We start from the raw sequence: 57038 nt of genomic DNA, 5'->3' as shown, positions 1-57038 counted from the left end.
TGTCCAAAGACATGGAGGAGGGCTTCCCCGGAAATCTGACGACCAAAGTCACCTACACCCTCACCAACGACAATGAACTGAAGATGGAGTACGAGGCCACCACCGATAAAGCCACCGTAGTGAACCTCACCAACCATGCGTTCTTCAACCTGAACGGCGAGGGCAGCGGCGACATCTTGGGCCATGTCTTGCAAGTGAATGCAGATGCGTACACCCCCGTAGACGCCACGCTCATTCCCACCGGTAAGATAGAGCCGGTGGCCAACACGCCTTTTGATTTCAGGAAGCCAACGGCCATTGGGGCCAGAATCAATGCGCAAAATGAGCAGCTCAAAAACGGGAAAGGGTATGACCACAACTTCGTGCTGAACCAAAACCAGGGCACCGGCCTGAACAAAGCGGCAACCGTGGTGGGCGACAAGAGCGGGATTGTGATGGAAGTATCTACCCAGGAACCAGGCTTGCAGTTCTACAGCGGCAATTTCATGCAGAGCAAGAACACCTTTAAAGGCGGAAGCAAAGACGATTTCAGGACTGCTTTCTGCCTGGAGACCCAGTACTTCCCAGATGCACCTAACCAGCCCTCGTTCCCGTCTACCGTGCTAAAGCCCGGCGAAACTTACAAGACCAGCAGCGTGTACAAATTTACTGTGCAGCAATAGTCCATAAACCCAGACTCTTCCCACTATGAAAAAAAGCCTTCTTACCCTCTCTACGGTGGTTCTTAGCCTTTGCACCTTCTCCTGCAAGGTAAATAAAGGCGAGGCCGCGCAAGATACAGCCACTACCCCGGCGGCTCCGCAAACCAACACCGCAACCGTAACCTACACCAACCCGGTGCTGCCCGGTGATTACGCAGACCCGTCTGTGGTGCGGGTAGGCAGTGACTATTGGGCCACGGCCACCTCGTCTGAGTGGGCTCCGCTGTACCCTATTCTGCACTCCAAAAACCTGGTGGACTGGGAAACCGTGGGGCATGTGTTCCCAGACAAGCTGCCAGACTGGGCCGAGGCGCATTTTTGGGCGCCAGAGATTTCTTATGACAAAGGCCGCTACTACATTTACTATACCGCCAAGAAGAAAGGCGGGAACCTCTGCGTGGGCGTGGCCAGTGCCAGCAAAGCTACCGGTCCTTACACAGACCATGGTCCGTTGGTATGCCAGGAAGTAGGTTCTATTGACGGTTTCCCCATTAGGGATGAAAAAGGCGATCTGTTCCTGATCTGGAAGGAAGACGCCAACAGTGTGGGCAAACCCACGCCTATGTGGGGCCAGCGCATGAACGAGGAAAGAACGGCTCTCACCGGCGAGAAATTTGAGCTGTTCCGCAACGAGAAAGGCACCTGGGAAGGTGGCTTGGTGGAAGGTCCGGCCATTGTGAAACGCAACGGCTATTATTACCTTTTCTATGCCGGAGATGCCTGCTGTGGCCGTGAATGCACCTACGGGGTAGGCGTGGCCCGCGCCAAGCAACTGACGGGACCTTGGGAGAAGTTCTCTGGTAACCCCATCATGAAGAAAAACGAAGCCTGGAAATGCCCCGGCCACGGCACCGTGGTCACAGATGAGAAGGGCCGGGATTTCTTCCTGTACCACGCCTACAGCACCAACAGCACCGTGTATGCGGGGCGGCAGGGGCTGCTGGATGAAATCACCTGGGGAAGTGACGGTTGGCCATCGTTCAAAGGCAACTCACCGGTGCTCACGGCCACTGCTCCGTACAACAGCAACCGACCAGAAGTGCTGGATGTGCAGGAGGAATTTACCAACGGCAAACTTCCGCAGTCCTGGCAGTGGTTTGTGGGTAAAACGCCTTCGTACACCATCCAGACCGGCAGCGGCGGAAGGCTGGCTTTGCAGGCATCGCCGGAAAGAATTGGCAATGTGCTGAGCCAGCGTACCCTTGGGAACAATTATACGGTTACCGCAGCCCTGGACGCGAAGTCATTGGGCAAAGGCGTTTCAGCGGGCTTGGCAGCCATTGGTGACCCTGAGAATGCGGTAGGCGTTTCGCTCTCTAACAATGAGATTCAGCTGTGGTCTACCAGACAGAACAAAACCGAGGTGCTTTCCAGGGCCACGGCTCCCGGGCAGGGAATGCTGCAGTTCCGGCTCACCACCACCAAAGGGGATCAACTGCAGTTTGCCTGGAGCGCAGACGGCACTAACTGGACTCCCCTCAACAACGGGCAGGCGGTGAGCGGGGCGTTTCTGCCCCCCTGGGACAGAGGCGTGAGGGTAGGTTTGGTTGCCAAAGGCCCTGCGTCTGCCACCGCCAGCTTTGACTGGTTCAAGCTCCTGAACCAAGCCGATTAATAAACTTCTCTGGAAGCCGTTTAGGGGCTGTTTTTGGAAAAACGGCCCCTAAACGTCAAAGCCTGCGATGCTACTATGCCGCAGGCTTTGACGTTTAAAAGAGGATCAGGTGGCTGGGAGAAGTTATTAGGGAATCAGAAATGTGACCTGCTAGGGAATCAGAAATGTGACCTGCTGTTGTGCCCAAGTTAATCTGGAGCAGTTTGCGTTTAGGGGCTCTTTTTCCAAAAACACTTCCTAAACGCAAACTATTATGCTTCCATTCCGGCCGTGAGGTGGTGGTAATCTTTGATGATGGTTTTCAGGAAATCACGGTCGGTCATGTTGGGTTGAACGCCCATTACCTGTTTGGCGCGCTCCGCAATGCTGTTCAGGAGCACTTCATTCCTGTGCTCCATGGCCTTGGCCAGCAGTTTGCGCAGCAGGGCCATGTCTTTGTCGCTGAGCAGAGCCACTTCTTGGAATACAATCACGTAATCTTCCTCCAGTTTTACCTGAAAAGGGTTCCTTCTCTTCACGGCGGTAGTCTTGATCACGCTGGTACCGGCGGCTAAATCACCTAGGCGCTGGCCTTTGCCCGTGATGGCGATACAGGCAATGGCTACCACGCCGTAAAATGAAATATCAATAATCCGGAACAGCCACCGCAGCAGATAATCGCCTATGCCGGGCGACTGCCCGTTCAGCTTAATCACTTTGATGTCTTTGGCCCGCTTGCCCAGGCTCTGCCCGTTCATGAAAATCTCGCAGAGCAGGTGGTAAAATACAAAAGGGGCCATTGCCATGACCACCACGGCAATGAGGGCTGCTGTGGAAGGGGCGCTGGGCTGGAAAAGGAATGCGAATACCAGAAAGCAGATCACCAGCCAGCCAAATCCTACCACGACGTCAATCAGGTAAGCCAGTATCCTGTCTCCCACGCTGGCGATGGCATATTCCACCTCCACATTCTGGGTGGTTTTGATCTTAATAGTATCCATTTAATTATATAAACTACTTTATTAACTAGCCTAAGTTAGATATATTTGGAAGGAAACAAAAGCAACAGGCATGCGCGAGGCCGCTTTTATCAAACAGAATTCTGCTAAGTGGAAGCGGTATGCCATAGAGCCCACGGCTAACCCAGATGAGCTGGCCAACCGGTTCATTGAGCTCACCGATGACCTCTCGTATGCCCGTACCTTCTACCCAGACTCAGACAACACCGACTACCTGAATTCCCTCACCGGAAAAGTGCACCAGCACATCTACCGGAACAAGAAAGAGAAGAGCAACCGCTTTGTGCTGTTCTGGAAACAAGAGCTCCCCTTGCTGTTTCTGCAATACCACCGGCAACTGCTGTACGCCTTCCTGATTTTCGCGGCGGCCTGTTTCATAGGGGCCATTTCCGCCGCCTATGACGACACCTTTGTGCGCCTCATCCTGGGCGACCAATACGTGAACCAGACGCTGGCCAACATCAGGAAAGGTGACCCTATGGCCGTGTACAAGCAGACAGATGAGGCCAGCATGTTCCTCTTCATTACCTACAACAACATAAAAGTAGCCTTTACTGCTTTTGTCATGGGGGTGCTGCTGTCTGTGGGCACTTTCTGGATTCTGTTGCAGAACGGCATTATGCTGGGAGCTTTCCAGTACTTCTTCTACAAACAGGGCCTGCTGCTTACCTCTGTGCTCACCATCTGGATTCACGGTACCCTAGAGATTTCTGCAATCATCATTGCCGGGTGTGCGGGCTTTGTAATGGGCAATAGCCTGCTGTTTCCCAAAACATTCTCGCGGGCAGAATCTTTCCGGCGGGGCGCCAAGGACGGCCTTAAAATAGTGGTGGGGCTGGTGCCAATCTTCATCACGGCCGGTTTTCTGGAAGGTTTCGTGACCCGGCACACCCAGATGCCCCTTTACGCTAGTTTGTTTATTATTCTGGGATCGGCGGCGTTCATACTGCTCTATTTTATCTTATACCCTTACTGGCTAAAAGCCAAACTATCTCATGAGAGACCAGTTCATTGAGTTGCACCAGGAGCGGGACCTGGGGCAGAAACTGAATGCCACCTTCGCATTTCTCCGCCAGAATTTTAAGCCCCTTTTCCGGTGTGTGTTGCTGTATGTGGTTCCGTTTGCCTTATTGGCGGGTATCTTCTCCGGGGTGTACCAGAGTACCCAACTACGCGAACTATCTGGTGCGGTGCAGTACAGTTCCTGGGGAGAGTTCTCTTATTCCAACAGCGTCAATTCTGTGCACTATTGGGTGAGCCTGTTTTTCACGCTGGTAAGCGGGGTGTTGCTGTGCCTTACCGTCTATGGGTATATGCTGGAGTACAGGCAGAACCAGGGGGAAGTAACACCTGGCGCGGTGTGGGCCAGAGCCAAAAGCAATTTTATCCCTCTGCTGTATTCCTCTGTAGGCGTTGTAGTGCTCTGCGGCTTAGCCACGCTGCTCCTGCTCTTGCCGGGCATTTACGTGACGGTGGCACTGAGCTTGTTTGGCATAGTGATGCTCTATGAAGAAACCGGTTTCCTTGATACTGTGGAGCGTTGCTTTTATCTGGTGAAAGGCCACTGGTGGTCTGCCTTTGGCTTTCTCTTGTTGGTCATGTTGTTGCAGGGAGTGATAGGCTTTATGGGCTCCTTACCGGCCATAGTGGTCTATATTTTCCGGATTTTACAGTTGCCGGGCGGTGACAGTGACATGCTCCTGATTGTGGCTAGCTCTTTCACCACTATTCTGAGTCTGGTGCTCTACGTGATCAGTACTACTGCCGTTGGTTTCCTGTATTTTGACCTGGTGGAGCGAAAAGACGGCGTAGGGCTGTTGGAACAGGTAAACCAGATTGGAACCAAGCCAGAAGTGACTGCTTCTTCCTATTAACTCCTAGAGTCTGCCCGTGCGTCTGCCCCTACTTTTCTTCTTTTTGCTGTTATGGTGCGGTCTCTGGTGTACAGAGGCCAAAGCGGCGGTGCCCGCGCCGGCGGCAGCCCCAGTGCAGCCCTTGGAGGTACGGTATCCCAACCCCCAGAAACTGCAGGAACTCCGCAAAAGCCGCGACTTCCAGTATGCCCAGGACGTAAGGCCCGATATGTCTTTCTGGGAGCGTTTCTGGCGGCGCATAGGCGATTTTATTGCCCAAACCTTAAGTGGTACCTCCTACAGTTCCTTCTGGAAGTACGTTCTCTATGCCATTGCCATTGGTACCACCGTTTTTGTGGTGCTCAAGCTGTTACAGGTAGATTTTGTGAGCTTGTTCAGTAGAAAAACGGCTCCGGCGGCCATTGCCTATGACACGTACCGCGAGAACATCCACGAGATAAACTTCAGTGCCTTGCTGGAAGAGGCCGAAGCACAGCGAGACTTCCGCCGGGCCATCCGGTTGCATTACCTACGCACGCTCAAGAACCTCACCGACCAGGGGCAGATTGACTGGAAACCCGGCAAAACGAACTGGAGCTATGTGCAGGAACTGAATCATTCCCCGCTCAAACCTTCTTTTGGGCGCGTTACTCAATTGTTTGAGTACGTGTGGTACGGTGGAGCTGCTTTAAGCCAAGAAAAGTTTGAGTCTGCGCGGCAGGTGTTTATTGAGTTTAACCAGTCTTTGTCTACCGCAGCATGAGAGGGTATAAAGCATACGCGCTAGGCTTAGGCATCCTTTTTACGCTGTTTGTGGTGGTGGAGTATTACCGCCCCAAGCCCATAGACTGGCGACAGACTTTTTCCAACAAAGACAAAATTCCGTACGGTACCTACGTGTTGTTTGAGCTGCTGCCCGACCTCTTTAAACATGAACCGGTCAGTTCTGTGCGGTTGCCCGTGGTGAACCAAGTGGAAGTCCAGACAGACAGCGCGGCCCAACCGGTAAATTACCTGTTCGTGAATTCCTCCTTTCGGGTAGATTCTTTGGAGTTGGAGGCTCTGCTGGAGTTTGTGCAGAAGGGGAACAATGCCTTCATCAGTGCCCGCCGCTTCCCACGGCTGCTCCAGGATACGTTGGGCTTTGACGTGGGTTACTCCGCCAAACAGCAGCAGGATTCTATTGAACTGCTGTTCACCCACCCCCAATTGCCAAAGCCTGCCCCGTTTAAGTATGCCTGGGAAAAGGCAAGTGAGACCATTGCCCTAGACTCTGCCAACACCAAAGCCATTGTTTTAGGGAAGAACAGTGCCGGCGATACCAATTATGTGCAGATCCCGTTCGGGAAGGGTAATTTTTATTTGAGCTCGGTGCCTCTGGCGTTCACCAATTACCACGTGATCAACCCCAGGCAGGACAAATATGCGGCGCTGGCTCTTTCCCATTTGCCGGTGCAGCCCGTTTGGTGGGATGAATACCAAAAACAAGGTGCGGAGGGAAGTACTTCCGTATTCAGGGTGCTGCTTAGCCATGATGCGCTGGCTTGGGCCTACTACGTGACGCTGGGAAGTCTACTGCTTTTTGTGCTGTTTGAAAGCAAGCGTACCCAACGCATTATCCCGGTTCTAGAGAAGCCCCGGAACACCACCCTGGAATTTGTGCGGGTCATTGGCAACCTCTACTTCAACTCCCGCGACCACCAAAGCATAGCCGAGAAAAAGATCGCTTACTTTCTGGAGTACCTGCGCCTGCACTACCATGAACAGACCAACGTGCTGGATGAAGAGCTGCAACAGAAAATTGCGCGCAAAGCAGGGGTGAAGACCGAAGAGATAAGCCAGCTTTTTCAGCTGATTAACTTCATTAGGGCCACTGATGGGCTGGAGGAGGAAACGCTGTGGCAACTGAACAAACAATTAGAACGCTTTTACCGGCAAACCAGCCGCTAATATAACCAGATGGAACCACTAGAAGATACCGCATTAGGCTTGAAACCGCAGGTAGATTTCTCCGCGCTGCAACAGGCTGTAGGGCAAATCAAAGAAGAGCTTAGAAAAAGAATCATTGGGCAGGAAGCCTTCATTGATCTGCTCTTGATTGCCATTCTCGCCGATGGGCACGTGCTGATTGAGGGCGTGCCAGGCATTGCCAAGACCCTTACCGCCAAGCTGCTGGCCCGTACCATTGACGTAGGCTTTAACCGTATCCAGTTTACGCCAGACCTTATGCCTTCAGATGTGTTGGGTACCTCGGTGTTCCACCCGGGTACGGCCACGTTTCAGTTCAAGCCGGGGCCTATCTTCTCCAACATCGTCCTGATTGACGAGATCAACCGTGCTCCGGCCAAAACCCAGTCTTCGCTGTTTGAGGTAATGGAAGAACAGCAGATCACCCATGACGGCACGCAGCACCTCATGGCCGATCCTTTCATTGTGCTGGCTACCCAGAATCCCATTGAGCAGGAGGGAACCTACCGTCTGCCAGAGGCGCAACTGGACCGCTTCATGTTCAAGATCTTGATACAGTACCCATCTTTGGAAGAAGAGGTGGCCATTCTGGCGATACACCACCAGCGCCCGGCCCTGCAGCGGGAACTGGAAGAAATAAAGCCGGTGCTCGCGGCTGGGCAAATAGCCGCTCTGCGGAAGCAGGTGCAGGCGGTGCACGTAGATGCTAACGTGTTGGAGTACATCGCCCAGTTGGTGGTGCAGACCCGGGCCCATAAATCTTTGTATTTGGGAGCATCGCCTAGGGCCTCGCTGGCCTTGCTCACAAGCGCCAAAGCCCTGGCCGCCCTCCGGAACCGTTCTTTCGTAACCCCCGAAGACGTGCAGGAGCTGGCCCCTACCGTGTTGCGGCACCGGGTGTTGCTCACGCCGGAGCGCGAGATGGAAGGCGCCACGCCAGATGATGTCATTAAACAGATCATTCAACAGACTCAAGTTCCGCGTTAGTGTCACTCATCCGCAGCCTGTATTTCACCAAGTACTTCTTCTACGCGGCCGCTGGGGTAGTGGGCTTGTTTGTGCTGGCGTTCTTTTTTCCGGCGTTTCTGTTCCTGGTCAAGATCCTGTTTGGGGTGTGGGTGCTGTTTGCGTTGGTAGACCTGGTGGCGCTGTACCGGCACCGTGCGGGCATCGGCGCCAGCCGCAGCATGCAGGAGAAGCTTTCCAACGGGAGTGAGAACCCTGTGTTTCTGTACATAGAGAACCGTTATCCCTTTGCCGTGCGGTTGGAGGTGCTGGAGGAGCTGCCGTTCCAGTTTCAGAAGCGTGATGCCAGCTTCAAGGTACAGGTGCCCGCGGCTGAGACGCACGTGATTGAGTACCAGTTGCGGCCGGTGCAGCGGGGTGTCTATTCCTTTGGGGCCACCAACGTGCTGGTGAACGGGCCGCTGCAACTGCTGCGCCGGCGGTACCGGTTTGGACAGGGGCAGGAGGTGCCGGTGTACCCGTCGTTTCTTCAGATGCGGCAGTATGAGCTCCTTGCGGCTACGCAGCACCTGTCGGCTATGGGCATTAAGAAAATGCGGAAGGTGGGGCACAGCGCCGAGTTTGAGCAGATACGGCCTTACGTGGCCGGCGATGACCAGCGCACGCTCAACTGGAAAGCCACGGCGCGCAAGGCCGAACTGATGGTGAACCATTACCAGGAGGAAAAGTCGCAGCAGGTGTATTGCCTCATAGACAAAGGCCGGGTGATGGAAATGCCCTTCAACGGCCTCAGCCTGCTGGATTACGCCATCAATGCCACGTTAGTACTTTCCAATGTGGCCCTCCGGAAGGAAGACAAAGCCGGTGTCATCACTTTTTCAGACCAGATAGGTTCTGTGTTACCCGCGGAGCGGCGGGCCTCGCAGTTGCAGAAAATTCTGGAGTTGCTGTACAACCAAACCACCAAGTTTCAGGAAACCGACTTCCAGCGGCTGTACGTGACCGTGCGGGCCAAGATAAAACAGCGGAGCCTGCTGCTGCTGTTCACCAATTTTGAGACGCTCAACGGGGCCAAACGCCAGTTGCCGTACCTGCGTAGGCTGGCCAAGCACCACCTGGTGCTGGTGGTGTTCTTTGAGAACACAGAAACCCGCGAACTGCTGGAGAAACCAGCCGAGAATATGGAGGGAGTCTATCTCAAAGCCATCGCGGAGAAATTCGCCTATGAGAAAAGGCAGATTGTGAAGGAGTTCACCGCCCACGGCATCCATTCGGTCTTGACACCGCCCGACAAACTCACCGTGAACGCAATCAACAAGTACCTGGAATTTAAAGCCCGCGGGCTATTGTAAGTTCTGCCCGTTCTTTCCGCCTGGAGCAACGGCGTTTAGAGCCTTATTTTGGAAAAACAGCTGCTAAGCGGAAAGTCATACAAAAGCGCGCCTTTGCTGAATGTGAAGTGAAACAAGAAGGGAAATGGATCAGGCATGTTTTGCGTTTAGGGCCCGTTTTTGGAAAAAGAGCCCCTAAACGCGCAGAGGGCTAGATGAGGTCGAAGGCCCGGGCGTACTGCGAGATCTCAAAAGAAGAGTGGATGTTCAGCTTCAGTTTGATGTTGCGGCGGTGGGTGTTCACGGTTTTCTCAGAGATGAATAATTCATCGGCAATTTCCAGGGAGCTTTTGCCCAGGGCCACGTGTTTGAGTACCTCGCGCTCACGGGGGCCCAGCTGGGCGAAGTTCTGGTAGTGCTGCCGCAGGAACGTGTTTTCCTCCATGATGCGGTTCACCTTGGCGGTGATGCTCTGGGTGGGGTCTACGGAGGTGGCAACCGTGATCAGGAGCAAAGGCTGCCCGGCAGGGTCCTGCATGAAAATCTTGCTGGAACTGTGGTGCAGTACCCACTCCTGGCTTTCGGCGAAGAACACCTTCTGGAAGTACGTGATGAGCTCAGTGGGGTCGTTGCGCTGCAACAGACCGCTGAACAGCTTGTCAATGTACTCCGCCGACTCCACCGGATTAAAGAAGCGCATATGAAACTCAAACCCCATTTGCCGCAACTCTTCCAGCGTAGTGCCAATCAACCGCAGCCCCCTGGGTGACATGTATTCCACGGCCACGTTGTTCTGTAGGTTGTGGATGATCACCACGCCCGGCAATTCGTCTGCAATGGCGGCAATGGTCGCTATCTTTTCATCTATCTGTTCCCTGAGGCCTTGAGGCGAAAAGTTTAGCATAGGCTTCTGGTTTGTGTCTTCTGTAAATTTAAAGGATTTAAAGCAGGAACGGTATGTATGGCTATATATTACCTGAAATTAGGTATTTTCATAATAAGTATCAATAGGATGCAATGATCCGGTGCGCAAGGAAAGAATTAGATACCTGATGAATAATGAGTTTTCGTATTCCTTAGCGTTAAATTCAATTGAAGTACAGTAAAATGTAGAAGCAGTAAGAAGGTATCTTCTAATGGGTTATACAAAGTGTAATCTTGAGTAGCAAATTACCAGTTCCGGAAAGGAATTTTTGATATAGTAATATCCTTAGATAAGATGTCAAGCAACTCGCATGCCCTCCGGGCTAATTCCATATGGGGGCCTGGCCCTACTATAATTTTGACCTTATGCAAAGCATCTTTTTTTAAATCCTCTACTATGGGGATCTTGAGGTAGGGTACCAGAAAACTCTTTCCTTCTCTTAGTTCAGGTAGCTCTCTTTTAACTGCAATAATTCGCCATTCCTTCTCTTCAGAGAACTTCTCATGTTTGAATAAAGGAGCATATATTCTGGCCCGTTCAAATATCTCCATGTTATAGTCATACTTGTCTCGTTCACGTTTGTGTTGCGAACTAAGCTCTACCTCCCTTTCTATGTTTATAGCATCAAGAGCTTTTTCTTCGGGCGTGTCACCTCTCGGCTCTCGGCTGGGGCCGATGTGATAACTTGATTTATACTGCTCTGGCGGGATTCCTGCAATATGCTTGTGAATTACATCTCTTTTCTCTTTCTCATCATAAAGGCATTTCCCGATGCGAAGCCCCTGAGACTGCATCATCTGGGTTAATTGGGCAGAGTCGAAGGAAAGGCAATAACCTCCGTTTGGAGTATATCCTCTCCACTGGCTCAATAGGTCCTCTTCTTCTGATAGAGAGAAGGAATAGACATTTCCCTTATCAAGCTCTTGGGTCTCGTAAGTTAGTTGATGTTCTGCGTCTTCTATTCCATAGTCTTCCTTCAAAACTTTGCTAATGAATTCTATTGCATCATCATATTCTGAAGAATCATTCATGTAATGGATATGTGTAAGCCACAAATGCTTGCCTTGTACCATGCCGAGTAGGCCAGCTTGGGAGGTATAGTGATATAACGGAGGGACTTCTTGGGTACTATCAAAGAACAAAGGAAAGGAGAAGTTTGGCCACATGATGTTAGAACTTATAGTGCTATTTATTATAATGATTCAATTTATTGGAAGATAATATAATTGATGGTTCAAATCAATGTTGCGACATGAAGGTATTTAGATTGCTATGTATGATTTTGAGCAGAGCTTGAAGAAATATTTTGAAATATAGGTGATTGATTCTCCACGGTATGTACTACTTAAAATCTTGTCTAGCGATAGACCTCTCTTGCGCAAAATAGAATTCTGTTTCAGTTGATTTGTAAGGCTCAATAGAAGAAAGGATGACTGATTGCAGATATAAGGAGTTGCTGAACTTGGGAGAGAAAGGATATGAGCAAACTGAAAGCCAACAAAAAAGCCACTTACAAGTTTTATCTCGTAAGTGGCTTTTTAGAAGCTCCCCCTCTTGGGCTTGAACCAAGGACCCCATGATTAACAGTCATGTGCTCTAACCAACTGAGCTAAGGAGGAGTTTATCGTTCTTGGCGTGTGGCCTTAAATGATGATGCAAAAGTAGGGGCTGGAATGATTGTGCGCAAGTGTTGCCCAATAAAAATTTTAAACTTTTTAGTAAGTGCCTGAAAATGAAACCGGAAATTTTTCTGTTTAGAGGCTCTTTTTCCAAAAAGAGCCTCTAAACAGAATACAGATAGTTTCCTTTCCTTCTAAACGGCATCAAACTGGCGCAGGAACCGTGCATCGTTCTCTGTGAACAGGCGCAGGTCTTTGATCTGGTACTTGAGCATAGTGATGCGCTCAATCCCCATCCCGAAGGCAAAACCAGAGAACTCCTTGGAGTCAATGCCGCAGTTTTCCAGCACCTGGGGGTCTACCATGCCAGAACCGCCAATCTCCACCCAACCGCTGCCTTTGCAGATGTTGCAGCCCTGGCCCTTGCAGATATGGCAGGTAATGTCAATCTCGGCAGAGGGCTCCGTGAACGGGAAGAACGACGGCCGGAACCGGATCTGCGTGTCTGGCCCAAACAGCTCCTTCACGAAGTAGTACAGTGTATCTTTCAGGTCTTTGAAGCTCACGCCCCGGTCCACGAACAAACCTTCCACTTGGTGGAACACGCAGTGCGCCCGGGCAGAAATAGCTTCGTTGCGGAACACGCGGCCCGGCGAAAGGGTACGGATAGGTGGTTTCTGGTGCTCCATCACGCGTACCTGCACGCTGCTGGTGTGTGTGCGCAACAGCATGTCTGGGTTCTTGCTCAGGAAGAACGTGTCCTGCATGTCTCGGGCGGGGTGGTTCTCCGGGAAGTTGAGCGCCGAGAAGTTATGCCAATCGTCTTCCATCTCGGGGCCTTCCGACACATTGAACCCGATGCGCTCAAAGATCCGGATGATCTGTTCCCGTACCCGGTTCAGCGGATGGCGGCTCCCCAAGGTGTTAGGAACCGGGGGCAACGTGAAATCCAGGCCAGAAAGGGCATCTGGGGTGGCGTTCTGCTCCAGAGCCTCCTGGGCCGCGTCTAGCTTTTGTTGGGCCAGTTGTTTCAGTTGGTTCAGTTCCTGGCCCACTTGTTTGCGCTGTTCAGGGGCAACCGTTTTCATCTCGTCAAACAAGGCAGAAATCTGGCCTTTCCGGCTCACGTAGGTGTTCCGGAACGCTTCCAGTTGCTCCTTGTTCTCTATGGTGTAGGCCTCTACCTCTTGGGTAAGCCTTTTAATGTTCTCCAATAGCATGGCACAAAGATAAAGAAGTAATGCTGAATGCGTAAGCTTTTGTCTGCAAGACCGCCTGTTCTCTTGGGGCAACTACCTGTAGCGGCTCTTCTGCGCCGTAAGCAACGGGCCATGCAAGAAAGTCGCTTGTGTAGCCTCGCCAACGCGCCGGTTTCCTCCTGGACTTAGGCCATCTTGCCGGTTACATAATGAATCTTTCAACACAAACTTTTCGCTTTTTCTGGAGGGGTGTCAGGTGTATGTGTTTGTTTTGCAAGGTGTTGGCTGAGGGTCTTCCTGCTGCTCCCATGTGCTGTAGAAAATATCTAAAGTTTTTTTCGCTGGGGCATAGGGGTAAGGCGGGGTTTGTAGGTCATCAGAATGGACGGGTCCAAGGCGATGGCCAATAGGTGAATGGTTGCCTTGGAGATTGTTTCAGCTCACGCTTTTACCTTAATCCTTGCCCTGTTGGTAATGCCCATGAGGTGCCTGGTCAAGAGATGATCAAAGACCGGGCCCTGCTAAGCGCCACAAAAAAAAGCGTTTGGGTGGGTTTGTTAGAAGATTGAAGGACTTTATTTTTTTACCCATATGATGACCGTAAATACACCCTCTATCGCGCAGGAGGTAGTTAACATTATCAGCAAAACCAAAGAGATTAAGCCGTCGCGGCTCCGCGTGTCGTCAAACCTGAGCAAAGAGTTTGGTTTTGACACCGTAGATGTGGTAGATATCATCCTGGAACTGGAGAAAAACTTCAAAATCATTATTCCTGACGAGGTGCCGCTGAACACGGTAGGTGACTTTGTAGACTATGTGTCTACCCAAGCCATCCGTCAGGCGAGCTAACCCTTTATTTTTTGCTCATTTTTGACTGCGAAAGGCAGGGGGAATTTCCTCCTGCCTTTCTTCCGTTACACCGTTTAGGGGCTCTTTTCCCAAAAAGAGCCCCTAAACGCTTAATAGATGTGGAGGCGGTAGGCTTTGAGCTGTTTGTCAAGGCCGCGGGCATCGCCGCTTATCTGGTCCAGGAGCGCCCAAAAGCGGGGACCGTGGTTCTTTTCTACCGTGTGGGCCAGTTCATGCAGAATCACGTAGTCGCAGAGGTGGGCTGGGAGGCGCATGAGGTGAAGGTTCAGGTTGATGTTGTTGGTGGCCGAGCAGCTTCCCCAGCGGGTTTTGGCGTTCTTGATGGTCACCTGCTGGTAAGAGAACCCAAACTGCCGCGCGAACTGGGCTACCCGCTGGGGCAGGTATTGTTTCGCCTCCAGCCTTAGGGTGTATTCTATGGCTTTAACGATGTAGTCTTGGATGTCTGAGTGCTCATAGCTGATCTGCTCTGGGTACCACACGTACAGCACCCCGTCTTTGAGGCGGCTCTTGCACTGCGGCAAGGGGTGGGGAAGCAGCAGCAACTGGTGGAAACGGGTCCTGAACTCGGTCTCCGGGGTGAAGACGGTTTTCTTGCCCTGCTCCTGCTGTTGGGAGTGCAGGTGCTTCCTGATCCAGGCGGCTTTTTCCTGGACAAAGGCTTCGGCCTGGGCCAAAGAAGCCCGCTTGGGCAACGTAACTTTCACGCCCTGCCCCGGCCTAATGCTGATCCTTACGTATTTGGCTGTGGCACTGGGTACAAACTGTACCTTGCCTATGTTTTCTATCTCCTTCTCCAGAACTCCCTGCTTAGGGGCTGCCGCACGTTTCTTACTCTCCATAGCTAGTACAAAGATACAGCTTGCCCCGCTAAAAAGCAGACCAACGCGGCAGGTGAGGGAAACAAATGAACAATAAAAAAGCGCCTGGCAGAGGCGCTTTTTTATTGTTCATTTTGAGTTGAAAAGGGTACATGCGTGCGGCCGTCTTCGCGTTAGCGTACGTTGCCGCCGTGGTCAGTGTCATAGCTGTTGCTGCTGGGTACGCGGGTGCTATCTGTGGTGGAGGCGCGCACGTTAGGCTCTCCGTAGCCGGTGGGTACGCCATGGTCTGTGGGAGCGGCATCGGCGGTAGCCGTTGGGTCTATTTCCTGGATGGGGGTGCCTTCCACGGTGGTAAAGCTGGTGACAGGAGCGGTGCTGTTCTGGTCTGGGATGATGCCGCCCGTTGAGCCCTGAGAGCCGCTGGAGTCATTTCCCAGTTGCATGTTGCCTTCGCCGTAGGTGGGGTTCTGCTGCTGGGCAGAGGAGCCTACGCCCGAAGTGGAGGGAGCGGTAGGGCGGGTAGAGCCGTATTGGCCGGCGGCTTCGTTTTCGTATTTAGGAGTGTGCGCTGAGGTGTCTACGCTCATAGAGGTAGCCAAGTCGGCGGTGGGGTCTGCGGCCGTGTTCTTCACGGGCTGAGTGGCTTCCCAGGCGTGGAACTTGTCCATCTCTGATTTAATACTGGTCATGAACCAGGCCAGCAGGCTTACGTCGTCCAGAAGACCAATGATAGGCAGCCAGTCGGGTACCAGGTCAATGGGGGAGAGGAAGTAGATGATCACGGCCACGCCCATCACCACGGTGCTGGTGGGAATTCCTTTGTACTCGCCGGAAACCGATGCCCTGATCATTCTGGACAGCGTGGACAGGCTCTCAAACACCTCGCCGGCAATGGTCCCGAAGTCTTTTTTCTCGCTCGCTTTCTGATAGGCGTCATTGAGGAGTTCCTTGATGCGGAGCGGCTGTTTCACGTAATCCTCGGCTTTTTTGAGAAAGCGTTTGAACAGCGACGACTCGTGAATATTCTTGTTATTTTGGTTTTGATTTTCCATAGTCTTTATAGTAGTAGAGATAACAGGTTCAGTGCTGAAATTGTTGCCCGGCGGCGGGCACGAAGTAACGAAAAAATGACAAGCGAAACCGCCTGCACCCCTACAAAACAAACTACCTTCAGGGGGCGGTGCCTGCGCATTTTCTGCCTTTAGACTATACTCTGTTTCGGGGCAAATAGTTAGAAGCCTGCTGGGCAAATTACGGGGGTGCGTTTAGCGGCTCTTTTTTAAAAAACGGCCGCTAAACGCACCCCCGTAAAAGCAAATCGCCCGCTCTCACAGGAGGGCGGGCGATTTGCTTTTACGGGGGCAGGTAGTGTTAAATATCTACCCGGCCAGCGGCGTAAAAATATTTCTTGTAGTAGGCAGACATGAGGGAGTTCACCATAACTCCGCCGTTAGAGGCAGAATGCACAAATTTGCCGTCTTTAAGGTAAATACCTACGTGGTAGATGGGGTGCCCAGGACCGCGGCGGAAGAAAATAAGATCGCCGGTCTCCAGATCTGTTTTGGCCACCCGGCTCACCTCATTGAACATGGAGCGTGAGCTGTGCGTGAGCGTGATGCCGTACACCTGCTTGTAGATTTTGCTTACGAAGCCAGAGCAGTCTGTGCCGCGTTGGGTGCTGCCGCCGGAGCGGTAAGGGGTGCCAATCCAGTCAGAGATGGCTTCCAGCAGTTTGGGGTCTTCTGTATAGTCCAGCTTGAGGCCCAACGACTGGGAGTAGTAGTTGTAGGTAAGAGAGTCTTTGTAGGAAAGGTTTCTCTCTCTGGGGGCGTCGTTGAGAGCGGCCGAGCTGTTATGCTCCAGGGTCCATTCCTGGAATTGTTCAGCTGGGGTGATGTTGTAGGCTTCTTCAGAATACGTGGTGGCCGCCGTGGGCTGAACCTCATAGAAGAAGGATAAGAACGCAGAGCCTAGGGCTAGTGCAGACAAAATGTAACTTTTCATCATCTGTTTTAATGGTGAAACTTCAGGTGGGCCGGCTGCCGCAGACCACCCGTGGCCCTTCCAACAGTAGGCGCTTACCAACGCTTAAAACAGGAAGAAAGCCATTTTACAGAAAGCGTAGATTTTCTACTGTGCTTTCATTAATACAAAGGTAAATATGAAACCTTTGTAAACCAAACACGTAAAAGCGCACTTTTATTGTGCGGCGGCAGAAAATGGTAGAAGAAAAGTGCAGAATGTAGCCTGAGAGGGCCTATTGCCGTATATTGGATAAAAGAAAGAAGATGGATTCCCTTGAAAAAAATCTGAAAATAGTGGAGGGGTCTCCCTTCGCCCGCATTGCCCGCTGGGTCCTCAAGAGTTCCAACGTAGCCATGGTGCTGGGCAAATCTATACACCTTAGCGGAGTTTCCAAAGAAAATTTTCTGCGGGACCGGGCCTGGGTGGCTCATGAGTTAGTGCATGTGCGTCAGTTTCAGGAACATGGCTACGTTAAATTTCTCTGGCTGTACCTGCTGGAATCCATGCGCGTGGGCTATTACAACAACAGATTTGAAGCCGAAGCCCGCCTGGCGGGGGTGAAGGAAAGCCAACTGCTGGCGCAAAACCAAGCCGACTCGCCCAGCAGAAAATCCTGATAGGCTTCATGGGTGTAGGGAAAAACCAGGGAGGCGTTTAGGGGCCGTTTTTCTAAAAACGGCCCCTAAACGCCTCCCTGTTTTTTGATAGACTCTAATTTTAGCTGTTGTTGCGCCACTTAATGGTGCAGCCAATGGCTTTGGTGGTGGGTTGCGGCACGGCTTTGCCGGAGAGAAGGTTATCCAGGGCGGCCTCTGCGTAGCGTTTCTGTACTTTCTCTGGGTCGCCGGAATTGTCATCAATGGCGCCAATGTAGGACACTTTCAGGTCTTGCCCGTTACGGGTAAGGATGTACAGGTGTGGAGTGCGGGTGGCGCCGTAGCGTTTGGCAATTTCCTGAGACTCATCATGCAGGTACACAAACGGGAATTTCTTGCTTTTGGCGCGTTGCTGCATCTCGGCAAAAGAATCGCCGGGGGAGGCGGTGGCGTCATTGGGGTTGATGGCGATGACCGGGTACCCTTTGGGCGCGTACTTCTGGTGCAACTGAATGAGGCGGTCTTCATACAACTTGGCGTAAGGGCAGGTGTTGCAGGTGAAGGTCACAATAAAGCCCTTGGCCTCTTTCTGGTCCTTGAGGCTCACCATTTGCCCGTTCACGTTCTTGAGCTTAAAGTCTGAGGCGGTATCACCTACCTGATAGCCGGTGTCGGCGAAACGGTAGGCGGTGAAGAGCGTGAGCACGCTCAGAACCAGGAGGAAATAGTACGGTTTTCGCATATGGTTAGGGGTTATGGGAGAATTTGGTAGTTAAATGCTCTTGCAGTTGCGCCAGCGTGAGCGGTTTCTCAAGGAAAATCCGCTGTTTGCGGCGGTTGTTCACCAGCAGCGTGGCCGGTATGGCCCCGCTCCATGATGGGTCTACGGTGTCAATCCAGGCGTTTTGGTCCGGCTCGTCCAGCAGAAACGCGGTGCTCTTCAGCTGTCTTCGGGTCACAAACGGGATCACTTTCTTCTCCAGGTCTTTCGCAAAATCCATGCTCACCAGCACTACATGTACCGGTTGCCCGGCGTACTGCTTCTGCACGGCCTCAAAATTGGGTAATTCCTCTATGCAGGGCTTGCACCACGTAGCCCAGAAATTAATGACATAAGTAGTATCTGAGGTAGAGTTGAGGTATTTCTGCAGGTGCGCCAGTTTCACCAGCGGCACTTGCCGGGTTTGGGCGGCGGCAGGTTTATTCAAGGCCAGACCAACCAGTAAAAAGCAGAATAAGAGAATTCTACGGGCAAACATAGAAGCGGAGTATTTCATGCCAATGTAACGATTCTTTTAAGACCAAAGTACAACTGTATACGATTTTCACCATTAGACAACCAAAATACCATGGCACAAAAACTCACTGGCAAGAAAATAGCCATTTTAGTAGAAAAAGGATTTGAGCAAGTAGAACTGGAAAAACCCAAGGCGGCCCTGGAAGAAGCCGGCGCTCAAACCCACGTCATCTCCCCGCAATCTGGCAAAGTGAAAGCCTGGGACATGACCGACTGGGGAAAGGAATTTGACGTAGACCAGGACCTTAAAACAGCCGTGGCCTCAGACTATGACGCGCTGCTGTTGCCCGGCGGGGTCATGAACCCAGATTACCTGCGGGCCAATGAGCAGGCCGTAGCCTTTGTGCGGGCCTTCAATGATGCCGGTAAACCCATTGCCGCCATCTGCCACGGCCCCTGGACCCTCATAGAAGCCCAGGCCGTGAGCGGAAAGAAAATGACCAGCTGGCCTTCCCTCCGCACCGACCTCACCAACGCCGGCGCCAACTGGGTAGACGAAGAAGTAGTCACAGACAATGGCTTGGTCACCAGCCGCAAACCCGATGACATTCCGGCCTTCAACAAAAAGATGATTGAAGAGTTTGCCGAAGGAAAGCACGACCGCGCTTAACTCACCGTTCGTGCAACCAACGCGAATCGCCAACGGGGAGTAACCGTTGGCGATTCGCGTTTAGCGGCCGTTTTTCCAAAAACGGCCGCTAAACGTAAATGGCAAAAAAAGAAGAGGGGGTGCCTGTACAGGCACCCCCTCTTCTTTTTGTTCTGGAATCTGTTTTCGTTAGAAACCTACACCCAGATAAATCTGGAAATTGCCGGCTTTGATGTCATTGAGGGCGCGGTTGGCGTTGGCAGCATCAAACTTGCCCAGATCTGAGAAACTGCGGTAGTAGCGGCCGCCCAGGCGGAAGATGAAGAGCTTGGCCTCCAGACCGGCGGCGGCGCCGTAGTCAAAGGTGTTCAGTCCTTCTTTGTCAATCTCGCGGTCGTCTTCCTTGGCGGTCAGCATGATGCCCACCTGCGGACCCACGTGAAAGCTTAGGTTGTCTGTGAAGTTGACCACGGCCAGCACTGGCACATCAATATAGTCGAAACGGCGGTTGGCGTCATCGGCACGCACTTCCCGGCGGCTGTACAGCGCCTCCGGCTGAATAGAGAACACCCGGCCTAAGCTGAACTGGGAGTAGAAACCGGCGTGCCAGTTGGTGGAGCTTTTGAGGTTATCCAGCATGTCTTTACCATCGCCCTGCAGCGAGCTGAACAGTACCCCGCCCTTCACCCCGAAACCGCTGTTGTCCCGGTCTAAGCCGGCTTCTTCATTATGGTTAATGACACCACGGTTAAGGACGCGTTCCTGCGCTTGGGCCGCCGCAAAAAATAGAGTGCATATCAAGAGTAAAGTGAGTTTTTTCATAGTCTGTCGTACATTTGGTATAGGTAATGGAAAACCCTTTGCAAAGAAATAGGTTGTTTCACTTATACTGTCTCCTGCCTAGAATGTTGCAGGCGGCTCTGTTGTCGTAACCTAAGCCTAATCAGGAATATAAGAGCAAGGCTCTTTGAGTTTTCCTGTACCCAACGCCGCTGTGAAGTATGCTTAAGATCGCCTGGTCACCCGAGTACGCGCACCCCCTCCCCGAGAATCACCGGTTTCCCATGCTCAAATATGAGCTGTTGCCTGAGCAGCTGCTGTATGAGGGCACCGTTACCCAAGACAATTTCTTCCGCCCGGCGGCCTTGCCGGAGGCACGCATTGTGCGGGTGCATGATGAAAATTATTGGCGAAGGCTCCGGGAACTGGAACTTACGCCCTCAGAGATCAGGAAAACAGGTTTTCCGCTGTCTGCGGAATTGGTGATGCGGGAGGTGATCATCATGGGCGGCACCGTGGAGGCGGCCGATTATGCTTTGCAGTACGGCATGGCCATGAACATTGCCGGCGGCACCCACCACGCGTTCACAGACCGCGGCGAAGGTTTCTGCCTGCTCAACGACAACGCGCTGGGCGCGCAATACCTGTTGGACGAAGGGAAAGCCGGCAAAGTGCTCATTGTGGATCTGGACGTGCACCAGGGCAACGGCACCGCCCAGATTTTTGCCCAGGAACCCCGCGTGTTCACCTTCAGTATGCACGGCGGCAACAACTATCCGCTGCACAAAGAAACCTCTGACCTGGACGTGCCCCTGCCCGATGGGATAGGGGACGAAGGCTACCTACAACTTCTGCGCACGCACCTGCCCCGCCTCATGGAGCAAGTAGAACCCGATTTTGTGTTTTATCAGTGCGGGGTAGACGTGCTGGCCTCAGACAAACTAGGCAAGCTGGCGCTCACGCACGCGGGCTGCAAAGAGCGCGACCGCCTGGTGCTGGAGCTGTGCCATACGCACGGCGTGCCGGTTTGCGCCAGCATGGGCGGCGGTTACTCTACCCGCATTGCAGACATAGTGGAGGCGCACGCCAACACCTTCAGGCTGGCCCAGCAGATCTTTTTCTAGTATTAGGTAGCCCGTACCAGGTAGCAAGACTTTCAAAATCCTGATACTTGATACATACTATGTGCTATTAATTTCGGGATTTGAGTTTTGCGTCAGAGCCGCGGAGGAAGGGGAGAGAGCGCTTGAGCAGCAGGTACACCAACGGCACCAGCAGCAGCACCAGCAGCAGGTAGACCATCACCTTCATGATTTCCAGGAACAGGCTGATGACCATGGCTGACAAGAGAACAGACGCTGCCAGAAGCAGCCAGAATTGAAGGGAACGTTTGGAGGAACTTCGGCCCATGATCTAAAATTTGGTGAAACAATAGGCGCTGAACCGGCGCTAAAGCCAGACACAAGGCGCTTTGGACAGAGGCGGAACCAATAAAGTTAACCTCGCGGGGTAAACAGTATAGGCGGTAAATCTGTCTCTGTTCTAGTAAGTTACAATTAATTTTCCGTTTAGCGGCTATTTTTCTGAAATAGGGCCAAAAACAAGTTGCCATCTGAAGGCCCACTTCCAGACAAGTTGGTAGTGCGCAACACCGGCCTGCGCCAGAATACGCTCCCAGTCTGCCCGGCTAAAAGCCCTGAGCACCGACAGCGGGGCATCGTTTTTTACCAGATACGAGCGGGAGAAAATTTGGGTGAGGCATTTAATGGAATAATACGCCAGCGGGTGCCGGTGCAGGTCGTTGACCAAGACGGCCACGCGTACCTGCCGCCGCAGCTGGGCCAGCAGAGAGGCCAGGGCATCGTCTTTGAAGTGGTGCAGGAACAGGCTGCAGATCACCACGTCAAATTGCTCCTGGGCAAACTCGGGGGAGAAAACATCGGCTTGCCGGTAGGTGATCTCTGGGTAGTCCTGGCTCAGGGAGGCGCTATAGCGCAGCATAAAAGCATTGGCGTCAATGCCCACCAGTTCCACGGCTACTTTCTGCTTTCGGGCCCAGCGGGCCACCATCCGCAGGGTGTCGCCGCCGCCGCTGCCCAAGTCTGCTATTTTGAGCCTTTTTTTGGAAAAAGAGCCGCTAAACGGGTGCCGGAGAATCTGGTTTAATCCGTTGCGCACCACGTCATGCCCGCCCAGCCACACGTTAATGAACTCCAATTCCTCCAGGTTGCGGCGCAGGTCATCGCTGGCCAGCGTGAGGTCGTCCATGAGCTCTGGTTGGGTAGAGCGGCGCTTAAACATGGTGTACGGTCAGTAGCATGGATTCCAGCGTAAGCCCCGGCCCGAAGGCGAAACTCAGCACCGGTGCCTCATGCTGCCGGGGCGTGAGTTCCTGCCACAGGGCCTGCAGCACAAACAGCACCGTGGCCGAGGACATGTTCCCGAACTGCCGCAGCACCTGGTACGCGTGCCGGTTGTCCTGCGGCGTAAGGCCCAGCGCCTGCTCAATCACCTCCAGAATCTTGCGCCCGCCCGGATGGATGGCGAACAGCTCCACTTCCTCCAACTTCAGGTTCAGCTTCTTCAGGAGCGACTGCGTGAGCTGCCCAATGCCCTGTTTGATGAGCGCGGGCACGTATGAAGACAACGTCATCTCAAACCCGAAGTCATGGATGTGCCACGCCATCTCTTTCTGCCCAGACGGAGCCAGATCACAGTGAAAAGCGTCTACGCGCAGGGAAAGCTGTGACAGCGGCTGGGGGCTCACCAGCACGGCGGCGGCGCCATCGGCGAAGAGGGCGTTGCTCACCAGGTGGTCGCTCTCGGTCTGCTTCTGGAAATGCAGGGTGCACAGTTCGGTGCAGACAATGAGCACGCGGGCGTGGGCATCGGCGCGGCAAATGGTATCCGCTAGTTTGAGGGCATTGAAGGCCGCGTAACAGCCCATAAAGTACACGCACGTGCGCTGCACCTGGGTATCCAGGCCCAGGGCCTCTACCAGCTCAATGTCCAGCCCGGGAGCATACATGCCTGTGCAGCTTACAGTAATTAAATGGGTGATCTGGCTTACGCCGAAGTGGGGCAGTTGCGCCAGGCAATCCTGCACGGCGGCCACGGAGAGCGGCAGCGCCTCTTTGCGGTACTCGCGCATGCGGTCGCCCACGGTAGGGAACGGCTCCAGCCCCGGGGTATTGGGGTAGAACTCATAATCGCCGTTCTGGCGGCCATAATCGGGCAGGGTGGTGTGGCGCTGGTCAATGCCGGAAACCCGGTACAGCGCCTTTAACTTGCGGGTATTCTGCTCGTCTAACAGAAGGGCCTGGGCCATGAAATCAGCAATTTTCTGCTGAGGAATAGCATACGGGGGATTAGCCGTGCCGATGGCGCAGAGGTAACTCTTCATATTCTAAGTATAAGCAAAAAAGCGGAAAGATGTTTAAAGCGCCTCGTTTGTTCCTCCACGCCTGCCGTTAAAATGCCGCTGTTGCTTCCATACTCCTAAGCGGGAATTCAGGTTTTATCTTTTCATCTAAGGAAGACGCCGCTGGCTAGGACGCCTGAGTTTTTTGCTTTGGGTGTTTGCTGAAGGAGTAGTTGCGTTTTGAGCATGTTTTTTGAAAAAGAGCTGCTAAACGCAATGCTTTTTCCTTCTTTAGTTACTGAAAGCTTTTCCGCTGCGTTCCATATTTGCTGAATGGTTCATTCCAAGAGAACTGTTTCTCCCCGCAGAGTCCCCCTTTGAAGGGGATAGGGGGATGTTTACACCCGCTGATCCCTCTTCTGCTGAATATATCAGCCGCTGCGTTGCTGCCAAGCCTCTTTCTCCTTTCCCCGCCGTTGTTGGTGTTCTCACCGACAACCAAGACTGCCGCACCGGTTTGCTCTATCCGTCTTTACTCTTTACGCCTTTTCCTGCTAAGCTCTTGGCGCGTGATGCGCTCTGCGGACGTTCGTCACTTTTCTCCTTGATGAGAAAAGTAACCAAAAGAATCAAGAAGCTCCGAACTCGCTGACGCTCAGACAGGCGGAGCTTCAATTCGGTACCACTTGGTTAAAGCCTTCTGTTCCATAGGGAGCGTGGGCCGTTGCAGGCTTGAATCGTCCAGGCGTGCTCCCGCTAAGCGCTTTGGGGCGTGCCGCCCCTGCGTTGCCCGCTGCCGCAGGAGGCGCTTATTTATTTTGGTGGATGTTGTGGAAAAGGGGTATTCCGTTTCGGGCACGTTTTTGGGAAAATGCGTCCGAAACGTGCTTAAAACGGCTTGCCGTGGGTACGGCGCATAATGGCTTTCACGGCGGCGGGTATGTGTTTCAATCCGGTTATTACTAAATCAGACAGGAGGGGTTGCCCGAAGAGGCGCTGCACCACGCGGCCGGTCTGCAGTCTGCTGGCAAACTGTTGCTGCCAAAGTTGGGTGTAGTGCGTTTCCAGTTGGGCTCTGTTCTGCTGGCCGTTCAGGAAAAGTAAGATCTGTTCAGAAAGTAGCTTGGCAGAGTGAATCGCCATGGCCATGCCGTTGCCGCAGAGGGGCGTGATCAGGCCGGCTGCATCGCCGCTCATAAGCACGTGTTGTTCCAGGCAGGCCTTAGGGGCGAAGGAAATTTCGTTGATCACCTCGGGCTGGGTGTAGAGAGATTCGCTGTTCGCGAAAAGGTCACGGAGCAGAGGGTTCTTGGAGAGCTCTTCGGCCTCTAGTTGGGCAATGGTACCGTGCTTTTTCAGGTTCTGCCGGGTGGTAAGGTAACAGAAGCAGTAGCGGTCTTCCTCAATAGCAGACACCCCCGCGTAGCCCTGGGAAAAGTTGTGCAAAGCAATGACATGTTTGGGCAACTGCGCGCGCAGGTGGTACTTCACCGCCAGGTACGGCGACCGCTGCTCAAAGAAGGGGCGTTGCAGGCGGCGGTCCAGGGTGCTGCGTTTGCCATAGGCCCCAATGACCACCGGTGCCTGCAGCGTCTGGCCGTTGGAGAGCGTCACGGTAAAGATATCTGCGTCAAAGGAAATGTCTGTGGCACTCACCTGCAACCTGAAATCAACTCCCTGCTGCTGGGCCAGCGCGTATAAATATTGGTCTAACCGGTAGCGGCTTAGTCCAAAACCTCCTAAATCCAGCGGGGTTTGCAGGGTATAGCCAGCGGGTGAGGAAAGCAGGAAATGGGTTAATTGGGCTGGCTGTAGGGCTTCTATCTCTACCCCTAGACTACCCAAATACGGCCGCACTTCATTAGACACATATTCTCCGCAGACTTTATGGAAAGGGTAGCTCTTTTTCTCCACCAAAACTACCTCAACCCCTTTTTGGGAGAGCTGCAAAGCGCTCACTAAGCCGGCTAATCCGCCTCCAATGACAATGACTTGCGGGTTGTTCATGCGGGGTGGGTTAGAATATTGAATTAATTCAATTGATGTAGAGTAAAAACCTTTTTGATGCGTATTTGTTCTTTCAAAATACAAAACTAAGTGTTTTGGATTCCGTACCATTAAGGTACAGATTGCCAGAATGTTTTAGTTGCCAAGAATAAGGAAAACTTATGAAACACTTTTTACTCTTATTAATGATTTGCTTTAGTTTCTATGAGTTGCCTGCCCAGGTGAAAAACCGGCCGCTGCCAACGGAACAGAAAAGTGAGGCAAAAGTTGATGTAGAAGACCAATCTATGTCTGTTTACCCTAATCCCACCAATGGGGTTATCACCATTTCGCTGGAAGGTTTTGAGGGAGAAAAAACAGATCTCCGGATCATGAATGTGATTGGAAATGTGGTGTATCGTGAGGTAATCCAAGACCCCGCCAGCCGTTATATGAAAACCATTGATTTGAATAAGCTCTCCAAAGGATTGTATTACGTGAAACTGGAAACGCCCACCTACAGCGAGGTCAGGAAAGTAATTCTTCGCTAGCTTTAAGCTCCTTATACTGCAAAGGCAAAACAAACCCGTTTTGCCTTTTTTATTGTCTCTGTAGAAGTGGGTTCTTAAATAATTTTCTGCCTCAAATGAAGATTGAGAATTGTCCTTAATGAGCAATTCAACCAAAAAAATAGCAGTGCCTAATTTGAAAACTTTGTCTGCTTAGGGGTAGGTTAACCGCTTCACTTGCTAACAAATGGAGGGAAAAGAGCCGGTGGCTTTTCTTAAACACAAGTACAGAAGGAGGTTTGGCGATACAGCGGTAAGCGTATAGCGTTAATTCTTAGTGCCAAAAGAGAAAAGAAGGTAAGTGGCTCACTATTGAGTGGAAAGATTTTGGCGGTTAAGCCTAAAGTAGAAAAGAACTGCTGAAAAGAGAATGAGAATAACCACCGGCTACCTCAGGTAAAGCAGCCAAGCGCGCTGTTGAGAGACAGGAAAACAGCAGGAATCTTTGGCCAGGAGGAGGGTAGTGTGGCCTCGCCGGGAATCGAACCCAGATCAAACGTTTAGGAAACGTCTATTCTATCCGTTGAACTACGGGGCCAGCAGAGCAAAATGACTTTGTCTGTATACAAAAGTAAATTAAAATAGTATGCGAAGAAATACTGTTGACGCTAATTCACTAGAATTCCTGTAAGCCTCAGGACCTGTCCCAACACAGCTACGGAGAGCAGGCAATAGCGCAAGAAGAGGAAAATCAAAATAAAATCAGCTTTGTAAAGAATTTATGAAATAAAAATTATGGATAATTAACACAAATAGAACCAGTGAAGAAACAAATAAGTGAGCTATTTCCGTAGAGAAAATAAGAGATATAAATTAAAAGTATTTTTTGGGCATTCAACCTAATTGATATATTTGCAAAAGATTTTTTTGAAATAGCATAAATACTATGAGAGAACAACTTAAAAGCAAGCTTGACAAAATGCAGATGGAAGTAATCCGTGACTGCCAAAACGTAGAAGATGTTCAGTTAATGTTAGGGATTTTCAGCCAAATGAACGAGGCTTTGAACCAAATCCCAGATTCTATGAACAAGCCAAAAGGAGCTAAAAGAGGCCGTAAGCCTAAAAACGCTGAAGCGAATTCTTAAGTAGCATTCTCGTTTTTAAAGGGGAGTAAAAGAAACCAAGTTATCGGTTCTTTGCTCCTTTTTTGTTTTTAGGAGAAACGGGAAACAGAAATTCAAAACAATTGCTGTTTCTTTTGCCGTGCCTATAAAATAATGCGTTGCGTTTAGGGGCTATTTTCAGAAAAATAGCCCCTAAACGCAATGCTATGTAACGTATATGCCCATAGATGTGCCGCAGGAGAGAGAATAACTGCCCCAATAGCAGTAGATGGTTTGTCTCCTGATCTTCAGGAAGATACAATTTATAGGCGCTGGTGCGGGTAAGGAAAAGCCTTTTAGGAAATAACCAAGCAAATAGACTACTCTGGTTTCTTTCCGTTACACTGCCTTTACCTAAAAGCGAATGCATTTGCATTATCTATGTGGTTGGGTTTTCCAGTGCCTGAATGCCTTGTTTTTAAAGAAAACCTAGTTTAAAATTTTACAATCTCTGCAAGCAACATTACGTACATATCTCACCATGCTCCCAATGCCGTTGTTCTGTTGCAGGCCTGAAACAGGCATTAGCAGGAAAATTTGAAACAAGTGGGGCAGAAAGGCAAAGAAAGAGGCAGTATTCACGTATATGTGGCGTTGGCAGACAGCCCACAGCCGAAGCCGAAGTGGAGGGACTCAACAGGCAGGCTTCTGATTTAGCATAATTTCCATGGAGTCAACAGTGACCAATATTTCTCTAGCACCCCATGAGGCGGATGATTCGCAGCCGGCGCTGCTTTTTATCCCAGATATTAGCGGATTTACGCGGTTCATGCATGAAAACGGCGTTAGGTACAGCCGTAACCTCATTGCAGACCTGCTGGAAATCATTATTGAGGCCAATATCCTCAACATGGAGGTCTGTGAAATACAGGGAGACGCCATTCTGTTCTATAAAATAGGTGATCCGCCGGCCATTGAGCAGATGGTGAGCCAGTGCAAGCAGATTTTCCTGGACTTCCAGAATTACCTGCGCATTATGGACCGGGATAAGTTTCTGCCCAGCGCCAAACTCTCAGACAACAAACTCACCCTCAAAATAGTGGTGCACTACGGGCGCATCAGTGTTACCCAGATCAGGGACCACATCAAACTGATGGGTACTGATGTGATTTTGGCGCACCGCCTGCTCAAAAACAGCATTGAGGGCTCTGAGTACGTGCTCATGACCGAAGGTTACCTAAAGACCCAGAACCCCGCGGAAGTGGTGCAGAACTTTGAGTGGTCGCAGCTCAAAGACGGCATGAACAGCTATGACCACGTGGGCGACATCCATTACAAATATGCGTTCCTCACGCCGCTGCGCCTCTTGGTCACCGACCCCGAGGTGGAGCATACCCATAAGCAGTACCCTAACACGTTCTCGCTCAAAGACCACATCAAGGCGCCGGTAGATTTGGTGCTACGGGTTATCCAGAACTACCGCCTCAAACCTAAGTGGATGCACCGGGTAAAAGCTGCCCAGTTTGATACCAAGAAGATCAACCGCATTGGCACCAATTACCTATGCGAAATGGAGAAAGGCGGGTCTATAGAAATGCAGACGCTCCAGAGCCGCATTACCCCAGAGAGAATAGAGGTGATTGAGAAAATGGCCAACTTCAAGATGTTCCCCAACTCGCTCATCTTCTACTACCTGCACGAGGAGAAGGAAGGGACCCAGATTACGCTGGAATTCCACTACAGCCGCGTGTCAGTGGGCGATTATTTCTATGACTACTTCGGCCGCAAGCAGATCAAAGGGTTCATGAAAGCGTCTTTGCACCAACTCAAGGTACTGTGTGAGCAGATCCAGCAGAACCGGCAGCAGCGGGCTTCTTCCTGAAGTTTGCGTTTAGCGGCCCTTTTTCCAAAAACAGCCTCAAAACAGATTTCTGCCTTTCAAGGACCAAGTAAATACCGGCCAAAATAAAGCAAGAGGGGCTGCCGTTTTTAGAACGGCAGCCCCTCTTGCTTTAACAATGGTCCACATTAGCGGGCAATGGCAATCACGAAAGATACTACGGTGAGAATAATGCCAATCATGAAGATGGTGTAGGAAATACGTAGCAGCCGGTACTTGTTTTTGAGTACGTCGCCCAGGTAGTAAATGTCAGTGATCATGTTGTTGTATAGGGCGTTCTTGTCGCGCATGATGTCATGCATCCCGTTCTGGAAGTCCTCCAGAGGCACCTTGGTGAAGTTCCCGAAGAACAGCAGGTTAATGCGGCGGCTAGTGAGCTTGTTGGGCCGCAACCGGAAACTGGTCACCTCCGGCTGCGCCGAAATAATGGCCGAGATCACGGAAGCCAGCGTGGTGGCCAACAGAATGCCCACCGGAATCATGAGGATAGGATTGCGGGTGAACTCGGCCCCAATAATGGAAGACTTAGTACCCAGGTAGGTGATAATGATGGACATGATGATGGCGTTGAGGCTGATCATCATGTTGGCTTTATTATCGGCGATAGCGCTAAGGCTGATGTGGGTGTCATAGGTGCTCCGGAACATGGTCTCAATGCCGCGTTTGGGCTGCGCCAGGTTCTCCCGGTTCTTCTTCTCTTTCTTCTTTTTCTTTTTAGAAAGCTCTTGCAGATGGTTGCGCTGGGCCTGTATGTTTTTGCTCAGTTGTTTGGAGAACCGGGCCTGCGCCGGCTGCGTCCGGAAGGAAACCGACAGCAGAAAGTCTAGCTGGTACTGCGCCCACTCCAGGTCTGTGAAGGTACGGCCCAGGTAAATTTCCCACTCCACGCGCAGCAGCTCAGCAGTGGCGAAGAAAGTGTCTTTCCCAATGTTGGCAATGTCTGCGTCTACCAGAATATCTTCCAGGAGGTGGTGCGTGATCTGGCCCTGCTTGGTGGCCATGATGCAGCGGCATACCTGTGTGATTCTCTCTTCGGGGTATTGTTGTTCGCGCAGAAAGGCCGTGGCAATGTCTATGCTCTCGTCTTCATGGTTCTCATAGGTAGAGATGTAGCCGGTGTCATGGAACCAGGCCGCTAAAAGGAGAATTTCCTGCTCGTCCTCGGGCAGCATACAATCATCGGCCAATTGCCTGGCCTCTTTGACCACCTCAAACGTGTGTTTGTAATTGTGGTACACTAATTTTTTAGACAACTTCTCCTTAAAAAGCGTGAATACATAGTTGCCAGCTTTCCGGATGAGATCTTCTTTTTCCATAAAATAGGTGAGAGCGGTACAGCCCGTAGACTTGTCAAAGGAAGCAGCAGAAGGGCTACCTCAGATAAAGTTGAATCCAAAGGTCTACAACGCGAATTTGCCCGTGAAGGTTAGCCGTTTTCTGCCGCAGGGGCTTTCCAGGTTGGGCATTGCTGCCCAAAAAGGGCGTTTAGGGGCTCTTTTTCCAAAAACAAGCCCTAAACAGAAACCGCTAAAATAACGGGGCAGCGGCTTAGAGAGGAAAGAAAGGGCAGTGCTTAAATTTCTTCTAACCCTAAGCGGGCTCTCTACGTCATAGAGCAAATATTCTGAGTAGCTTTTTACTCCCGGCCCTGCGGGATTATCCCAGTAGGGCTTGCTCCGTATAAGTAGCAGCTTTCACGGTTTCGGGTTCGCCTGCCGGCACAGCTGTTCATGTGCGTGCGCAGAGAAAGAAAGCTTAGGTACCAATCGTTCATGAAAAAAAAATACATTCTCCTCTTCTTACCGGTGGTTCTGTTCTGGCTGGTGCAAGGCTGTACTACGTCTAAACCGTACTACGCCCGCACGGTGCAAAATTGGCAGGAAAACACTCCCAAAGACACTTCTGAGATTATCTACAGCGTGTTCCTGATAGGAGACGCCGGTGCGCCGCTCACGGGTAAGCCAGACCCCACGCTCATGCACCTGAAATCACAGATTGACCAGGCGGGCGAAAAAAGCGCCGTGGTTTATCTGGGCGACAACATCTACCACAACGGCTTGCCGGAACCAGATGCCTATGACCGCAAGACTGCCGAAGAACGCATGAAGGCCCAGCTAGACATTCTGAAGGGCTACAAAGGCGAGAAATACATGATCCCGGGCAACCACGACTGGGGCGGCGGCAGCGGCACGCCAGACGGCTGGAACGCCGTGGTGCGCGAAGAGCGCTTTGTGGAAGAATACCTGGCAGATAGCAACATTGTGGTAGGGACCGATTTTTTTGTGCCCGGCAACGGCTGCCCAGGACCTTTTGAGGTGCTCATTGAAGATGAGATTGTGCTCATCGCCCTTGACTCCCACTGGTGGCTGCACCCCTTTGACAAACCCTACGGCGATGAAAGTCCCTGCGGCGTGGTCAATGAGGTAGACATGCTGGTGCAGCTGGAAGACATCATCCAGAAAAACAAGGAGAAGAACATTGTGGTGGTGGCGCACCACCCGCTGTTCAGTAACGGGATACACGGTGGGTACTTCACCCTCACAGACCACTTATTCCCCTTAACCATTTTGCGCAAAGGCTTGGTGCTGCCTCTGCCCGTGATTGGCTCTATTTACCCGCTGGCCCGCAAGTACGGCGGCATTGCCCAAGACATTCCGCACCCCAGCTACCAGGCTTACATCAACGGGCTGCTGGCCATTTTTGAGAAGTATGACAACATTGTCTACGCGGCGGGGCATGAGCACAACATGCAGTATTTCAAGCAGGGCAAGCTGCCCCATATTGTGAGCGGGGCTGGTTGCAAAACTCAGCACGTGAAGAACGGTGGAGATGCCCTTTACGCCGAAAAATCGCAGGGCTACGCCAGAATCAATTATTACCGGAACGGTGAGGCCTGGGTGGAGTTCTGGGCCAAGAACGATGATGACGAACCCGCTAGGCTGTCTTTCCGGATGCCAATGTACGCTAAAACAAAGCCGGAAGCAGAGCAGATTGCCGTTTCTACGGTAGATTACAAAGATAGCACCATTACCCTGGCTGCTAATCCTAACTACGCCGCCGCTGGTTTCAAGAAGAACTTGTTGGGGAACCACTACCGGGCCGAGTGGCAAACGCCGGTGAAAATGCCATTGCTGGACCTGCAACGCGAAAAAGGGGGCTTGATACCTTACCAAAAAGGCGGAGGCAAGCAGACTTCTTCCCTGAAACTGCGCAACGAGGAGGGCCGGGAGTACAGCCTGCGCTCCGTGAACAAAGACCCTACCAATGTGCTCCCGGTGGCCCTGCAGGAAACCTTCGCGCGCGATTTGCTGCAAGACCAGATATCGGCGCAGCACCCTTACGGGGCATTGATGGCCGCTCAATTAGCTGATGCCGTTGGCGTGTACCATACCAACCCCAAACTGGTGTATGTGCCCAGTGATCCGCGCCTACGTCAATACATAGATGAATTCAGCAATACGGTAGCCTTTCTGGAGGAAGACGCCGATGAAGACCATTCAGACGTGGCCAGTCTGGGCAACGCCACCAATCTAGTGGGCACGGAAAAAGTGCTGGAGCGGAAACGCAACGACCATGACAACCGCGTAGACGAGCAGGAATTTGCCAGAGCCCGCCTGCTGGACATGCTCATTGGCGACTGGGACCGGCACGAAGGCCAGTGGCGCTGGGCGGAAACCAGATCTGGCGAAGACAACCGTACCTTCCGGCCCGTTCCCGAAGACCGTGACGTAGCCTTCTTTAAAGCCGATGGTATTATTCCCTGGCTCGTGAGCCGCCGCTGGGCAGTGCGTAACTTCCAGCACTTCGGGAAAGATTTCGGAGACTACAAAGGCCTCAACCTCACCGCCCTCACCGTAGACCGCACGTTCCTGTCCAGCGTTACCCGCGAGCAGTGGATCAGCCTGGCCAATGAGATGAAAGCAACTCTCACCGATGCCGCCATTGAGGAAGCCGTAAAGAAAATGCCACCCGAGGTGTACCCCATCTCCGGGCCAGAAATTGTGGCCAAGCTTAAATCCCGCCGTGATCTTTTGCCCCAGGTGGCGGAGAAGTACTATGTGCACCTGGCCGAGGACGTAGACATTGCCGGTTCAGATAAGCGGGAGAAGTTTGAAGTGCGCCGCCTTTCAGATGATGAAACTGAGGTGGTGATGCGCAAAATCAACAAAGAGGGAAAAGTAAGTAAGGTACTTTACCAGCGCCTGTTCAAAAACAAGGAAACTGAGGAAATCAGGCTCTACGGCTTAGGCGGTGACGACATCTTTGAGATTACCGGCAACGTGAAGAGAAGCCCCATGGTACGCATTATTGGCGGCGAGGGCAATGATTCTATCTCAGACCAGTCGCGGGTGAAAGGTGCGGTGCGCAAGACCAAAGTGTATGACTTCACGGAGGAGAAGAACATCATTAGCCTGGGAACAGAAGCCGAGGATAAAACCGAGAACTTTGAAGACGTAAACCTCTATGACCGCGATAACTACAAACTCGCTTATCTGGGGCCGCGCCTCTCTGTGGAGTACAACGTAGATGACGGTCTTTTCATTGGCGGCGGGCTGCTCTACCGCAACCATAAATTCAGGAAGCAGCCGTATGCCTCTGAGCATTACCTGCGGGCCAATTACGCGTTTGCCACCCGCGCCTATAACATTAGGTATGACGGCGAGTTCAAGCAGGTGTTCAGAGACAACCTAGACCTGGGCGTGAAGGCTGCCATCTACGGGCCGCAGTACCAGATCAACTTCTTTGGGTTGGGCAATGAAACGGTGGAAGACCGCAACATAGATGACTATCACTTAAGAATAGCCCGTATGCTGGTGTCGCCAACCATTAACACCAGCTTCACCCACTTTGTAAAAATGGGCATTGGGCCTTTCTATGATCGCTATGAAGTGCAGCGTGAATCTGGGGCATTTGTGAGAGAAGTGCTTCCAGAAGATGTGTTTGGGGTGGAACAGTTTACGGGGGTAAGGGCTTTCCTGAACCTACAGGCCGTGAGCACACCTGTAAACCCACGCATTGGTCTTAAATGGCTGAATGAATTCACCTATAACCGCCAGTTAGGCGGTGAGGGCCGCAACTTCGGGCGCATTGGCTCTGAGTTCATTTTCTACATTGGCCCGCGTCTGCCGTTCCAGGTAACTTTGGCGGCCAGGTTTGGTGGGGCGCATAACTTCGGCGATTTCGCCTTTTACCAGGCCAATACCCTGGGCGGGCTCACCAACTTACGGGGCTACCGCCGCACCCGCTTTGCCGGGCGCAGTTCCTTGTACCAAAACACGGAGCTACGGGTAGAGCTATTCAAGTTTAACGTGTACCTGTTCCCCGGCAAGTTTGGGGTCATGGGTTTAGTGGACCACGGCCGCGTTTGGACCGATAACGAGAGCTCCAACAAAATACACCGTGGCGTGGGCGGCGGTATCTGGATAGACGTGCTCAAGCAGGCAGTGGTCAATGCCACGTATTCTGTGGGGGAGGAAGACAAGCTGTTCAACCTCAATTTCGGGTTCCTGTTTTAATAGACAATGCGCAAGAAGCTTTCCAATAATAGAAGTAAACGTATGAAACGCATTCTCATCCTATTGGGAGTATTCACCTTTCTAAACCTGACAGAGCAAATATACGCGCAGGGCCTGTTCACTGATTCTGTGAGGGCGGCTAGGGCAGGCACAGACCCGCAGGAGTTGGCTAATCCTTCTGTGCTGGGCATGGGCAAAAGCAAAGGGATCATTATTAGGTATGAGCGCTTACCCCGGTTTGGGATGCACTCCCAGGGGCAGCACAGCAACGTGGAAGATGCCCGCGCCGATGTGCTCAGAAGCAATCGCTTTGAGTTTAAAGCCTATGCACCGTTGGTCAATAATCCGCATTTCAAACTGGTCATTGGCGGAGGGTATTTTCTGGAGGAGTTTAATTACAAAGAGCCGGAGACGCAGCAGTACCCCCTTTACCAACGGCTGGAAGACAAGAACCTCCGCTCTCTGGACGGACAGATTATCATGCTCAGGCCCATCAACCAGAAGAATTACCTGGTCTTCCGGGTGAAGGGCGAACTGAACGGGGACTACGGCAAATACAGTGATATAAGCCTTACCCGCTACCTGAGAACCTCTATGGAAGCCATTTATGGCTGGAAGAAAAGTCCTTATCTGTCGTATGGGATTGGGGTGCAATTAGGGTATGCCTTTGGCCGACAAACCATTTACCCTGCCTTGTTGTACAACCGCACCTTCAATGATAAGTGGGGAGTGGAAGCCATCTTCCCGGCCAATGTCACCGTGCGCCGAAATTTCTCAGAGAAGTCTTTGCTCTACATGGGGTATAAGATTGACGGGGCCACCTATAACATCAACATCAACACGCCTCCCTTTGACCAATACGAAACCGTGGAGCTGCGGAAGTCTGAAATCAAAGGCCGGGTGCGTTGGGACAGGGAAATTTATGACTTCCTCTGGTTTGGGCTGGAAACCGGATACCGCTACAACCACCGCTTCAACGTGTATGACGGCCGTAAAAGAGATGCCAATCCTCTCATTGAGAACCACATCAAAGACGCCGTGTTCTTCAATGTGGAACTGTTCCTGGTGCCTCCCCGCCGATTCCTGAAACAATAGCTTTGCGTTTAGGGGCTGTTTTCAGAAAAAGAGCCCCTAAACGTAAATTCAAAGTAAGAAAGCCGCTGGCCTGTTCCAACCAAGATCGGGCCAGCGGCTTTTTGCGTGAAGGAGGAATTAAGATTGTGCTGTTTCTGAAGAAGTCAGTAACCCTGCCTGTTCGGCTTTCTCTTTCAGGAAATCATAGGTGGCATACTGGGCGTGCATAGACGCTGTACTATCTTCAGATTTCCAGTACTGGTTGTCTGAGGTGCGGGCTTTGTAGTTGTCTTGCCGGTGCAAATCCAGAATGTGCCGTATTTCCTGCCGCAACGCCGGGTTGTAGATAGGAAACCCTACTTCTACCCGACGGCTGAGGTTGCGGTTCATCCAGTCAGCCGAGGCAATGTAGATTTTCTCCTCGCCGCCATTGCCAAACACATAGATGCGGCCGTGCTCCAGGTAGCGGTCTACAATGCTGCGCACGGTAATGTTCTCGCTCAGGCCCGGCACTCCCGGAATTAGGCTACAGATGCCCCGCACCAGCAACTCAACCTTGACGCCCGCCTGGCTGGCCTCATACAGGCGTTTAATCATACGGGAGTCCTGCAAGGCATTCATTTTAGCGATGATATAGGCTGGTTTCCCTTCCTGGGCAAGTTTTATTTCCTGCTCCAGTAACGCTTCCAAGCCGTGCCGCAGGTTAAACGGCGCTACCAGCAAATGTTCAAACGTATGGTCTGTGTTGCCCTCCACCAGAAAGTTGAAGACTTTAGCTATTTCCTGCGTGAGGCGTTCATCTGTGGTGAGCAGTGCGTGGTCTGTGTAAATGAGCGAGGTTTTCTCATTGTAGTTACCGGTGCTCAGATAGGCATACTGCACGGCTCTGCCGTCTTCCTGCCGGGTCACCAAGCCTATTTTGCTGTGTACTTTAAGATCTGGTACCCCGTAGATGACGTTGGCCCCGGCTTTCTCCAGTTTATTGCCCCAGTAGATGTTGGATTCCTCGTCAAAGCGGGCTTTCAGTTCCACTATCACGGTGACCAGCTTCCCGTGTTCGGCGGCCCTGATGAGGGCTTTGGCTACCTTTGATTTGTCTGCCACGCGGTAAAGCGTGACACTGATGCTGGTCACGGCCGGGTCATCGGCGGCTTCTTCAAAAAACCGGAGCACGTAGTCAAATTTCTGGTACGGGTAATGCAGCAGGAACTCCTGTTCTTTCATGGCGGCCAGCAGGCTGGGAGCTTTCTCCAGCACCGGGTGCGGCAACGGGGGCTGCGGCTCATAGTATAAGTTGGGCATCCTGAACTTAGGAAAGCCGAAGAAGTCCCGGAAATTATGGAAACGGCTGCCTACCACCAGTTCATCAGTGGTAATGCCAATGCGGTCCAGGAGAGCGTGCAGCATGGGCTCCGGGGTCTGAGGGTCATAGAGCAGACGGCTGGGGTGCCCTTTCTCACGCTTCTTAAGGCTTTTCTTGATCTTGGCCATCAGGTTGCCAGATACTTCCTCCTCAATGTCCAGCTCCGCGTCACGGGAGAGTTTCACGGCGTAGGCTTCCACTTCGGCGAAGCCGGGGAACAGTTCCGGCAGTCCAATCCTGATCACGTCATCCAGCAGCATTACGTAATGCTCGCCCTGCTCCACGGGCAGCTGCACAAAACGGCTGCCGTGTTTCTGGGTAGGAATCTCCAGGATGGCGTATTGTTCCTGCTCGTTCTGTTGCCCGGGTTTAGGCTTTAGGTGCAGCATCAAGTACACCGTCTGGTCTTTGAGAAACAGCGGGCTGGGGTTACTGCTGAAGATAATTGGCACCAGCAGCGGCTTCACATTGCGCCTGAAATAGTCCAGGGCCATCTTGTACTGCCCGTCTGTGCACTCAGACTCATCTATGAGGTGGATGTGCGCCTTGCGCAGCTCCGGCAACAGGTCATCTCTGAACACCCGCCCAAACTCCTTCTGCTGCCGAGACACTTCGGCAATGATCTCCTCCAGCTCCGGCGAAGGATCGTCTTCCAGCTTCTCGCGGGTTTTCTTCTTCAGTTGTACCAGGCGGCGCATGGTGGCCACCCGTACCTTGAAGTATTCATCCAGGTTGGAAGAGAAGATAGCCAGAAAGTTGAGGCGCTCCAGCAACGGGACCCGTGGGTCTTTGGCCTCCTGCAGTACCCTGTAATTGAACGCCAGCCAGCTCTGTTCCCGGCTGATGAGCGGAGTGTCTTGCTGGAAAGCATTGGTAGGGGACGTGTCAGTGATGTCAGTATTGTTTTGGGCAGCCATTCAGGTGGGGTTATGCGCGGGACTCGCACGCGTTAGCGATAGTTTTTAGGATAGTCAAAGAAAAGTAGCTTGGCATTGTCTGAGGAGACCTGCCCCCAGTAATTGCAGTCAAAGCTGAGGGCCACAATACTGGCCGTGGGCATTTCCACAATGTTTTTCTCCGGCGCCAGCAGATTGGCTACCTCAGAGAAGGTGGGGTTATGGCCTACCAGCATCACGTTGGCGTACTCCTCGGGCAGGGACTGGATGAACATGACCAAGTCATCTGCGGCGATGTGGTAAAGTTCTTCCTGTACCCCAATTTTCTCTGGGTCCAGGCCCAGTTCTTTGGCAATGAGCGAAGCCGTGGTGATAGCCCGCACCGCCGAACTGGAGATGATCAGGTCTACCTTCACTTTCCTTTCCAGTAACTCTTGTCCTATGAGCGGAGCGTCTGCGCGGCCCCGCTTGTTCAGGGGGCGGTCATGGTCGCTGAGCTCCTCGTATTTCCAGCTGGATTTAGCGTGGCGTAACAGATATAGCGTTTTCATTTGGCATCTAGTAAAGATGAAAGCCACAGCTGCAGAAGAGTAGCTGTGGCTTTCATCTTTACTGAATCCGGCGGAAAATAGTTTTGCCAGGGCAGGGGCTTCTGGCTCTGTTTGCAGTACCGGAAACTTGCTCTTCAGCAGTACCCAAACAGAACCACAGGCGTGTGGCCAAGGGGAAGCTAAGAATTTGCGTTTAGGGGCTGTTTTTCCAAAAACAGCCCCTAAACGCATTTAGTATCCTTCTTGCGGCGCGTTGTTGGGGTACCGCTCAAAGTGAATCTTGGAAACCTGCCTTAACAGTTCCTGGCGCAGCTCATCAACGTTGGCCCGGTTGGTGGCCGAAATGAAAATAGCCGGCGCGTGCTCTTTGGCCATGTACGAAGACTTCAGCTCGCTGATGTCTGGGAGCGCCTCCGGGTTGTCTTCTTTCAGTTCCTGCTCCCGCTGTTGCAGGTACAGATCGGTTTTATTGAAGACCAGGATAATAGGCTTGTCTGCCGATTGAATGTCCTTTAAGGTATCATTCACCACCGCAATGTGCTCCTCAAAAGACGGGTGTGAAACATCTACCACGTGCAGGAGCAAATCAGATTCGCGTATCTCGTCCAGGGTGGTCTTGAAGCTCTCAATAAGCTTGGTTGGCAATTTACGGATGAACCCTACCGTGTCTGAGAGCAGGAACGGCACATTGTCAATGACTATTTTGCGCACGGTGGCGTCTACGGTGGCAAAGAGCTTGTTCTCTGCAAACACGTCTGCTTTGGTGAGCAGGTTCATGAGCGTAGACTTGCCCACGTTGGTGTACCCTACCAGTGAAACACGCACAATGCCGGAGCGGGACTTGCGCTGCTCAAAATTCTGCTTTTCAAACTTCTCCAGCTTTTCTTTGAGCAAGGTGATTTTGTCCCGCACAATCCGTCTGTCGGTTTCAATCTCGGTTTCCCCGGGACCGCGCATGGCCACGCCCCCACCTTTCTGGCGGCTCAAGTGGGTCCACATGTTGGTGAGGCGGGGCAGGAGGTAACGGTACTGGGCAAGTTCTACCTGGGCGCGGGCCGTGGCCGTTTGGGCGCGCAGCGCGAAGATGTCCAGAATGAGCAGGCTTCGGTCAATGATCTTCACTTCCAGCTCCCGCTCCAGGTTGCGCACCTGCGAAGGGGAAAGATCATCGTCAAAAATGACCATGTCTACCTTATGCTCTTTCACGTAGGCTACAATCTCCTCCAGTTTGCCTTTGCCCACGTAGGTGCGCATGTCTGGTTTGTCCAGCTTCTGGATAAAGCGTTTCAGGGTTTTGGCGCCTACGGTCTCCGTGAGGAACGCGAGCTCGTCCAGGTACTCTTTGGTTTTTTCATCGGTCTGCCGGTATTCTGGCACCGCCACCAACACGGCGGTTTCCTGTTCTTTGGCAGTTATATGGAGTTGGTTTTTCATGTAGTTCAGTTACTTTTTAAGTAAGGTGGTATAGAGGGCCAGCGCCTGAACCTCCTGCTCAGAGAGCTGCGACCCAAAACCGGGCATCAGGCCCCGGCCATTGGCGATCACCGCCTGGCGTTCGGCCTCGGGTAAAGTGCTTAACTGTAGGTTGGCGGCACCGCCCACTCCTTTCTGGCCGTCATCTCCGTGGCAGGTAGCGCACAGTTGGGTGTAGATGGCCTTGGTATTTTCCAGCTGGGTACCGGCCAACTGGGAAAGGATGGGATGGCTGGCCTTCTCAGGGTCTGGGGAGGCAGTGCCTACTTCCCCGCCGGGAGAAACTGCCACAGCTTCGCCTTTATCAGGACGCATTTTCAGGCTTTTGGTTTCGGCTACGCCGTACACGTACAGGAAGAGCAGTGTTCCCAGAGCCGCCAACGCTTTATTGCTGCGTTTAATGCCCACCATGGATAGCGGGATAGCCGCCAGCACCAAAACCACTTTGGCTATGAGCCAGGCAGGCAGCGGCCCGTTATAGCTGAACGCCAGGTAACCGCCGGTCACCAGAATAAGGGTACCGAAGGCCATGTCCAGCACCTTGGTGGAGGCGCGTACTTTGTGAAGGGTAGCGGTTCTATTGGTAAGCAGCAGGAAGGTCTTCCCCAGAAACAGGAGGAGGAACAGGACTACTACCAGAACGTGGATATGTAAGAATGCGGTGGTCATGGGAAGAATATGGCGGACAAACCTTGGGGTAGTGCCCTGCAAAGTAAACACAATGCCACCGAAAACCGATAAACCGCCGCAGATTCTGTGCGTACAAGCGGGCGCTGCCAATTCAGCTGTTATCTTTGTCTTTATAAAACTACCCTCATGCGCATTGCCATCGTCATCAACAAATCCTGGAACATCTTTAATTTTCGGTTAAGTCTGGTGCGGGCCTTGTTGGCGGCCGGGCATGAGGTAGTGGCCATTGCCCCCGAAGATGCCTATTCCGCCAAATTAGTGGCCGAAGGTTGTAAGTTTGTGCCGCTGCCCATGGAAAGCAAAGGCACCAACCCCATCAAAGACATGCTGCTGATCCGAAAGTTTTTGCAGGCTTACCAAAGCGTGAAACCAGACGTGATCTTGCAGTACACCATTAAACCCAATATTTACGGCTCCATTGCCGCACGTTTGGCGGGCATTCCTACCATCAACAACGTGTCTGGCTTGGGTACGGTGTTTATTGTGGAGAACCTGGTGTCTAAGATCGCGATGGCGCTGTACCGGTTCTCCTTCCGGTTCCCGGCCAAGGTTTTCTTCCAGAACAGCGACGATAAAGCGCTTTTCCTGGAGCGCAAGCTGGTGCGGGAGTCCATTACGGAGGTCATTCCGGGTTCAGGTATTGACACCAAAAAATACCAGCCGGCGGCCCAGTTCAAACGCCAGCACCCGTTTGTGTTCCTGATGGTGTCCCGGGCTTTGTATGAGAAAGGGTTGGTGGAATACGTGGAGGCCAGCAAAATCCTGAAAGCGAAGTCCCCTGAAATAAGGGTGCAGTTGCTGGGCGCCATTGATGAGGAAGGGAATATTGGCATTAAGCGTACTTTGGTGGAACAATGGGCCCAGGAAGGTTGGCTGGAGTATTTGGGCACTTCTGATGACGTGGCCAGTGTCATGCACCAAGCCGACTGTGTGGTGCTTCCGTCTTACCGAGAAGGCACTCCGCGCACCCTGCTGGAGGCCGCTGCCATGGCCAAGCCAATTGTGACCACCAACGTACCCGGCTGTAAAGAAACCGTGGTAGACGGCTATAACGGGTACCTCTGCGAAGTGCGCAACGGCGCAGACCTGGCCGCTAAAATGGAGGCGGTCTATCAGCTGTCAGATGCTGCCTTGCAGGCCATGGGGCAGAACAGCCGCCGTTTGGCAGAGGAGAAGTTTGATGAGAAATTTGTGATTGACCGGTATTTTGCCGCCATTGAGGGTGCCACGGGGAAAGCGGCCAGAAACGTAAGCTAACAGATACAGTATGCAGATAAAGAATTACCCAATAGAGGGCGTAGTGGAAATTACCCCCAGAATCTTTGCCGATGACAGAGGTGCCTTTCTGGAAACCTTCAGCGCCAAATTATTCGCGGAAGCAGGCATCTCTGATACGTTTGTCCAGGACAACCAGTCCATCTCCAAAAAAGGGGTGTTGCGGGGCCTGCACTTTCAGAAACCTCCCTATGCGCAGGCTAAACTGGTAAGTGTGGTGGTGGGCAGAGCCTTAGACGTAGCGGTAGACATCAGGAAAGGTTCTCCTACGTACGGGCAACACGTTACCTGCCTGCTGGAAGCGGATAAGCGGAATTGCTTTTTTATCCCGGTTGGGTTTGCGCACGGCTTTGTTGCGCTGGAGGAAGGCACTGTTTTCCAGTACAAGTGCAGCAATTACTACAACAAGGAATCTGAGGGCGGTCTGCTGTGGAACGACCCGGCTTTGAACATTGACTGGGGCATTGAGCAACCGTTGATCTCAGAGAAAGACGAAATATTACCTACCCTGGAAGGATTTGATTCGCCTTTCTAAGCATTGATTCACAATATGCGAAAAGCCACCGCAATGTTTTTTGCGGTGGCTTTTTTGTTTCCGTTTAGGGGCTGTTTTTCCGGAATTTGGCTAAAACTGAACAGAAGTGCGTTTAGGGGCTGTTTTTTCAAAAACTGCCCCTAAACGCACCTGAACTTTAGAGCAGCGTTACTAAGGTTTCAAGACCAATGCCTCGGGAGCCTTTAATTAACACGTGACTGTCTCTCACCGGATGGTCCGTTAGCCATTGCTCCAGGGCACTTTTCTCCGCGAAGTAGCGGAAATCTGGGTTTACTTCGGCGGCGTAGCGCATTTCTTTTCCGCAAAGGAATACCTCTGAGAATGACTGTTGGTTCAATTGTTCCCCCAAGATACGATGCTCAGACTCGCTTTCCTGACCCAGTTCCAGCATATCGCCCAGAATGACTACTTTCCGGGCGCCGGCCATCTGCGCGAAATTGGAGACAGAAAGGGCCATAGAGCTTGGGTTGGCGTTATAGGCGTCCAGCAGAAGGATGTTGGTGTCTTTCTGCACAATCTGGGAGCGGTTGTTGGTGGGCACGTAATGGGCAATAGCGGCATTGATGGCCTCGTGCGGCACCCCAAAATACTGTCCAATGCACGCGGCGGCGGCCATGTTCTCAAAGTTGTAGGAACCCATGAGGTGGGTGTGCACTTCCTCGCCATTGGCGGCCCGGTAAATCACCTCCGGGGCGGCTTGCAGTAATTCAGCGGAGTAATCGTCCTGGGGTTGGTAATACGTAATTTTGGTGGCGATGCGGCGTACCATACGCATGAGATGTTCGTTGGAAGTATTAACGAACACCGTGCCGTTGGCTTTGTCTAAATGCAGGTACAGCTCGCTCTTGGTGCGGGCCACGCCTTCCAGACTCCCGAAACCTTCCAAATGTGCCTTGCCAATGTTGGTGATGATGCCGTGGGTGGGCAGGGCGTAGGAACAAAGCTCCGCAATGTCGCCGGGGTGATTGGCGCCCATCTCAATAATAGCCAATTCGTGCTCCGGCTGAATGCTGAGCAAGGTGAGGGGCACCCCAATGTGGTTGTTTAAATTGCCTTTGGTGCAGAGCACGTTGAATTTCTGGCTCAGTACCGCATTGATGAGTTCTTTGGTAGTGGTTTTGCCGTTGCTGCCCGTAATACCAATAACCGGAATGGAAAGCTGGAGCCGGTGGTGCAGCGCCAGTGCCTGCAACGCCTTGAGCGAATCTTCCACCTGAATGATATTGGGTCCGCTTACCGTTGGGTCCTGCACTACCGCATAGCGGGCGCCTTTGTCCAGGGCCATCTGAGCGAACTGGCTGCCTTTGAAATTAGGTCCGTCCAGCGCAAAAAAGAGGGTATTATCTTGTTCGGCGCGGGAATCTGTGCTTACTTTCCGGCACTCCAGGTATTTCTGATACAGGTGCTCCACTAGTTCTGCCATAGTATAGTTTTGCTTTTCACGTCTAAGGATACGTATAAATGAATAGAGCATTAAAGGTACTAGCCTTTTTCTTAAGTTGGATGGCCGGGGCGGGGCAATCTGCCTGGGCGCAGAACCCCATACGCCTACAGGAAAGAACTGGCCCGGCGGTACAGAACGCCGCAGGAACGGAGCTGCGCCTGCCCTGGGCGGGTGGGTTCAACAGCCCGCAGTTCTCGGCCATTGACCTAAACCAGGACGGCCAGCAGGACCTGTTCATCTTTGACCGCAGTTCGCAACAGATCGCTACGTTTCTGGCGGTGCAGCAGAACGGCCGCTGGGAGTACCGGCACGCCCCGCAGTACGAGACCTACTTCCCCAAAGGCCTACAGTTTTTCGCCTTACTCAGAGATTTTAACTGTGACGGAGCGCCAGACTTGTTCACCGCCTCTAACCAAGGCATGAAAGTCTACACCAATACCTCCACTACCGGCGGCATTCAGTTCACCCTCACGCACCCTTCGGTCACGTTCAACAGCGGGGCCAATCTGCTGGTGGGTTCAGAGGATTTACCCGCCCTGGCAGACATAGACGGCGACGGTGACCTAGATATACTTTCCTGGGAGTGGTCTGGCGGCGCCACGCTGGAGTACTACCGCAATGAACGGGTAGAGCAGGGCTTGGACTGCAACACCCTCACCTTTACCCGCACCACCACCTGGTGGGGACAGGTAACCCGCTGCCTGGGAACCTGCAACAGCTACCGGTTTAACCAGACGTGCCCGTCTGCGCACCACATAGGCGGTTCCAGCGTGCTGCCCCTGGACCTGAACGCCGACGGAGTGTTAGACCTACTGGCCGGTCATGACGATTGCCCAGATCTGGTGAGCCTCTACAATACCGGCACCAATCTGCAACCTAAAATCACAAGCGCCGCCTACAACCTCCCTCCAGATATCACAGAACCTGAGTTCAGCGTTTTTCCGGCGGCGTATTACCTGGATGTCACCTTTGACGGGGTTCCAGACTTGGTGGTGGCCCCCAATGCTACCTCTAACTCGCACCAGAACGTTGACCTGAAGAAGTCTGTGTGGGTGTATGCCAATACCGGTACCGCCGCCAACCCTAGGTTCCAGAACGCGAAGCAGCCTTTTCTGCAAGACCAGATGCTGGATGTAGGCGAAGGAGCCGCCCCGGCCTTAGGCAATCTGGTAGGCAATGAGGCCCTTGATCTGCTGGTGGGCAATACCGCCGTGCTGGAAAACAAAAAATACACCGCCTCTCTTTCCCTGTACCAGAACATAGGCACTACAGGCCAAGCCGCTTTTAAACTGGTAGATGCCAATTTTCTGGATTTTTCTGCCTTAAACCTGCTTTCGCTAAAACCGCAGCTTCTGGACCTGAACGCCGATGGAAAACCAGACCTTGCCTGGAGCGCCTATAGCCAAACCGCCAACACCATGGAGTTTAAGTATGTGCTCAATCAGGCAGCGGCAGGTCAGCCGGCGCAATTCAATCTCTGGCAGGCCGTGGCGGTGACGGGCATTCCGTTGTTCAGGGGAGACACGCCTTATTTCTATGACCTAGACCGCGACGGGAAAATGGATGTGCTGGTGGGCCGAACCTCTGGCGAACTGAATTATTTCCGGAACTCCGGCACTGCCGCCGCGCCTACCTGGACCTTGGCATCTGAGGCGCTGGGCGGCATAGGTTCCAATCTGGAGCGCAGAAGACTGCAGATTGCCATTGCCGATGTGAACCGTGACGGCCAACCCGACTTGCTCACCTCAGACGACAGCCGCCAGCTACGGGCCTATTCCAATTTTCTGGCCAACCTGAACGGTACTTTCCGGCTGGAGGAAAACATTCTGTGGCAGCCCCTCACGCAGCAGTACGGTTTAGCGGGAATGGGGCCCAACATGATCTTAGCCGTTGGGGATCTGGAACAGGAGGCCACCCCCTTGCCCGAAGTGTTGGTAGGCACCAACACCGGCGGCATCAGGTTCCTGAAGGCCATCACAGAGCCGTTGGGGATTCAGGAGCCGGGCGTGGTGCTTTCGCCGGTGAAAATTTTTCCCAATCCGGCAGACGGCTACACGCAGTTAGTCACCGAGAAAGCGGCCACGTACCACCTACACAACCTAGCGGGGCAATTGCTGCGGAAGGGAAGAACAGTGGCTAGTCAGGTTCATACGCTCTCTACCGCCGCGTTGCCCACCGGGCTTTATTTGCTGCGGGTGCAAACCAATGAGGGCACTGTTTCTACCCACAAACTGGTGGTGGGGCACTAAAACAATACGGTGCGTTTAGGGGCTCTTTTTCCAAAAACAGCCCCTAAACGCACCGTTACACAATAGATTTTCTGCCTACTGCTGCTCCACGTGAAGGGTGAAGGCATCAGCATCCAGGTGCCAGGGGAGCTTCTCGCGGGTTTCTTCCAGATGCTGCCTTGATAAGGTGATGGTGGTTACGGCTTCATCGTGTTCGTTATGCGTCAATTCCTCGCCCAGTAAGTTATAGGCCGCAGAATCGCCGGCGTAGGCCTGGCCTTTGGCATCGGTGCCCACGCGGTTCACGCCCACGCAGTACGCCAGGTTCTCAATGGCCCGGGCCTTCAGGAGCGTTTGCCAGGCCAGGCGGCGGCGGTCTGGCCAGCTGGCAATGTAAATGAGCACGTCATAGGCCACCGGCGTGTTCCTGGCCCAAACCGGAAACCGCAGATCATAGCAAACCATAGGGCAGATGCGCCAGCCGTTCAGTTCCACCACCAGCCGTTGGGTGCCGGGGGTATAAGCCTCGCACTCCCCGGCCATCCGGAAGAGGTGGCGCTTGTCATAATGGGCGTGGGTGCCGTCTGGGCGCATCCAAAGGAGGCGGTTGTAATAATGCCCGTCTTCCTCCATAATCAGGCTGCCCATAACCACCGCGTTGCGTTCCTGGGCCATCTGCCACATCCAGGCTACTGTTTCACCGTCCATTCTCTCGGCCAGCGGGGCCGCCTCCATACTGAAACCGGTGGTGAACATCTCGGGCAGCACAATGAGATCAGTAGGGGGCAGCTGCCTTATTTTCTCCTGGAAATTGGCGCGGTTGGCAGCGGCGTCATGCCACGCCAGGTCAGCTTGAAGAAGGGAAACACGCAGGTCAGACATGTTGTAGAAGTAAGAATCAGAAATTAAGAACGGACAGGTTTTGTCCCGAAGAGGTAACTTACCGGCCCCAATCCCGATAAAGATAGGGACTTTCTCAAACCGATTTTCAACCGCATGGATTACCAGAAGAAAAAGATTGCCATTGACATGGATGAAGTCATGGCCGACCCCATTGACAAGTTCATTGAGCTCTATAACCGCGACTGCGCTCTCAACCTCACCCTTGACCAACTGCACGGCAAGGAGATTTACGAGTGTGTGCCCGAAGAGCACAAAGACAAAGTCTGGGAATACATCAACGCCGAAGGCTTTTTCCGGGACCTGAAGGTGATCCCGGACAGCCAGGAGGTGATCAAAGCCCTCACGGAGAAGTACGAGGTGTTTATTGTGAGCGCGGGCATGGAGTTCCGGAACTCGCTCATTGACAAGTTTGACTGGCTCCAGGACCATTTTCCGTTCATCGGCTGGCGCAACTACGTCCTCTGCGGGGACAAAAGCATCATTGGCGCCGACATCATGATTGATGACCGCCCCAAGAACCTCATCACCTTCTCCGGGGAAAGAAAACTGCTGTTCACCTCGCCGCACAACGTGAACATTCTGGAGTTTGAGCGCGTGAGCACCTGGAAAGAAGTAGCCGAAAAGTTGCTGTAAACTCAATTTCCGTTTAGGGGCTCTTTTTCCAAAAACAGCCCCTAAACGGAAATTGATGAGGACGGATGTTTATACCGTCTCATTCTTGTAGGGGCAATCCCTTGTGGTTGCCCAAACTTGCTGGAAAACGAAAGGGCAACCACAAGGGATTGCCCCTACAGCTGGCACAAGCGCTCGGCGGCCGCCCGCAACGTTTCCTCTTTCTTCGCGAAACAGAACCGGATCACGCCGTGGTCCTGCCCGTCATGGTAAAACACCGAGACCGGAATCACGGCCACGCCGGCTTCTTTGGTGAGCCACTGCGAGAATGCTACGTCTGGCTGGTCAGAGATGTGCCGGTAGCGGGCCAATTGGAAATAGGTGCCGGCGCAGGGGAGCAGCTCAAATTTGGAGGGTTGCAGGAGCGAGGCGAATAAATCCCGTTTCTGTTGGTAAAATTGGGGCAGCGTAAGGTAATGCTCCTGGTGTTCCAGATAGGCGGCAAGGGCGTGCTGGAACGGCGTGGCGGTGCTGAAGGTGAGGTACTGGTGCACTTTCCTGAACTCAACGGTAAGCGGCGCGGGCGCGATGCAGTACCCTACTTTCCAGCCGGTGGTGTGGTACGTCTTCCCGAAGGAGGAAACCACAAACGCGCGCTGGGCCAGCGCCGGAACCGTAAGAATGCTGCGGTGCGGCTGCCCGTCAAAGACCATATGTTCATACACCTCATCACTGAGAATGAGGAAGGGGTATTTTTGGGATAACCGGGTCAATTCTGCCAGATCTTCCTGCTGCCAGACGGCACCGCTGGGGTTGTGCGGTGAGTTCACAATGAGCAGCCGGGTTTTCTCCGTGAGTTTATCCTCTACCTGCTGCCAGTCTACACTATAGTCCGGGAACCGCAGGGGTACAAACACGGGCACCCCACCGCTCAGCTCAATGGCCGGTACATAGGAGTCATAGCAGGGCTCCAGCACCAGCACCTCATCGCCGGGCTGTACCACGGCGGCAATGGCGGCGAACAAAGCCTCGGTGGCCCCGGAGGTGACCGTGATCTCCGTGTCTGGGTGCGCGAAGTGCCCGTTCAGCTCCTGCGTTTTCTGGCTGATCTTCTCCCGCAATGCGGAAATACCGATGCCGGGGGCGTATTGGTTGTGTCCCGCGCGCATGGCCTGGCTTACCAGTTCCACCAGCGCAGGCGGGCAGTCAAAGTCCGGGAACCCCTGCGACAAGTTGATGGCCCCGTGCTGGGCGGCCAACTGACTCATGGTGGAGAAAATGGTGGTGCCTACGTGGGGGAGTTTGCTCTGCAAAAAGATGCTCATGCGTTTAGGGGCTGTTTTTGTAAAAATAGGCCAAAAACGCATTGCACCAACTCAGGCAGACAGAGTGGCCTGCACAATTTCCTGCAACGTAGGAATTACCTCCCGCTCAAACCATGGGTGCCGCTTAAACCAGGCAATGTTCCTGGGCGAAGGGTGCGGCAGGGGCAGGTACTTAGGCAGATATTCTTGCCAAGCCTCCACGGTTTGGGTGAGGGTGGCTTTGGCCTGCGTGCCCAGAAAAGCCCGTTGGGCGTAGGTGCCTATGAGCAGCGTGAGTTGGATGTTGGGCAGCAGCGGCAGCAGTTGCGGGTGCCAGTGCCGGAAACACTCGGGGCGGGGCGGCAGATCACCGGAGGGGCCGGTGCCGGGGTAGCAGAAAGCGGTGGGCACAATGGCTACGTGGGCCTCATTGTAGAATTCATCGGGCGTGAGCCCCAGCCAACTGCGCAGGCGTTTGCCGCTTTGGTCGTCCCAGGGAATGCCGCTGGCATGTACTTTGGTGCCCGGGGCCTGGCCCACAATCATGAGGCGCGCGGTGGCAGAGGCCCGCAGTACTGGTCTGGGACCATGGGGCAAATGGGCGGCGCATAACTGGCAGGCTCTTATCTGGGGCAACAATTCTTCTAACATAGCGGCCAAGGCAATAATGGGAGGAAGGCAAAGTTCGGGAAAAGGGACCAGAAACGTTAAAAAAGCAACAGGCACCTCTCCTGAGAAAGGTGCCTGTTGCTAATGGAAACACGTGGTGGTTAAGCTTCCAGCACGCCGTTGGTAGAGACCTCATCGTCTGGGAAGGCCCGGAGCAGTAAGAACGAGATGGTTACGCTGGTAACCGCAAGGGCAATCATGAGCGCTTTCATTAGTAGTAGCGTCTGTTATTGTTGTGGTTGAAACGGTCTGCGTCATCTCCGGAGTCTGTCTCGTCTGACCAGCGCGGGCCTCTTTCATAGCCTCTATCATTAGATGAACGGTACTCAGAATAGTTGTTGCGCTGGTTGTCCTGGCGGTTATCCGGGTTGTTCCCCTGCTGGTTGCGGTTAAACATACCCTGTACGCCTTGTCTCATGTCATGCCAGGCTTCGCGCAGGCCTTCGCCCATGTCACCTAGGATGCCGCCTCTGTCGCGGTCGGCACTGCGGCCGTCGTTGGCGGTATAGCGGTGCTCGTCATACCAGGTGTGGTTACCGCTGCCGTAGCGGTAGTCATCGTCTTTGTAGCGGCTGCGCCCGCCAGGCCAGTCATTGTAAGGGTTGGAGTCTGGCCGGGGCAGTTCTTGCTGAACCCCGCGCGAGTCCATATACGCGCCCCGGTAGTAGTTTTCGTTTGAATCATCTAAACGACGCTGGGCCGAGAAATTGTGGTCTGGGTGCACGCGGTCATGGCCGTGGCCGTAAGAATCCTGGCGGGCGGAGTAATTGCCGCGCCCGTCTCCGAACGCGCTGTACTGCTGGTTCCCGGAAGGGCGATTGTGCTGCTGCTGGTTATGGGTGCTGTTGCCGCGGCCATCGCCATAGTTGAGGCTGTTGGGATTGCGGTAGCTGCTGTATTCGCGTTCGCCGTAGTGTTTGCTTAGGCTGGCGCCACGGTCTGCGTTGGAGTTGCGCTGGTGCGTGTCTTCTGGGAAGTGGCTGCGTTGTTGGTTACTGTACCCGGTGTGGAAGTTGTTGCCGTTGTTCCAGTCATTGCCTTGGGCCCGTTGGTTATGCTGCTGGTCACGGTTGTACAGTTCACGTCCCTTCTGGTGGTTCTCTGCGTGGCCATCTGCCCCCGGAGAGAAGTAGTTGTTTCTTTGGTTATCCTGCATGGTCTTTTCGTGTTAAAGCTGATGATGTGCCTCTTGACTAGGCAAGGGGTTCTCTTAACTTGTACGGCAGCCTGTGCAGAGGGTTAAGTTGAGCGTTTTACGCGCGGGGGTTTAGGGGCTCTTTTTCCGGAAATGCGTCCAAAACGCAGGTGGGTATAACCTTTCAGGAAGAAAACAGTAAAGTGGTGGGAACAGACATTCTTGACTCTTTCCCTATGAAACGATACTTACCTCTGTTGGGTGTTTTCCTGTTGTTTTTCCTGGTGATTTCCGGGTTTGCGTATGGGCAGCCTAAAGGCTCTGCCCAGGAGTTTAAAGTACCCGCTTCTGTGAATCATGTACACGCAACTAGTGGCGCAGCGGGAGACGTTGCCTGATGAAGATTAGGTGCGCAGCACTTTGAGGCTTGGTACCGCCCCCACATAAAAAGGCCGGCTTTGTTTCTAGCAAAGCCGGCCTTTTTATGTGAAGAGGAGAAGGTTCTACTTAAAGTGTTCTGCCAGTATCTCCCGCACATGGGCTTCTTCCAGAGGTTTGGAGATGTGCTGTTCCACGGCGCTGTATTGCTTCAGTTTCTCCAGGTCATAGAAACTAGCCGAAGACGTAAGCATCATGACCAGAATGCACTTCTGGGCAGTGGGCGGTAATTGGTGGTATTGGTCCAGGAACTCAAACCCATCCATTACGGGCATTTTAATGTCCAGGAACATGAGGTCTGGAAGAGGATTCCCATCGGTGATGGCTTTATTCAGAAATGCGAGGGCTTCTTCTCCATTGGTGACTACCTCAATGCGGTCTGCGATGTCCATGCGGGTAAGCAGCCGCTTGTTCAGGTAATTGGTAGTTTCATCGTCATCAACCAACAAAATCAGATTCAGCCTTTTCATAGAACAAATATAAAGCCTCACAGGCTATTGAGCAGTATTTTTAAAATAAATAGTGAAAGTAGTGCCTTGGTGTAAGGTACTGTCTACTTCAATGTAGCCGCCGTTCTTCTGCACAATGCGGTTGAGAATGTAAAGCCCCAGCCCAGAGCCGTCTACGTGGTTATGGAAGCGCTTGAACATCTGGAACATTTTAGCCCCGTGCTTCTCCAGGTCTATGCCCAAACCATTGTCCTGCACCTTAAGCACCAGGTACTCATTCTGCCGCGCAGTCTGCAAGTGCACGTGAGGAGCCCTATCTGGGCTGCTGTACTTTACCGCGTTGCTGATGAGGTTGTAGAAAATGCTCTTGAGGTTCACGCGGGAGAACGTGAGGCTGGGTGCCTGGGAAAAGTCACAGGTAATGGTGGCTTTGGCGTTTTGCAGCAGGTCCTGGATGCTGTATTGCACCTCATTCACCAGCGTGTCTAGCTGTACCTCTTCCTGGTGGGCATCTATGCTTTTCTGCACTTTCACAATCTCGGCCAGGTCATTGATAGTGCCTTGTATCTGGCGCAAAGACCGGTTGAACATGTTGATCAGGAGATTGGCGTCCGGGTCCTGGAAGGTGGCCGTTTTCATGAGTTCCTGAAAGATGCTGGCCATGTTGATGATGGGCAGCTTGAGGTCATGGGAAGCGGTGTATACAAAGCTGTCCAGGTCTTCGTTAATGCTGCGGAGCTCCCGGTTGGTCTGTTCCATGAGTTCCTCGTTCCGTTTCTGGTCTTCAATCTCTGTGCAGGTGCCAAACCACTTCACAATGTTGCCCTCTGAATCGCGTTGGGGCAGGGCGCGGCCCAGGAACCAGCGCCACTGGCCATCGGCTGCCCGCTTGAATCGGTATTCTACTTCATAAGGTTCTCCGGTGCGCAGGGAATGGCGCCAGCGGGAAAAAGAACGTTCCTGGTCGTCTGGGTGCAGCAGGTTGTTCCACATCTGAGTTCCTTTGCTGGCTTCTACGTCATAGCCGGTGTATTCCACCCATTGTTTGTTGAAGTAGTCATGGTAGCCGTGCGGATCTGTGGTCCAGACTAGTTGGGGCATGCTGTCTGCCAGGAACTGGAAATTTTGGGTGCTTTCCTGCAGGGCCAACAGCATCTGCTTCTGATCCTGGATATCTGTATGCGAACCTACCCACATGGTGATGTGGCCGTTTTCATCACGTACCGCCACGCCACGTACCAGGAACCAGCGGTACTCGTTGCTGTGTTTGGTGCGCCAGCGGTTCTCTATCATGTATGGCTCTCCGGTAGCCAGGGAATGGGCCCATCTGGCATGGGTTACCTGTATATCTTCTGGATGGATGAAGTATTCCCAGCCCCAGCCGTTGAGTTCCTCCTGCGTGGTTTGCAGGTAGTTGTACCACTGCTGGCTGTAGTAGTCTACGTAACCGTCTGGCTGCGCTGTAAAAGTCATGTGGGGCAGGGCATCCAGAATTTTGAGTGTGCGTTCATGGGAGGTTTTCAGCTCCTGCGCCAGTTTGGCCGCCTCTTCCTGCACGCGCACCTGTTCGGTCACCTCCACTATCAGAATCATGACCCCTTCCACTGCGTGCTGCTCATCAAACAAGGGTTGGTACACAAAGTTGAAGTAGCCTAATTCCAGTTCTCCGTTTCCTTTGCGGTCTAGGTGCGCTGGGGTTAGTATGCCTACGTGGGCCTGGCCGGTGGTATAGACCTTCTGTACCAGCTCAAAGAACCCTTGGGGTTCCAGTTCGGGCAGCGCTTCTCTGAACGGTTTACCCAGAATGTTGCGGCCACCCACCAGTTGCCTGAACTGAGGGGTAGCAAAATCTACGAGCCAGTTAGCGCCTTTTAAAACGGCAAACTGCACAGGCGCCTGCGCCAACATGCGTTGTACGTACTCATCGCGCTCCTTCAGTTTCTGCTGGATGTCTTTTTGCTCCTGAATATCAGTGTCTACGCCAATCCAGGCCAGGATTTCGCCCTGGTCATCATGCAAAGGCGTGGCGCGCATGGTAAACCAGTGGTACGCCCCGTCTGCCGCCCGCCTGAGTCTGGCTTCGTTCACGTATTCTTTACCCGTTTGCAGGGCATTGGTCCAGACGGCAATGGTAGACTGGAGATCATCTGGGTGCACCACTTTGTCCCAGCCCTCATCTGGGCTGGTGTTGCCGGTGTAGTCGTACCAGGCTTTGTTGTAGTAATAGATATAGCCATTGGCGCGGGCGACCCATGAAATTTCCGGAATGCCTTCCAGCAGGGCGCGTACGTGCTGCTCACTGGCTTTCAACTGGGCGGCGTACCGGTTCTTTTCTGTGAGGTCCAGCATGGCCCCAATCATCCGGACGGGGTGTCCCTCCTCAGTGCGGGAGATGATGCCACGGTCAAAGATATCGGCGAAGGAGCCGTCTGCTTTCCGGAACCGGTATTCATCGTGCCAGTTGGTGCCGCCGTTGTCAATGACATGATGGATGCCCTCAACCACCCGGGTAGCATCATCTGGGTGAATGCGGCCGTACCATGAGTTGATGTCATGCTCAATTTCTTCCTCCCTGTAGCCGAAGATGGTTTTGAAGCCGTCGTTCCACCAGATGGTGTCATTCTGTAGGTTCCAGTCCCAGATAACATCATTGGTGGCCCGGGCCAGAAGCTGAAAGCGCTCCAGGTTTTCCTGGGCCTGCTTGCTTTGCCTCTCGGTCTCCTTCATGTTTCTCTGCTCCTGGGTTACGTCTACCACAGTGTGGATAAGGCAGGTTACTTCCCCCTGCTGGTTTAAAACGGGTTTGTTGTAGGGCTGCCAGTACTTCTCCTCAAAGCCACCGCCCAGCTCCTGAGGGCGGGTAACGTCATAGCGCTGCAAAGCCATCTCATGCGGCACTTTCTGATCCCGGGCATACTCCAGCGACTGGCGCAAGTTGAGCACCCCATTTGCCTCCGGCACGTCTGGGTTGTCTGGGAAAATATCAAATATATACTTCCCAATGATGGACCGGTCTTTGAAGGTAGCCGCCAGGTACGCGTCTGTAGCCTCTAGAATGATCAGGTCAGGGGAAAGGAAAAGGTGAAGGCCAGGCAGTTCCTGAACAACAGTTTGCAGGTTCAATACCGAGGCGAGAGCTGGGGAAGCGTTCATGCGCAAAAGAATTCTTTTATGTCTGGCAAAGGCGACCTATGGTACCGGTTCCTGCATTATTAGAACAGATGATCATGAGCGGCTATTGCGTTTAGGGGCTGTTTTTCCAAAAAGAGCCCCTAAACGCAATAGCGCTAAGACTGTAGCTCCTCAAAGATAGCCTGCGCCGATTCTAATGTAGAAACATTCTCCACAATGACAATCAGTTTGTCTTTGGCTTCTTTCAGTCTGGAACGTCGTGAGTGTTGCTGCACGTACTGCAAAATGCGGCTGAAGGTTTCGGACTGGAAGTAGCTGTCGTTTTTCTGGCTGGGAATGTACCCCTTGAGCGTCTCTTTCTTGATGGTCAGTTTCTCAAAGCCCAGGCGGCAAGCCTCCCAACGCATTTTTACAATGGCCACCAACTGCCTTACTTCCGGCGGCATAGGTCCGAAACGGTCTACCATGCCCGCCACCAGTTTGTCCAGGGTCTCCAGGTCTTTGACGCTGTCCAGCTTGCTGTACATTTGCAGGCGCTCAGAGATATTGCTAATATAGGAATCTGGAATGAGAATCTCCAGATCTGTTTCCACGGAGCAGTCGCGCACGGGTTCCAGCAGTTTCTCAGCTTCCAGTTCTTTGAAGAACAGGTCTTTGAACTCGGTTTCCTTTAGTTCCTGCACGGCCTCGTCCAGAATCTGGTGGTAAGCCTCAAAGCCCAGGTCAGTGATGAAGCCACTCTGCTCACCGCCCAGCATGTTGCCCGCCCCGCGGATGTCCAGGTCACGCATGGCAATCTTGAAGCCTTCGCCCAAATCAGAAAACTCCTCCAACGTACTCAGTCGCTTGCGGGCATCGGACGGAAGTCCGGAAACCGGCGGCGTTAACAGGTAGCAGTACGCCTTCTTGTTAGACCGGCCCACGCGCCCGCGCATCTGGTGCAGATCACTCAAGCCAAACATGTGGGCGCGGTTAATGATGATGGTGTTGGCATTGGGAATATCCAGCCCGCTTTCAATGATGTTGGTAGAAACCAGCACGTCATACTCGCCCTCCACAAAGCGCATCATGCGTTTCTCCAGTTCCTCGGGGTCCATCTGGCCATGGGCGTAGGTCACTTTGGCATCGGGCACCTGGCGCAAAATGAGATTGGCCATTTCCTCTATGTCTGCAATGCGGTTGTGCACAAAGAAAACCTGTCCCTTGCGCTTCAGTTCATAGGCCACAGCGTCTCTGATGAGCGTGTCTTCAAACACGTGCAGCTCCGTTTGCACCGGCTGGCGGTTGGGTGGCGGCGTGGCAATCACAGAAAGGTCACGGGCGCCCATGAGCGAGAAGTGCAGCGTGCGCGGAATAGGGGTGGCCGTGAGCGTGAGCGTGTCTACGTTCACCTTCATCTCCTTGAGCCGGTCTTTGGTTTTTACGCCAAACTTCTGCTCTTCGTCAATAATGAGCAGCCCAAGGTTCTTGAACTTGACGTCTTTGCTCACAATGCGGTGCGTGCCAATGAGAATATCGGTTTTACCCTCAGCCAGGCGGGCCAGGGTTTCCTTTATCTGCTTGGTGGTCTTGAAGCGGTTGATGTACTCCACGTTCACGGGGAATGCCTCCAACCGGTCCCGGAACGTTTTGTAGTGCTGCATGGCCAGGATGGTGGTAGGTACCAGCACGGCCACCTGTTTGCCGTCACAGGCGGCTTTGAACGCGGCACGGATGGCCACCTCTGTTTTCCCGAAGCCCACGTCTCCGCAGACCAGCCGATCCATGGGGTGCGGCTGCTCCATGTCGTTTTTCACGTCTTCGGTGGCTTTACCCTGGTCTGGGGTGTCTTCATAGATGAACGAAGACTCCAGCTCGGCCTGCAGAAAACCGTCGCGGGAGAACGCGTAGCCCGGGGCCTGCTTGCGCTTGGCGTATAGTTTGATAAGCTCGGCGGCAATGTCTTTGACCTTGCTCTTGACTTTCTTCTTCTTATTCTCCCACTCCGGCGAGCCCAGTTTGCTCATGCTGGGCGGCGTGCCTTCTTTGCCGGTGTATTTGGAGATCTTGTGTAGCGAGTGGATGCTCACGTACAGCAAATCATCGTCACGGTACACCAGCCTGATCGCTTCCTGCAACCGGCCGCCCACTTCCACTTTCTCCAGCCCCGCAAACCGCCCGATGCCGTAGTCCATGTGCGTGACGTAGTCGCCGGGCTTGAGGGTGCGCAGTTCTTTGAGGGTGAGCGCCTTTGATTTGGAATAGCCTTCTTTGGTTTTGTGCTTGTAGTAGCGCTCAAACAGCTGGTGGTCTGTGTAGCACACTAACTTGACC

The 57038-nt window shown here is 52.9% G+C and carries 50 protein-coding genes and 2 tRNA genes (2 of these 52 only partly in view); 22 read left to right on the top strand and 30 right to left on the bottom strand.

Translation table 11 applies throughout. The features are described 5' to 3' along the window. Both EFA69_RS11230 and EFA69_RS11225 read left to right on the top strand, forming a co-directional pair. Positions 1-662 carry the 3' portion of an aldose epimerase family protein gene (locus EFA69_RS11230; protein WP_123133159.1) on the top strand. 535 nt of this gene lie to the left of the window's left edge, so the window shows 662 of its 1197 coding nt (coding positions 536-1197); its start codon lies beyond the left edge, outside the window; it ends in the stop codon at positions 660-662. Between the two features lie 25 nt (positions 663-687). Then, entirely contained in the window at positions 688-2316 is a 1629-nt protein-coding gene (locus EFA69_RS11225) for a family 43 glycosylhydrolase (RefSeq protein ID WP_123133158.1), read from the top strand. A 251-nt stretch (positions 2317-2567) separates the two neighbouring features. Here the strand turns inward: EFA69_RS11225 and EFA69_RS11220 are convergent, their stop codons facing one another. Beyond that, entirely contained in the window at positions 2568-3296 is a 729-nt protein-coding gene (locus EFA69_RS11220; RefSeq protein ID WP_123133157.1) for an RDD family protein, read from the bottom strand. Between the two features lie 70 nt (positions 3297-3366). Between EFA69_RS11220 and EFA69_RS11215 the strand changes: the two genes are divergently transcribed. Genes EFA69_RS11215 through EFA69_RS11190 form a run of 6 tightly spaced genes read left to right on the top strand, consistent with a single transcriptional unit; the run spans position 3367 to position 9453 of the window. Then, complete coding sequence (locus tag EFA69_RS11215) at positions 3367-4329, top strand: stage II sporulation protein M (RefSeq protein ID WP_123133156.1); 963 nt, start codon at positions 3367-3369, stop codon at positions 4327-4329. After that, positions 4310-5188: a hypothetical protein gene (locus EFA69_RS11210; RefSeq protein ID WP_123133155.1), complete on the top strand. Its 879-nt coding sequence runs from the start codon at positions 4310-4312 to the stop codon at positions 5186-5188. Before EFA69_RS11215 ends, EFA69_RS11210 begins: the two co-directional genes overlap by 20 nt. 16 nt (positions 5189-5204) lie before the next feature. Beyond that, positions 5205-5930, top strand: a complete 726-nt coding sequence (locus EFA69_RS11205; protein ID WP_148041332.1) for a DUF4129 domain-containing protein — start codon at positions 5205-5207, stop codon at positions 5928-5930. Next, positions 5927-7117, top strand: a complete 1191-nt coding sequence (locus tag EFA69_RS11200) for a DUF4350 domain-containing protein (RefSeq protein WP_123133153.1) — start codon at positions 5927-5929, stop codon at positions 7115-7117. Before EFA69_RS11205 ends, EFA69_RS11200 begins: the two co-directional genes overlap by 4 nt. 9 nt (positions 7118-7126) lie before the next feature. Continuing rightward, a complete protein-coding gene (locus EFA69_RS11195; protein ID WP_123133152.1) occupies positions 7127-8122 on the top strand; it encodes an AAA family ATPase in 996 nt (331 codons plus the stop codon). After that, positions 8122-9453: a DUF58 domain-containing protein gene (locus EFA69_RS11190; protein ID WP_123133151.1), complete on the top strand. Its 1332-nt coding sequence runs from the start codon at positions 8122-8124 to the stop codon at positions 9451-9453. The genes EFA69_RS11195 and EFA69_RS11190 overlap by 1 nt, the downstream gene beginning before the upstream one ends. A 190-nt stretch (positions 9454-9643) precedes the next feature. Here the strand turns inward: EFA69_RS11190 and EFA69_RS11185 are convergent, their stop codons facing one another. The 4 genes from EFA69_RS11185 to pheS form a co-directional block, all read right to left on the bottom strand. Further along, the gene (locus tag EFA69_RS11185; protein ID WP_123133150.1) at positions 9644-10336 is read right to left on the bottom strand and encodes a response regulator transcription factor; all 693 of its coding nucleotides are present in this window, start codon (positions 10334-10336) and stop codon (positions 9644-9646) included. A gap of 266 nt (positions 10337-10602) precedes the next feature. Next, on the bottom strand, positions 10603-11388 hold the full coding sequence (locus tag EFA69_RS11180) for a DUF2971 domain-containing protein (RefSeq protein ID WP_183906755.1): 786 nt from the start codon (positions 11386-11388) through the stop codon (positions 10603-10605). A 514-nt stretch (positions 11389-11902) separates the two neighbouring features. Beyond that, positions 11903-11976 (bottom strand) — tRNA-Asn (locus EFA69_RS11175). A gap of 194 nt (positions 11977-12170) precedes the next feature. Continuing rightward, a complete protein-coding gene (pheS, locus tag EFA69_RS11170; RefSeq protein WP_123133148.1) occupies positions 12171-13196 on the bottom strand; it encodes a phenylalanine--tRNA ligase subunit alpha in 1026 nt (341 codons plus the stop codon). Positions 13197-13766: 570 nt separating this feature from the next. Here pheS and EFA69_RS11165 point away from each other — a divergent pair. Next, a complete protein-coding gene (locus EFA69_RS11165; protein WP_123133147.1) occupies positions 13767-14024 on the top strand; it encodes an acyl carrier protein in 258 nt (85 codons plus the stop codon). A 110-nt stretch (positions 14025-14134) separates the two neighbouring features. On the opposite strand, the gene EFA69_RS11160 is transcribed toward EFA69_RS11165, so the two are convergent. The 3 genes from EFA69_RS11160 to EFA69_RS11150 form a co-directional block, all read right to left on the bottom strand. Next, a complete protein-coding gene (locus EFA69_RS11160) occupies positions 14135-14887 on the bottom strand; it encodes a M48 family metallopeptidase (protein WP_123133146.1) in 753 nt (250 codons plus the stop codon). Between the two features lie 152 nt (positions 14888-15039). Continuing rightward, the gene (locus EFA69_RS11155; RefSeq protein WP_123133145.1) at positions 15040-15921 is read right to left on the bottom strand and encodes a YkvA family protein; all 882 of its coding nucleotides are present in this window, start codon (positions 15919-15921) and stop codon (positions 15040-15042) included. A gap of 319 nt (positions 15922-16240) precedes the next feature. After that, positions 16241-16876: a C40 family peptidase gene (locus EFA69_RS11150; protein WP_123133144.1), complete on the bottom strand. Its 636-nt coding sequence runs from the start codon at positions 16874-16876 to the stop codon at positions 16241-16243. Between the two features lie 281 nt (positions 16877-17157). Here EFA69_RS11150 and EFA69_RS11145 point away from each other — a divergent pair, with 281 nt between their 5' ends. Next, complete coding sequence (locus EFA69_RS11145) at positions 17158-17511, top strand: hypothetical protein (RefSeq protein ID WP_123133470.1); 354 nt, start codon at positions 17158-17160, stop codon at positions 17509-17511. 100 nt (positions 17512-17611) lie between these two features. Here the strand turns inward: EFA69_RS11145 and EFA69_RS11140 are convergent, their stop codons facing one another. Continuing rightward, positions 17612-18232 carry a thioredoxin family protein gene (locus EFA69_RS11140; protein WP_123133143.1) on the bottom strand — a complete coding sequence of 207 codons (621 nt, stop codon included), beginning with the start codon at positions 18230-18232 and terminating at the stop codon, positions 17612-17614. Between the two features lie 4 nt (positions 18233-18236). Continuing rightward, the gene (locus EFA69_RS11135; RefSeq protein ID WP_245964547.1) at positions 18237-18767 is read right to left on the bottom strand and encodes a TlpA family protein disulfide reductase; all 531 of its coding nucleotides are present in this window, start codon (positions 18765-18767) and stop codon (positions 18237-18239) included. Between the two features lie 72 nt (positions 18768-18839). On the opposite strand from EFA69_RS11135, the gene EFA69_RS11130 reads away from it, so the two are divergent. Continuing rightward, positions 18840-19397 (top strand): type 1 glutamine amidotransferase domain-containing protein, encoded by a 558-nt coding sequence (locus tag EFA69_RS11130; protein ID WP_123133142.1) that lies wholly within the window; start codon positions 18840-18842, stop codon positions 19395-19397. A gap of 168 nt (positions 19398-19565) precedes the next feature. Here EFA69_RS11130 and EFA69_RS11125 read toward each other — a convergent pair whose 3' ends face one another. Continuing rightward, the gene (locus tag EFA69_RS11125) at positions 19566-20198 is read right to left on the bottom strand and encodes a porin family protein (RefSeq protein ID WP_123133141.1); all 633 of its coding nucleotides are present in this window, start codon (positions 20196-20198) and stop codon (positions 19566-19568) included. Positions 20199-20377: 179 nt separating this feature from the next. Between EFA69_RS11125 and EFA69_RS11120 the strand changes: the two genes are divergently transcribed. Beyond that, positions 20378-21280, top strand: coding sequence for a histone deacetylase family protein (locus tag EFA69_RS11120; RefSeq protein WP_123133140.1), 903 nt, complete (start codon positions 20378-20380; stop codon positions 21278-21280). 67 nt (positions 21281-21347) lie between these two features. On the opposite strand, the gene EFA69_RS20295 is transcribed toward EFA69_RS11120, so the two are convergent. The 4 genes from EFA69_RS20295 to EFA69_RS11095 form a co-directional block, all read right to left on the bottom strand. Next, positions 21348-21494, bottom strand: coding sequence for a hypothetical protein (locus tag EFA69_RS20295; protein WP_221175714.1), 147 nt, complete (start codon positions 21492-21494; stop codon positions 21348-21350). A 237-nt stretch (positions 21495-21731) separates the two neighbouring features. Continuing rightward, positions 21732-22457, bottom strand: a complete 726-nt coding sequence (locus EFA69_RS11110) for a methyltransferase domain-containing protein (RefSeq protein ID WP_245964546.1) — start codon at positions 22455-22457, stop codon at positions 21732-21734. Further along, a complete protein-coding gene (locus tag EFA69_RS11105) occupies positions 22450-23559 on the bottom strand; it encodes a type III polyketide synthase (protein WP_123133138.1) in 1110 nt (369 codons plus the stop codon). The genes EFA69_RS11110 and EFA69_RS11105 overlap by 8 nt, the downstream gene beginning before the upstream one ends. Before the next feature lie 846 nt (positions 23560-24405). After that, complete coding sequence (locus EFA69_RS11095) at positions 24406-25635, bottom strand: NAD(P)/FAD-dependent oxidoreductase (protein WP_394342823.1); 1230 nt, start codon at positions 25633-25635, stop codon at positions 24406-24408. Positions 25636-25685: 50 nt separating this feature from the next. Here EFA69_RS11095 and EFA69_RS11090 point away from each other — a divergent pair, with 50 nt between their 5' ends. After that, a complete protein-coding gene (locus tag EFA69_RS11090) occupies positions 25686-26054 on the top strand; it encodes a T9SS type A sorting domain-containing protein (protein ID WP_123133135.1) in 369 nt (122 codons plus the stop codon). A 484-nt stretch (positions 26055-26538) separates the two neighbouring features. Here EFA69_RS11090 and EFA69_RS11085 read toward each other — a convergent pair. Then, a tRNA-Arg gene (locus EFA69_RS11085) sits at positions 26539-26610 on the bottom strand. A gap of 348 nt (positions 26611-26958) precedes the next feature. Between EFA69_RS11085 and EFA69_RS11080 the strand changes: the two genes are divergently transcribed. After that, entirely contained in the window at positions 26959-27159 is a 201-nt protein-coding gene (locus tag EFA69_RS11080; RefSeq protein ID WP_066834894.1) for a hypothetical protein, read from the top strand. Between the two features lie 40 nt (positions 27160-27199). Here EFA69_RS11080 and EFA69_RS11075 read toward each other — a convergent pair whose 3' ends face one another. Further along, positions 27200-27553 (bottom strand): hypothetical protein, encoded by a 354-nt coding sequence (locus EFA69_RS11075; protein ID WP_123133134.1) that lies wholly within the window; start codon positions 27551-27553, stop codon positions 27200-27202. Positions 27554-27844: 291 nt separating this feature from the next. On the opposite strand from EFA69_RS11075, the gene EFA69_RS11070 reads away from it, so the two are divergent. Continuing rightward, on the top strand, positions 27845-28999 hold the full coding sequence (locus EFA69_RS11070; RefSeq protein ID WP_123133133.1) for a DUF2652 domain-containing protein: 1155 nt from the start codon (positions 27845-27847) through the stop codon (positions 28997-28999). A gap of 146 nt (positions 29000-29145) precedes the next feature. Here EFA69_RS11070 and EFA69_RS11065 read toward each other — a convergent pair whose 3' ends face one another. Next, on the bottom strand, positions 29146-30333 hold the full coding sequence (locus EFA69_RS11065; RefSeq protein WP_123133132.1) for a Pycsar system effector family protein: 1188 nt from the start codon (positions 30331-30333) through the stop codon (positions 29146-29148). A gap of 456 nt (positions 30334-30789) precedes the next feature. On the opposite strand from EFA69_RS11065, the gene EFA69_RS11055 reads away from it, so the two are divergent. Both EFA69_RS11055 and EFA69_RS11050 read left to right on the top strand, forming a co-directional pair. After that, positions 30790-34533, top strand: coding sequence for a metallophosphoesterase (locus tag EFA69_RS11055; RefSeq protein WP_123133130.1), 3744 nt, complete (start codon positions 30790-30792; stop codon positions 34531-34533). 42 nt (positions 34534-34575) lie between these two features. Further along, the gene (locus tag EFA69_RS11050) at positions 34576-35628 is read left to right on the top strand and encodes a DUF6268 family outer membrane beta-barrel protein (protein ID WP_123133129.1); all 1053 of its coding nucleotides are present in this window, start codon (positions 34576-34578) and stop codon (positions 35626-35628) included. A 117-nt stretch (positions 35629-35745) separates the two neighbouring features. Here EFA69_RS11050 and ppk1 read toward each other — a convergent pair whose 3' ends face one another. The 4 genes from ppk1 to EFA69_RS11030 all read right to left on the bottom strand — a co-directional run bounded on the left by ppk1 (position 35746) and on the right by EFA69_RS11030 (position 40559). Continuing rightward, entirely contained in the window at positions 35746-37887 is a 2142-nt protein-coding gene (ppk1, locus tag EFA69_RS11045; protein WP_123133128.1) for a polyphosphate kinase 1, read from the bottom strand. Positions 37888-37919: 32 nt separating this feature from the next. Further along, complete coding sequence (locus tag EFA69_RS11040; protein WP_123133467.1) at positions 37920-38417, bottom strand: SixA phosphatase family protein; 498 nt, start codon at positions 38415-38417, stop codon at positions 37920-37922. Positions 38418-38648: 231 nt separating this feature from the next. Next, positions 38649-39851 carry a GTPase HflX gene (gene hflX, locus EFA69_RS11035; RefSeq protein WP_123133127.1) on the bottom strand — a complete coding sequence of 401 codons (1203 nt, stop codon included), beginning with the start codon at positions 39849-39851 and terminating at the stop codon, positions 38649-38651. 9 nt (positions 39852-39860) lie between these two features. Further along, positions 39861-40559: a SirB2 family protein gene (locus EFA69_RS11030; protein WP_123133126.1), complete on the bottom strand. Its 699-nt coding sequence runs from the start codon at positions 40557-40559 to the stop codon at positions 39861-39863. A gap of 147 nt (positions 40560-40706) precedes the next feature. Between EFA69_RS11030 and EFA69_RS11025 the strand changes: the two genes are divergently transcribed. Continuing rightward, positions 40707-41837, top strand: coding sequence for a glycosyltransferase family 4 protein (locus EFA69_RS11025; protein ID WP_123133125.1), 1131 nt, complete (start codon positions 40707-40709; stop codon positions 41835-41837). 10 nt (positions 41838-41847) lie between these two features. Next, positions 41848-42390, top strand: a complete 543-nt coding sequence (gene rfbC, locus EFA69_RS11020) for a dTDP-4-dehydrorhamnose 3,5-epimerase (RefSeq protein WP_123133124.1) — start codon at positions 41848-41850, stop codon at positions 42388-42390. Between the two features lie 157 nt (positions 42391-42547). Here rfbC and EFA69_RS11015 read toward each other — a convergent pair whose 3' ends face one another. Beyond that, complete coding sequence (locus EFA69_RS11015) at positions 42548-43834, bottom strand: UDP-N-acetylmuramoyl-tripeptide--D-alanyl-D-alanine ligase (protein ID WP_123133123.1); 1287 nt, start codon at positions 43832-43834, stop codon at positions 42548-42550. 38 nt (positions 43835-43872) lie between these two features. Here EFA69_RS11015 and EFA69_RS11010 point away from each other — a divergent pair, with 38 nt between their 5' ends. After that, positions 43873-46104: a T9SS type A sorting domain-containing protein gene (locus EFA69_RS11010; RefSeq protein WP_123133122.1), complete on the top strand. Its 2232-nt coding sequence runs from the start codon at positions 43873-43875 to the stop codon at positions 46102-46104. 75 nt (positions 46105-46179) lie between these two features. Here EFA69_RS11010 and EFA69_RS11005 read toward each other — a convergent pair whose 3' ends face one another. Next, a complete protein-coding gene (locus EFA69_RS11005; protein WP_123133121.1) occupies positions 46180-46965 on the bottom strand; it encodes an amidohydrolase in 786 nt (261 codons plus the stop codon). A 114-nt stretch (positions 46966-47079) separates the two neighbouring features. Between EFA69_RS11005 and EFA69_RS11000 the strand changes: the two genes are divergently transcribed. Then, the gene (locus EFA69_RS11000; RefSeq protein ID WP_221175713.1) at positions 47080-47619 is read left to right on the top strand and encodes a 5' nucleotidase, NT5C type; all 540 of its coding nucleotides are present in this window, start codon (positions 47080-47082) and stop codon (positions 47617-47619) included. Between the two features lie 155 nt (positions 47620-47774). On the opposite strand, the gene EFA69_RS10995 is transcribed toward EFA69_RS11000, so the two are convergent. The 3 genes from EFA69_RS10995 to EFA69_RS10985 form a co-directional block, all read right to left on the bottom strand. Then, a complete protein-coding gene (locus tag EFA69_RS10995; protein ID WP_123133120.1) occupies positions 47775-48923 on the bottom strand; it encodes a pyridoxal phosphate-dependent aminotransferase in 1149 nt (382 codons plus the stop codon). A gap of 51 nt (positions 48924-48974) precedes the next feature. Then, positions 48975-49553, bottom strand: a complete 579-nt coding sequence (locus tag EFA69_RS10990; protein WP_123133465.1) for a uracil-DNA glycosylase family protein — start codon at positions 49551-49553, stop codon at positions 48975-48977. A 229-nt stretch (positions 49554-49782) separates the two neighbouring features. Then, complete coding sequence (locus EFA69_RS10985; RefSeq protein ID WP_123133119.1) at positions 49783-50727, bottom strand: hypothetical protein; 945 nt, start codon at positions 50725-50727, stop codon at positions 49783-49785. 215 nt (positions 50728-50942) lie between these two features. Between EFA69_RS10985 and EFA69_RS20290 the strand changes: the two genes are divergently transcribed. After that, entirely contained in the window at positions 50943-51104 is a 162-nt protein-coding gene (locus EFA69_RS20290; protein WP_183906754.1) for a hypothetical protein, read from the top strand. Between the two features lie 105 nt (positions 51105-51209). On the opposite strand, the gene EFA69_RS10975 is transcribed toward EFA69_RS20290, so the two are convergent. The 3 genes from EFA69_RS10975 to mfd form a co-directional block, all read right to left on the bottom strand. Then, positions 51210-51614: a response regulator gene (locus EFA69_RS10975; protein ID WP_123133117.1), complete on the bottom strand. Its 405-nt coding sequence runs from the start codon at positions 51612-51614 to the stop codon at positions 51210-51212. 24 nt (positions 51615-51638) lie between these two features. Continuing rightward, complete coding sequence (locus tag EFA69_RS10970) at positions 51639-54746, bottom strand: PAS domain-containing protein (RefSeq protein WP_123133116.1); 3108 nt, start codon at positions 54744-54746, stop codon at positions 51639-51641. A 134-nt stretch (positions 54747-54880) separates the two neighbouring features. Continuing rightward, on the bottom strand, positions 54881-57038 hold the 3' portion of the coding sequence (gene mfd / locus EFA69_RS10965; RefSeq protein WP_123133115.1) for a transcription-repair coupling factor. 1199 nt of this gene lie beyond the right edge of the window; the window shows 2158 of its 3357 coding nt (coding positions 1200-3357); its start codon lies beyond the right edge, outside the window; its stop codon occupies positions 54881-54883.

This window comes from Rufibacter immobilis (assembly GCF_003721565.1).
In the GTDB taxonomy this organism is placed as follows: Bacteria; Bacteroidota; Bacteroidia; order Cytophagales; family Hymenobacteraceae; genus Nibribacter; species Nibribacter immobilis.
The sequence above is the reverse complement of the archived record's forward strand: the minus strand, read 5'-3'. Positions and strand labels throughout refer to the sequence as shown.

Coding starts and splice junctions, on each gene's coding strand:
- EFA69_RS11225 (WP_123133158.1), top strand. CDS start 688: ATGAAAAAAAGCCTTCTTACCCTCTCTACGGTGGTTCTTAGCCTTTGC.
- EFA69_RS11220 (WP_123133157.1), bottom strand. CDS start 3,296: ATGGATACTATTAAGATCAAAACCACCCAGAATGTGGAGGTGGAATAT.
- EFA69_RS11215 (WP_123133156.1), top strand. CDS start 3,367: ATGCGCGAGGCCGCTTTTATCAAACAGAATTCTGCTAAGTGGAAGCGG.
- EFA69_RS11210 (WP_123133155.1), top strand. CDS start 4,310: ATGAGAGACCAGTTCATTGAGTTGCACCAGGAGCGGGACCTGGGGCAG.
- EFA69_RS11200 (WP_123133153.1), top strand. CDS start 5,927: ATGAGAGGGTATAAAGCATACGCGCTAGGCTTAGGCATCCTTTTTACG.
- EFA69_RS11195 (WP_123133152.1), top strand. CDS start 7,127: ATGGAACCACTAGAAGATACCGCATTAGGCTTGAAACCGCAGGTAGAT.
- EFA69_RS11185 (WP_123133150.1), bottom strand. CDS start 10,336: ATGCTAAACTTTTCGCCTCAAGGCCTCAGGGAACAGATAGATGAAAAG.
- EFA69_RS11180 (WP_183906755.1), bottom strand. CDS start 11,388: ATGAATGATTCTTCAGAATATGATGATGCAATAGAATTCATTAGCAAA.
- pheS (WP_123133148.1), bottom strand. CDS start 13,196: ATGCTATTGGAGAACATTAAAAGGCTTACCCAAGAGGTAGAGGCCTAC.
- EFA69_RS11165 (WP_123133147.1), top strand. CDS start 13,767: ATGATGACCGTAAATACACCCTCTATCGCGCAGGAGGTAGTTAACATT.
- EFA69_RS11160 (WP_123133146.1), bottom strand. CDS start 14,887: ATGGAGAGTAAGAAACGTGCGGCAGCCCCTAAGCAGGGAGTTCTGGAG.
- EFA69_RS11155 (WP_123133145.1), bottom strand. CDS start 15,921: ATGGAAAATCAAAACCAAAATAACAAGAATATTCACGAGTCGTCGCTG.
- EFA69_RS11150 (WP_123133144.1), bottom strand. CDS start 16,876: ATGATGAAAAGTTACATTTTGTCTGCACTAGCCCTAGGCTCTGCGTTC.
- EFA69_RS11145 (WP_123133470.1), top strand. CDS start 17,158: ATGGATTCCCTTGAAAAAAATCTGAAAATAGTGGAGGGGTCTCCCTTC.
- EFA69_RS11140 (WP_123133143.1), bottom strand. CDS start 18,232: ATGCGAAAACCGTACTATTTCCTCCTGGTTCTGAGCGTGCTCACGCTC.
- EFA69_RS11135 (WP_245964547.1), bottom strand. CDS start 18,767: ATGAAATACTCCGCTTCTATGTTTGCCCGTAGAATTCTCTTATTCTGC.
- EFA69_RS11130 (WP_123133142.1), top strand. CDS start 18,840: ATGGCACAAAAACTCACTGGCAAGAAAATAGCCATTTTAGTAGAAAAA.
- EFA69_RS11125 (WP_123133141.1), bottom strand. CDS start 20,198: ATGAAAAAACTCACTTTACTCTTGATATGCACTCTATTTTTTGCGGCG.
- EFA69_RS11120 (WP_123133140.1), top strand. CDS start 20,378: ATGCTTAAGATCGCCTGGTCACCCGAGTACGCGCACCCCCTCCCCGAG.
- EFA69_RS20295 (WP_221175714.1), bottom strand. CDS start 21,494: ATGGTCATCAGCCTGTTCCTGGAAATCATGAAGGTGATGGTCTACCTG.
- EFA69_RS11110 (WP_245964546.1), bottom strand. CDS start 22,457: ATGTTTAAGCGCCGCTCTACCCAACCAGAGCTCATGGACGACCTCACG.
- EFA69_RS11105 (WP_123133138.1), bottom strand. CDS start 23,559: ATGAAGAGTTACCTCTGCGCCATCGGCACGGCTAATCCCCCGTATGCT.
- EFA69_RS11095 (WP_394342823.1), bottom strand. CDS start 25,635: ATGGTACGGAATCCAAAACACTTAGTTTTGTATTTTGAAAGAACAAAT.
- EFA69_RS11090 (WP_123133135.1), top strand. CDS start 25,686: ATGAAACACTTTTTACTCTTATTAATGATTTGCTTTAGTTTCTATGAG.
- EFA69_RS11080 (WP_066834894.1), top strand. CDS start 26,959: ATGAGAGAACAACTTAAAAGCAAGCTTGACAAAATGCAGATGGAAGTA.
- EFA69_RS11075 (WP_123133134.1), bottom strand. CDS start 27,553: ATGCAAATGCATTCGCTTTTAGGTAAAGGCAGTGTAACGGAAAGAAAC.
- EFA69_RS11070 (WP_123133133.1), top strand. CDS start 27,845: ATGGAGTCAACAGTGACCAATATTTCTCTAGCACCCCATGAGGCGGAT.
- EFA69_RS11065 (WP_123133132.1), bottom strand. CDS start 30,333: ATGGAAAAAGAAGATCTCATCCGGAAAGCTGGCAACTATGTATTCACG.
- EFA69_RS11055 (WP_123133130.1), top strand. CDS start 30,790: ATGAAAAAAAAATACATTCTCCTCTTCTTACCGGTGGTTCTGTTCTGG.
- EFA69_RS11050 (WP_123133129.1), top strand. CDS start 34,576: ATGAAACGCATTCTCATCCTATTGGGAGTATTCACCTTTCTAAACCTG.
- ppk1 (WP_123133128.1), bottom strand. CDS start 37,887: ATGGCTGCCCAAAACAATACTGACATCACTGACACGTCCCCTACCAAT.
- EFA69_RS11040 (WP_123133467.1), bottom strand. CDS start 38,417: ATGAAAACGCTATATCTGTTACGCCACGCTAAATCCAGCTGGAAATAC.
- hflX (WP_123133127.1), bottom strand. CDS start 39,851: ATGAAAAACCAACTCCATATAACTGCCAAAGAACAGGAAACCGCCGTG.
- EFA69_RS11030 (WP_123133126.1), bottom strand. CDS start 40,559: ATGACCACCGCATTCTTACATATCCACGTTCTGGTAGTAGTCCTGTTC.
- EFA69_RS11025 (WP_123133125.1), top strand. CDS start 40,707: ATGCGCATTGCCATCGTCATCAACAAATCCTGGAACATCTTTAATTTT.
- rfbC (WP_123133124.1), top strand. CDS start 41,848: ATGCAGATAAAGAATTACCCAATAGAGGGCGTAGTGGAAATTACCCCC.
- EFA69_RS11015 (WP_123133123.1), bottom strand. CDS start 43,834: ATGGCAGAACTAGTGGAGCACCTGTATCAGAAATACCTGGAGTGCCGG.
- EFA69_RS11010 (WP_123133122.1), top strand. CDS start 43,873: ATGAATAGAGCATTAAAGGTACTAGCCTTTTTCTTAAGTTGGATGGCC.
- EFA69_RS11005 (WP_123133121.1), bottom strand. CDS start 46,965: ATGTCTGACCTGCGTGTTTCCCTTCTTCAAGCTGACCTGGCGTGGCAT.
- EFA69_RS11000 (WP_221175713.1), top strand. CDS start 47,080: ATGGATTACCAGAAGAAAAAGATTGCCATTGACATGGATGAAGTCATG.
- EFA69_RS10995 (WP_123133120.1), bottom strand. CDS start 48,923: ATGAGCATCTTTTTGCAGAGCAAACTCCCCCACGTAGGCACCACCATT.
- EFA69_RS10990 (WP_123133465.1), bottom strand. CDS start 49,553: ATGTTAGAAGAATTGTTGCCCCAGATAAGAGCCTGCCAGTTATGCGCC.
- EFA69_RS10985 (WP_123133119.1), bottom strand. CDS start 50,727: ATGCAGGATAACCAAAGAAACAACTACTTCTCTCCGGGGGCAGATGGC.
- EFA69_RS20290 (WP_183906754.1), top strand. CDS start 50,943: ATGAAACGATACTTACCTCTGTTGGGTGTTTTCCTGTTGTTTTTCCTG.
- EFA69_RS10975 (WP_123133117.1), bottom strand. CDS start 51,614: ATGAAAAGGCTGAATCTGATTTTGTTGGTTGATGACGATGAAACTACC.
- EFA69_RS10970 (WP_123133116.1), bottom strand. CDS start 54,746: ATGAACGCTTCCCCAGCTCTCGCCTCGGTATTGAACCTGCAAACTGTT.